The organism is Streptomyces sp. LUP30, assembly GCF_001746365.1.
In the GTDB taxonomy this organism is placed as follows: domain Bacteria; phylum Actinomycetota; class Actinomycetes; order Streptomycetales; family Streptomycetaceae; genus Streptomyces.
Genome location: NZ_MJAJ01000037.1, coordinates 1 through 57,671, shown reverse-complemented (window position 1 = coordinate 57,671; position 57,671 = coordinate 1). Strand labels below are relative to the sequence as shown.

The window sequence follows — 57,671 nt, the reverse complement described above, 5'->3', positions numbered from 1 at the left end:
CGCCCGGTCGACCCCGGCGAGGTATCCGTCGGCCTCGCGCCGGACCAGCGCTCTTGCCAGGCCCTCCTTGCTGCCGAACTCGTTGTACAGCGTCTGCCGGGACACCCCGGCCGTCACGGCGACGTCCACCATCCGCACCGCGGCCCACGGCCGTAGCGCAAGCGCCGCGAAGGCGGCGTCCAGCAGGGATTCCCGCGCTGCAGGCATCATCGCCTCCCGGGAGCGAGCGGCTCTGCGCCCCAGGTTTGACGCGCGAGGAAGCACTGTCAAGGGTTCGCGGCCTGACTGGGGCGGTCACCGGACCGCGCGCGCCCCCCGCGGGCCGTCCACCTCGCGGTCCCCTGTGGCCCCCGCTCGCCTCCGCCGGATACGGTTCGTCACATGCCGGACTACCTCGACGACCTCCGACTCGCGCACGTCCTCGCGGACGCCGCCGACGCCGGGACCATGGCCCGTTTCAAGGCCCTCGACCTCAAGGTCGAGACGAAACCGGACATGACCCCGGTGAGCGAGGCGGACAAGGCCGCCGAGGAACTCATCCGGGGCCAGCTGCAGCGGGCCCGGCCCCGGGACGCGATCCTGGGCGAGGAGTACGGCGTCGAGGGCACCGGCCCCCGCCGCTGGGTGATCGACCCGATCGACGGCACCAAGAACTACGTGCGGGGCGTCCCCGTGTGGGCCACCCTCATCTCGCTGATGGAGGCGGGGGAGACGGGCTTCCAGCCCGTCGTGGGCGTCGTCTCCGCACCCGCGCTGGGCCGCCGCTGGTGGGCCGCGAAGGGACACGGCGCCTACAGCGGCCGCAGCCTGTCCGCCGCGACCCGGCTGCACGTCTCGCGCGTCTCGGAGCTGTCGGACGCCTCCTTCGCGTACTCCTCGCTCAGCGGCTGGGAGGAGCGGGGACGTCTGAACGGCTTCCTGGACCTCACCCGAGCGGTGTGGCGCACGCGCGCGTACGGCGACTTCTGGCCGTACATGATGGTCGCCGAGGGCTCGATCGACATGTGCGCCGAGCCCGAGCTCTCCCTCTGGGACATGGCGGCCACGGCGATCGTCGTCACGGAGGCCGGTGGCACGTTCACGGGCCTCGACGGGCGTCCGGGCCCGCACAGCGGCAACGCGGCCGCCTCCAACGGCCTCCTCCACGACGAACTGCTGGACCACCTCAACCAGCGCTACTGACGAGCACCACCACGCGCCACAGATGAGCGCGCGCGCCCTCAATTGGACGCGCGCGCCCTCTTGTTGACCCCGGCTTTACCTGTCACGCTGACAGCACCCCCACTTGTGAACTTGTGAATCCCGGCACGCATGCCGTGGATTCTTAGGAGGTGGCTCCAGCCATGCTCGTCCGTGACGCCATGAGCACCGTGGTCCTCACCATCGGCCCCGCACACACCCTCCGTCAGGCCGCCGCCCTGATGTCCGCCCGCCGCGTCGGCGCGGCCGTCGTCCTGGATCCCGACGCCGGCGGCATCGGCATCCTCACCGAGCGGGACATCCTCAACTCCCTCGGCCTCGGCCAGGACCCGGACGCGGAACGCACCCACGCCCACACCACGGACGACGTCGTCTTCGCCGCCCCGACCTGGACGCTGGAGGAAGCGGCCCGGGCGATGGCCCACGGCGGCTTCCGGCACCTGATCGTCCTCGACCACCACGGGCCGGCCGGCATCGTCTCGGTGCGCGACATCATCCGCTGCTGGGCGCCGGCCCGGCCGCTCGACCAAGGCCGTACGCCGTCCTACAGTGGAATCGGTCCAAGCCAAGCCCGGATCTAAAGTCACACCCGTTCGGGACCTGGTCGCGCTGACTGTTAGGCTGGAATCATGAGTGACCTTCTGGACCGACTGCGTGGCCGCGGATGGCGGATGACCGCGCAGCGGCGCGTCGTGGCCGAGGTGCTCGACGGCGAACACGTCCACCTGACGGCCGACGAGGTGCACGCCAGGGCCGTCGTCCGGCTGCCGGAGATCTCCCGGGCGACCGTCTACAACACGCTCGGCGAACTGGTCTCCCTCGGCGAGGTCCTCGAGGTCGCCACCGACCGGCGCGCCAAGCGGTACGACCCGAACGCGCACCGCCCGCACCATCACCTGGTGTGCGCCCGGTGCGGCGCGATCAAGGACGTCCACCCGAGCGGCAACCCGCTGGCCGACCTCCCGGACTCGGAGCGCTTCGGCTTCACGGTCTCCGACGTCGAGGTCACCTACCGCGGCCTCTGCCCCGACTGCGCGACGGCGTAAACGCCGGCCCCGTCGGCGTGGCGGGCATCGCGCGACCCGAGCATACGACCGAGGGCCGGAACCCTTTCGGATTCCGGCCCTCGGCCTTCAGTAGCGGGGACAGGATTTGAACCTGCGACCTCTGGGTTATGAGCCCAGCGAGCTACCGAGCTGCTCCACCCCGCGTCGATGAACGCAACGTTACGTGAAGGCCAGGCCCGAAGGCAAATCAATACCCCCGCAGCGGAACGGGCGACCGGACACCACCCAAGCCGAGGGCACCGTCACGCGGACAGCTCCTCCCGCAGGGCGTCCCTCAACCGCGCCGCACGCTCGGCCACCTCCGCCGGTCCGAGCGACACCGCCCGATCCGCCCACCGCTGCCCCTCGGCCAGCTCCCCGCGACGCGCGTAGACCAGGGCCAGCCGCAACGCCGCCCGCCCGTGCCCGGCATCGGCCGCCCGCGTCCACCACACCGCCGCCTCGGGCTCGCTGCCCTCCCGCGCGAGCAGCAGCCCGAGGTTGAAGGCGCCGTTGCGCGAACCGGCCTCCGCGGCCGTCCGGTACCACCGCGCCGCCTCCACCACATCGCCCCGGGCGGCGGCCAGCATGCCGACCCGCACCTGCGCGCGGCGGTGCCCCTGCGTCGCCGCCCGCTCGTACCACTCCTCGCACTCGGTCTTCTCGTGCACGATCTCCCCGAGCTCGTGCGCGGACTGCGGCGGCCGCCGCGCGTCGAGCACGGCCGCCAGCCGGTACGCCGCCTCCGCACTGCCCCCACCGGCGGCGCAACGCAGATGCCGCTCGGCCTCCTGCTCGTCGCCGTCCCGCAGCCGCGCGATGCCGACCTGGAGCGCCGCCTCGGTGTGCCCGGCGGCCGCCGCCCGCTCGTACCAGCGCAGGGCGACCGCCTCCTCGCCCCGCCCGGCGAACAGGATGCCGAGGTTGAACGCGGCGTCGACGCTGCCGGCCTCCGCGGCCTTGGAGAACCAGGGCTCGGCCCCGGCCGTGTCGCCGCCCCGGAGCAGCAGGACGGCCAGAGCGTTGGCCGCCTCCCGGTGCCCGGCGTAGGCGGCGCGGCGGTACCACTGCTCGGCCTGCGCGGTGCGACCCTGCTCGACGCAGAGCAGGGCGAGGTTGTAGGCGCCGTTGTCGTCGCCGGCGTCCATCGCCGCCCGGTACCAGCGCTCCGCGGTCTGGGTCTGGCCCTGCTCGGCGTGCAGCGCGCCCAGCGCGTTCGCCGCGTTGCCGTCGCCCTCCTGCGCAGCCCGCAGCCACCAGATGGCGGCGTTCTCGGTGTCGCCGGCGTCGCGCAGCAGGAACCCGAGCGCGCAGGCGGCGCGCGCCTCGCCGTCCTTGGCGGACGTCAGATACCAGCGCCCGGCCTCCTTGAGGTCGCCCCGCTTCTCCAGGATCGTCCCGAGGTGGAGCGCGGCCCGGCGGTGGCCGCGCGCGGCGGCCTGGCGGTACCACTGTTCGGCCTCCGACCGCTGGGCGACACCGTTGTCCTGTCCGCGTCCGTCCGACGCGCCGCCCGCAGGGGGGTTCCTGCGTTCGCCGAGCTCGCCGCCCTGCTCGTGGTCCTTCAGGTCGAGGGCACGGGCCAGTCGGTACGCCGCCTCCCGGTGCCCGCGCTCGGCGGCAGCCCGCATCCACCGCTCGGCCGCGGCGTCCCCACGGTGCTCCAGCAGGTCGGCGAGCGCGTAGGCGCCCAAGGCGTGCCCCTGCTCGGCGGACTGGCGCAGCCAGTACTCGGCGGCCGGCTCGTCCCCGCACTCCCGGCAGTGGCGGCCCAGAGCGTGCGCGGCGGCGGCGGATCCGGCGACGGCGGCGACCCGCCACCAGCCGGCGGCCTCGTCGGGATAGCCGCGCTGGTGGAGGAGGACGCCCAGGTTGTTGGCCGCGGCCCGGTCGCCCTCGGCGGTGGCGGCGCGAAGATGGGGTTCGGCTCCGTCGAGGTCGCCACGGCGCAGCAGCATGGCCCCGAGGACGCTCACGGCCTCGACGTCGCCGGCTTCCGCCGCGAGTCGCAGGCGCATCTCCTCGACGGCCTCCCCCGTCTCGACGGCGTCCGCCGTCTCGTCCCGGCTCTCGTCCGGGGTCGCTTCCTCACCGGAAGGCTGCACAAACCGCCCTGTCTCGAACAGAGTTGCCTTGTCCCCCATAACGTCCATCGTCGCACCACCCGCAACCCGGGTACACCTGGTATACCGCGGCCCGTAAGGTCACTTCAGCGTTTTGTCGACATGCCCACAGAGAGACAAGTCAAACACAGATCGCTCAACTCCCCACCCCGGCGCGGCCATCGATCCCCCGGCACATGCGTTCGCACACCACGAAGGCCCGGATCCGTTTCCGGATCCGGGCCTTCGTCTTCAGTAGCGGGGACAGGATTTGAACCTGCGACCTCTGGGTTATGAGCCCAGCGAGCTACCGAGCTGCTCCACCCCGCGTCGTGTTCCACAACCGTACCACGACGCGGAGCGGACTTGATCAGCCGCTAGCTCGGACCGGGACTCGGACTGCCGGTCGCCTTGCTGTCGGCCGTGCCCGAGCCGCTGCCCGAGCCGGCGCGAGGGCTCGCCGAACCCGTCGGGCTGGGGCTGGCGCTCGCCTTGCCGCCCTTGTCCGCCTGGGCCTGCGCGTCCTCGGCCCGCTTCAGCGCGGCCTCCAGATCCTTCTGCGCCTTGGCGTACGCGTCCCAGTCAGGCTTCTTCAGCGCCTCCTGGCCGGCCGCGAAAGCCTTCTGGGCATCGGCAAGCGCCTGGCGGACCGTCGGGTTGGACGATGCCGGCGGCGGGGTCGTGCCCCCGCCCGTGTCCGTCGGCGGAGGGGTCGGGCCCTGCGCGCCGAAGACCTTGTCGAGGGCCTCGTCCAGGGTGTCCTCGAAGGCGGTGTTGCCTCCGTAGGTCACCAACACCTTCTTCAGCAGCGGGTACTTGAGCCCGCCACCGCGCACATAGACGGGTTCCACGTAGAGCAGGCCACCGTCGAGCGGAACCGTCAGCAGGTTGCCGTACTCGATGTCGGAGTCACCGCCCTTCAGAAGTCTGATGGACTCGGCGATGTCCTGTTCGGAGTTGAACTGGCTCTGCACCTGTTTGGGCCCGTCGACGGTCGTGCTCGTCGGCAGCTTCAGGACTCTGATCTTGCCGTAGTCGGGGGTGCCCGCCTCGGAGTCGACCGCCATGAACGCGCTCAGGTTGTCACGGCCGTTGGGCGTGAACGTCGTCGTCAGCGAGAACGCCTGCGCCTTCTGGTCGGGCATCCTCATGCTCAGGTAGTACGGCGGCACCGCGTCGCCCGACTTGTTGGACGGGTCGTCCGGCACCTGCCACACCTCGCTGCCGCTGAGGAACGTCGTCGCGTCCTTCACGTGGTAGCGGCTGAGCAGCTCGCGCTGGACCTTGAACAGGTCCTGCGGGTAGCGGAGATGCGCCATCAGGGAGGGGGAGATGGACGACTTGGCCTTCACCGTGCCGGGGAACGCCTTCATCCAGGTCTTCAGGACCGGGTCCTTGGTGTCCCACTGGTAGAGCTTGACCTCGCCGGTGTACGCGTCGACCGTCGCCTTCACCGAGTTGCGGATGTAGTTGACCTGGTTCTGCTGGGCCACCACCGCACGGTTGTCGTTGGCCGCGGTCAGCGAGTCGGCCGTGGTGTCGCCGAGGGTGGTACGGGAGGCGTACGGATACCCGTTGGTCGTCGTGTACGCGTCGACGATCCACTGGATCTTGTGGTCGACCACGGCCGGGTAGGCGTCGCCGTCGATGGTCAGCCACGGGGCGACCGCCTCGACGCGCTCCTTGGGCGTGCGGTTGTACAGGATCCGCGAACCGTCGCCGATGGCGCCGGAGTACAGGATCTGCGGCTCGCCGAACGCCACCGCGTACGCGGCGCGGTTGACCGGGCTGGAGAGATTGACCCCGCTCTCGCCGGTGTAACTGGTGGTCTTCTCGCCCTGGTCGTCGGAGTAGTCGATCTCCTTCTGGGGACCGCCGACGATCGAGTACGTGGTCGTCTTCTCCCCGTAGTAGACCCGCTGCTCGTAGGTGCCGAGCTCGCCCTCGGAGGGCAGGTTGGACTCGGTGAAGACCGGGCGCCCCTCGGCGTCGGACGTGGTGCCCTTGGCGGCGACGACACCGTAACCGTGCGTGTAGCGGAAGTGGTTGTTGATCCAGTTCTGCTTGTCGACGCCCGCGAGGTTCAGCTCGCGCAGCCCGATGACGGTGTCCTCGTCGGACCCCTTCACGTTGTAGCGGTCCACGTCCAGGTTGGTCGGGAACGCGTAGTACTTGCGCATCTGCTGGAGCTGCTGGAACGTCGGGGAGACGATGTTCGGGTCCAGGACGCGGATGCTCGCGGTGGAGTCGGCGTCGTCGCGCAGCGTCGTCTTGTCCTTGGTCGTGCTGGTGCCCGAGTACTCGGTGACCTGCGCGCCGTCGATGCCGTACGCCTCGCGCGTCGCCTTGAGGTTCTTCTCGACGTACGGGGCTTCCTTGGCCTGCTCGTTGGGCTGGACCTGGAACTTCTGGACGATCGCCGGGTACAGCCCGCCGATGAGGATCGCCGAGAGCACCATCAGGCCGAAGCCGATCACCGGCAGCTGCCAGGTGCGCCGCCACAGGGTGGCGAAGAAGAGCAGGGCGCAGATGACGGCGATGCAGAACAGGATCGTCTTAGCCGGGAGATAGGCGTTGGCGTCGACGTAGCGCAGGCCGGTCCAGTTGTCCGTGGCCTTGAAGTCGCTGGACTTCACCGCCAGGCCGTAGCGGTCGAGCCAGTAGGCGACCGCCTTCAGGGCGACGAAGATGCCCAGCAGCACCGACAGATGCCCGGTTGCCGCGGCGGTGGCGCGCGCGCCCGGGCTGGTGACCCGCAGCCCGCCGTAGAGGTAGTGGGTGAGCGCGGCGGCGATCAGGGAGAGGATCGTGGCGGCGAAGCCGAAGCCGAGCAGGAACCGGTACCAGGGCAGGTCGAAGGCGAAGAAGGACACGTCGAGGTGGAACTGGGGGTCCTTCTGCCCGAACGACACCCCGTTGACCCACATCAGCCACGTCCGCCACTGGCCCGCCGCGGACGCGCCGGCGATCAGGCCGACCAAGGAGGTGATGCCGAGCAGCAGCCACGTCTTGAACGGCGCGATGCCCATGCGGTAGCGGTCGAGGCTCTGCTGTTCCACGGACATCGCGCTCAGCGGCGGCCTCAGCCGGTGCGCCAGCCAGATGTTGACGCCGACCGCGAGGGCCATCAGCAGACCGAAGACGAAGAACAGCCCGATCTTGGTCCACAGCGTGGTGGTGAAGACCGACGAGTAGTGCACCGAGCGGTACCAGAGCCAGTCCGTCCAGAACCCGGCGAACATGGTGAACGCCATACCCAGGACGGCCAGGACGCCCAGTGTCGTGAGCAGCGTCCGGACACGCCGGGACGGGCGGCCCACTCTGATCCGCGGCCCCGTGGGGCCTCCGCCGCGGTCCGGCATCTGGAAAGCCAAGGTGCGCACCTCGAAAGTCGCAGTAGATCCGTCAGGCCCGCGTGTTCGTGGACCGTTGGTGGCCCCCCGTGATCGCGGGCCCACACCTATGCAACTTACTCACGGTTTACTCGGTTCCCGATTCCGGCCAGGAACGAGAGAGGATTGTGACCATGTCCAACACTCCCATGGCGGCGAGCCCGCTCACCCGGGCCGTGCTCGAGATCGACGAGTACGCCTCCGGCCTCGGCTGGGACCAGCCCGCCCGCCTTTTCGCCCTCGTAGACACCGCTCGGCTGCGCGCCCAGGAACCGTCGCTCGCCGCACAGCTCGGCCTTCAGGACGAGCCCGAGATCACCGGCCTCACCCCCATCGAGCAGGACGAGGTGCCGACGGACAAGCCGCTCGACGAGTTCCTCGCCACGATCGCCTGGCCCGACGCGGTGGTCGGCTGCGCCCTCACGGTGGAACGCCTGATGCTGCCGCCGTCCGCAGAGGCCCAGGTCCCTCAGGGTCTGAGCGAGGGGAAGCTCGCGAAGTGGGTGTCGGAGCACCCCGACCGGCAGGAGGTCCGGATGACGGTCGGCGTCCTGCGCGACGGCACCCGCGACTCCGCCCTGCGGCTGCGGGAGAAGGACGCCCCCACCGAGGTCCTCACCGGCGCGGGCCTGGTGCCGGGCCTCGCGGAGGCGCTGTCGGCGACGTTCGCCGAGTAGCGCCTCCCGAGCCTCGGCGGGGTGGCCCTGCGGCTACTTCGTGCACTTGGGCAGGTCGGCGGTGTCGCCGCTGCGGATGTCCTTGAGGGCGCCGAGGGCGTCGTCGATGGTGTTCACCTTGACGAGCTTGAGCCCCGAGGGGGTGTCCTTCGCGGCGGCCGCGCAGTTGTCGGCGGGCGTCAGGAAGTACTGGGCGCCCTGGCTGCGCGCGCCGACCGTCTTCAGCTCGATGCCGCCGATCGGCCCGACCTTGCCGTCGTCGTCGATGGTGCCGGTGCCGGCGACGAACTTGCCCCCGGTGAGGCTGCCCGGGGTGAGCTTGTCGTAGATGCCGAGGGCGAACATCAGGCCGGCGCTGGGGCCGCCGACGTCGGCGAGCTTGATGTCGACGGTGAACGGGAACGTGTGGTCGGTCCCGGCCGAGATCCCGACGATGGCCCGCTTCTGGCCGCTGTCGGTCGAGGTCGCGGTGGTGACGGCGACGTCCTGGGTCCCGGTCGCCGCTCTGTGCGCCTTCTCGGCGGCCGCCTGCTCCTTGGCCGGGACGATGGTGAAGACGACCTTCTCGCCCGCCTTGTGCTTGGTCACCAGCTTCGCGACGTCACCCGGCTGCTTCACCGCCGCCCCGTCGACGGCCTTGATCACATCGCCGGCGTGCAGCCTGCCCTCGGCCGGGGAGCCCTTCACCACGGTCGAGACGATCACCCAGGACGTCACGGGGACCTTCAGCTCCTTCATGGCCGCCACCTTGGCGCTCTCCTGGGACTGGCTGAACTCCTCGGCGTTCTCCTGGGTGGACTGCTCCTCGGTCTTGCCGTCCGGGTAGAGCGTGTCGTGCGGGACCACCTTGGTGTCGTGCGCGAGCCATCCGTAGACGGCCTCGACGAGGTTCATCCGGTAGTCGGCGCTGGTGACCCGCACGGTGGTCATGTTCAGGTTGCCGCTGGTCGCATACGTCCTGCGCCCCGAGATCTGCAGCACCGGCTCGCCGTCGTGGTCGCCGAGCGTGTTCACCGTCGGCCCCGGGGACATCTCCGCGTACGGGACGGGGATGAGCACTCCCGCGCACAGGAGCGCGATCAGCATCAGGGTGGAGGCGAGCATCGTCGCGGTGCGGCGTGGCATGCCTCGACATTACGGGACGGGTCTGTCAGCGCACCGTCAGGGATGCCACCCGGGTCACGTACGCGAGTGGGGCTTCTCCATGGCTTCGCGGAAGCGGGCGTATCCGTCCAGCTCGGGGCCGTCGCTGCGGGCCTTGCGGGTCCGGTTGGCCCAACTGCCCCACAGGCCCGCGCCGATCGCGGCGACCAGCGGAATGAGCAACCAGACGAGCGCCGCCATGCCGACCTCCCAACCGACGAACCACCGCAACTGACTGATCAGCAGATTAACCGTCCGCACTGACAACGCTCACGGCAGGGGTGCGGTTACGCAACCGGACGGGTGACCTGGCGGCGGCCGGAGCCACGCCCGCCGAGGGCCGCGGGTCAGCAGGCGCCGACCCACTCCTCCGTCCCGTCCGAGAACTTCTGGTGCTTCCAGATGGGAACCTCGTGCTTGAGGTCGTCGATCAGCTTCCGGCAGGCTTCGAACGCCTCGCCCCGGTGCGGACAGGACACGGCGACGACGACGGCGAGATCTCCCACCGCGAGGTCCCCCACCCGGTGGACGGCCGCGAGCGCACGCACCGGGTGATCGGCGACGACCTTCTCCGCGACCCGGCGCATCTCGGCCTCGGCGCTCGGGTGGCAGGAGTACCCGAGGGCGTCGACGTCGGCGCCCCCGTCGTGGTTGCGCACGGTGCCCACGAACAGCGCCGTCCCGCCGGCCGCGTCGTCCCCGACCGCCCTGAAGACCTCGTCCAGTGAGAGCGCGGTGTCGCGAACGGCGATGAGTTTGATGGGGTCCTGCGCTGCGTGCTCGCCCGGATGGTCGTCGATGGCTGCCATACCCCCATCGTGCCGCACCCGGGAGGCGAGCCGGAATAGCGTGATCGCCCGGTACGCGCGCGTGCCGGTTCGGAGCGACCTACGAAACGACGCGCCTGTCCGACGGGCCAGGGGCGGCGCGGGCACGATCCCGCGCGCCCCCGCGGCTCACCTCCGCCGGGCCTTGCGGGCGCGCCGTACGACAGCCGCCGCTCCCAGCAGCGCGACGGTCGCACCGGCCGCGCCGGCCGCGGTCGCGTCCTTGCGTCCCAGCCGCCGTCCGACGACGGTGTGGCGCCCGGAGACCTCTTCCAGCAGCTCCGCGAGGACCTCCTCGTTGGTCCAGCGCGGCCGCCATCCCGCGTCGTGCAGCCGACTGCCGCTCACCACCCAGGGGTACATCGTGTAGGCCAGGTCGCCCGCCGGGGACGGCGTCAGCCCGATCCGGTGCAGCCGGGCCGCGGCGCCCAGCGCGACCGCCGACGGCAGCTCCATCCGGCGGATGCCGCTGAGCTCCTCGACCTCCTCCTGTTCCAGCCACCCGTCGCACCCGACGGCCAGCTCTCCGTCGACCTTCTCCAGGACGGTGTACTCCAGGGCGCTCACCAGGTCCTCGACATGGCAGAACTGCCAGGCGGGCCGCGAGCCCGCGACGACGAGCAGCCGCGGCGACTCGAAGTACCGGGTCAGCGCGGTGTCCGTGCCGCCCACCAGGATCGCGGGCCGCACCACGGTGACGTTGAGCCCCGGATGCGCCCGGGGCGCGCGCCGGGCGAGCCGTTCGACCTCCAGCAGGTCGCCGACGCCGGTGGCCTCGGCCGTCGCCCGCAGCTCGGCGTCCTCGGACAGCGGCAGCTCGTTGTCCTCCAGCGCTCCGTAGACCATCGCGGAGGTGCACAGCACGACGCGGTGCACTCCGGCCGCCGCGGCGGCCGTGAGCACGGTCTGCGTACCGCGCACGTTGTAGGCCGTCCGGGCGGCGGCGTCACTCCCCAGGTCGAGGTCGAGTGCGAGATGGACCACGACGTCCGCCCCGCGCAGTTTGTCGGCGATCGCGGGATCGCGGACGTCGAGGATGTGCCACTGCGCCGCGTCGCAGTCGCCGCGCCGCTCGTCGATGGCGACGACCTGCTTGACCTCCTCCGACGCGGCGAGGCGCTCCGTGAGCAGCGCGCCCACCCCGTTCGCCGCGCCGGTCACGGCGACGACGGGCCCGCGCGAACCGCCCGGGGTCGATCGGTTTCGCGCTGCGCGAACCTGCGGATCTGGGGAACTCACCAGGTGTCTCCAGCGGTTGTCTTGGCATACGGGCGCGAGTGAAGCGTACGTACCAGGTGGCATCCATCCTGCCGCAGGCCAGGAGTCGGCGAAGCACCGAGGCCCGATCGAGCCGGGGTGTCTACGCTGGGTGGTGTTGCAGGGCAGTCGCCGCCGGCCGAGAAACCGGTGGCCTTACCAGCCGAGGAACCCCGTGAGTGACACCCCATTCGGATTCGGCCTTCCGCCGGAGGAGCCGGAAGACGGCGACGAGGGCAAGAAGAAGGACTCGCAGAGCGGCGGTGGTCAGGGACCGGCCAACCCGTTCGGCTTCGGCTCGCTGCCCGGGGCCGGAGGCTTCGGCGTTCCGGGCGGCCCCGGCGCCGACAACCCCCTCGCCGCCATGTTCGGCTCGCTGAACCCCAACGACCTGGGGGCCGCGTTCCAGCAGCTCGGTCAGATGCTCTCGTACGAGGGCGGGCCGGTGAACTGGGACATGGCCAAGCAGATCGCCCGCCAGACGGTCTCACAGGGCACGTCCGACGGCGTGAAGGACGAGAGCGTCGGTTCCTCCGAGCGCACCGCCGTGCAGGAGGCCGTCCGCCTGGCCGATCTGTGGCTGGACGACGCCACCTCCCTGCCGTCCGGCGCCGGCTCCGCGGTGGCGTGGTCGCGCGCGGAGTGGGTCGAGGCGACTCTGCCCGCGTGGAAGGAACTGGTCGACCCGGTCGCCGAACGCGTCGGCGCCGCGATGGGCGACGTCCTGCCGGAGGAGATGCAGGCCATGGCCGGCCCGCTGATCGGCATGATGCGCTCGATGGGCGGGGCGATGTTCGGCTCGCAGATCGGACAGGCCGTCGGCGTGCTCGCGGGCGAGGTCGTCGGTTCGACCGACATCGGCCTTCCGCTCGGTCCGGCCGGGCGCGCGGCGCTGCTGCCGGTGAACATCGCGGCGTTCGGCAAGGACCTGGGCGTGCCTCAGGACGAGGTGCGGCTGTATCTCGCCCTGCGCGAGGCCGCCCACCAGCGCCTGTTCGCGCATGTGCCGTGGCTGCGCTCCCACCTGTTCGGCGCGGTCGAGGGCTACGCGCGCGGGATCAAGGTCGACACCGCCAAGCTGGAGGACGTGGTCGGCCAGTTCGACCCGCAGAACCCCGAACAGCTGCAGGACGCGCTGCAGCAGGGCATGTTCCAGCCGGAGGACACCCCGGAGCAGAAGGCCGCGCTGGCCCGTCTGGAGACGGCTCTGGCGCTCGTCGAGGGCTGGGTGGACGCGGTGGTGCACGCGGCCGCGAAGCCGCGTCTGTCGTCCGCCGACGCGCTGCGCGAGACGCTGCGCCGTCGTCGGGCCTCCGGCGGGCCCGCCGAGCAGACGTTCGCGACGCTGATCGGTCTGGAGCTGCGTCCGCGCCGCCTGCGCGACGCGTCCCGCCTGTGGGCCTCGCTGACGGACGCGCGCGGGGTCGACGGCCGCGACGCCCTGTGGGCGCACCCGGACATGCTGCCCACGGCCTCCGACCTGGACGACCCGGACGGCTTCGTGCACCGCGAGCACATGGACTTCTCCGAGCTGGACAAGATGCTCGGCGAGGCCGCGAGCGGCGGCGGTCCCGGCGAGAAGCCGAACCTGACCAAGGACGACGACCTCAAGAAGGACGGCGGCCTGAAGAAGGACGGCGACGAGAGCGACTCCAGGGGCGACGACACCGAGTGAGCCTGTACGACGACGCGGTCCTCGTCCTGAAGGGGTACGAGGGCCAGGAGGAGCTGCGCCAGTCCTACCTGGACCATCTGGCGGCGCATCCGGACGGCATGTGGAAGGCCTGCGGGGACGGGCATGTCACGGCGAGCGCGCTGGTGATCGATCCGGAAAAGGAGCGGGTGCTGCTGACGCTCCACAAGAAGCTGCGGATGTGGCTGCAGATGGGCGGGCACTGCGAGCCGGTCGACGGGACCCTGGCGGCCGCCGCCCTGCGGGAGGGGACCGAGGAGTCGGGCGTCCCGGGGCTGACCCTGCTGCCCGGCGGCCCGGTCCGGCTCGACCGGCATCCGACGCCGTGCGCCTGGCACTACGACGTCCAGTACGCGGCGCTGGCCCCGGCAGGGTCCGTGGAGGCCATCAGCGACGAGTCCCTCGACCTGCGCTGGTTCCCGTACGCGCAGGTGGCGGAGGTCGCCGACGAGTCGGTCGTCCGCCTGCTGGAGGCGACCCGCGCGCGGCTGTGAACGGGAACGGGTAAGGGGCGGCGTACCGGCTGGCCGCCCCTTACGTGGTCGTCCGCCGGACGATCAGCTCCAGACGTTGCCCTGGTTCTGACCGCGCGCCCCCTGCTGGCCCATGCCGTACTGGGCGGCCAGACCGGAGCCGATCGCCGCGTTCTGCGGCGGCAGCAGCTCGCTGGGCTGCACGAGCGCGTAGCCGGAGCCCATGAAGCTGAGCTCCCATCCCTCACCGGTGTTGCCGCGTCGGCGCCACACCCCGGAGGAGTGGGTCTGCGCCTGCATCTGCACCCGCAGCCCGGTGGACCAGGCGACGATGGCGTCCGCGTCGCAGTTGACGTACTTGTCCGGTGTGACCTGCATCATCAGGGGCGCGCCCGAGGTCATCAGGGCGACCTTGCCGCGACCGGTGATGTTGAGCTGGTACTTCCCGGAGCCGGAGATGCCGTAGAGGCTGTCGACGGCGATGACCTCGTGGTGCAGCGAGGAGTCCATGGCGAGCACATAGCTGCTGTCCACGGTGAGGCCGTCCTGCTCCACGTCCATCACGTGGATGTGCTGGGCGAGGTTGGCGAGGTAGACCGTGCCCTGCCCGTGGCAGCGCATCAGGTCCAGTCCCTCGCCGGTGTACGCCCGCGCGCGTCCCTGCTGGTTGCTCCGGTACTCGGCGTCGAACTCCATCAGGCCCTGGTAGGCGACCATCGTGCCCTTGCGGGCGAGGATGTCGTCGTGGCCCTCCAGAGCGACCCGGAGCATCTGCTTGTTCTGCAGACTCCAGCGTTCCTGGGTCTGCGAGTCGTTGTGCGCGAAAAGTGGGCTCTGCATGACGTTTCTGGCTCCCCCTCAGCCCCGGACCCGGAGGCGGTCGGTGCTGTCCTCGCTGGGCTGGACGACGACGATGCCCTGGCCGGAGAAGGCCATCTGGTAGGCCTCGCCGCTGCCCCGGCCGATGAGCGACTGCGCCTTGAAGCTGCGCTTGCCCTTCACCTTCAGGTTCGGGGACCAGGCGACGAGCGCGTCGGGGTCGACGTACGTCTCGTCCTCGCCGCCGCCGCAGTCGACCACGATCGGCTTGCCCCGGGAGGTCAGCGCGACCCAGCCCTGGCCGCTGATCTTGGTGTTCCACAGGCCCTGCCCGGCGAACTTCGCGAGCCCCTTGACGCGCTCGACGCCCCAGGTGAGGTGTGCGTCGAAGGCGAGCAGGTTGGTGGCGTTGACGGAGATGCCGTCGCCGTTGAGGTTGATCACGACGACGTCGGCGCCGTAGTCGGCGAGGTAGAGCAGACCGTCGCCGGTGCACTTCATCAGGGGCGCGCCCTCGCCGGTCATCCAGTCGCGCGCGATCTGGCGCACGGCCGGCGGGTTGGGCTCGTACTGGACGAAGCCCTCGTAGGCGACCATCGAGCCCACGCGCGCGAAGAGGTCGTTGCCGGTCTGCATGGCGACCTTCAGCATGTGGTTGCCGTGGTTCTCCATGCGGGCGGTGACGGGTGCGGGGGCGTAGCCCGCGAGCGGCTGGTTCATGACGGGCTCCCTCAGACCTCGTACGGCTGGACGACGATGAAGTTGCCGGGAGCTCCCCGGAACTGGAGGTTGACGCTCTCTCCGGTGTCGCCGGGGTAGGCGTTGCGGCGCATCCGCACCTGGCTGGAGACGACCACCTGGGAGGCGGCCGACCAGGCGACGACGGCGTTGCAGTCGGCGAACGTGGTGGGCGTGACCGGCAGGACGACGGGGGTGCCGTGCGTCTTGACGACGATGGTGCCGGTGCCCTGGAACTGCATGGTGAACAGCGCGCCGCCGGGAATGCCGTGCCCCTCGATGCGACGGACCTCGTACTGGAGGCTCTCGTCGAAGGCGAGGACGTTCTCGGCGGAGACGCAGATCGCGTCGCCCTGGAGTTCGATGGGGTGCACATGGGTGGAGTTCTCGGCGAGGAAGACCTGCCCCTGGCCGGTGCAGCGCATCAGCTGCATCTCCTGGCCGGTGGCGTTGCCGACGATCCGCCCGGCGAACCCGGCGCCCTTGTAGCTGAAGTCGACCTTGCCCTGGTAGAGGACCATGCTGCCCTGACGGGCGAGCACCGGCTGCCCGCCCATGCCGAGGTCGACGCGGATCAGCTTCTTGTTCTGCTGCGTCCAGCGCTGCCCGGTGGGCGTCTCCTTGAACTGCTGGAGAGCGGCGGTCACACCGGCGCCGCCCTGCGGGGCGCCCTGGGGCACGCCGTAGGCCTGCTGGCCCGGGATCTGCCCGAACGGCGGCTGCTGGCCGTAGCCGGGCGGCGGAGCCGGCTGTCCGTAGCCGGGCGGGGCCTGCGGCGCCTGGGGCTGCTGGCCGTAGCCGGGCGGCATGGGCGCGGTCGGCGCGGGTCCCTGCCCGTAGGGCTGGTGCGGCGGCTGGCCGTAGGGCGCCGGGGCGGGGGCCGGGGGCGGGACATGGCCGCTGCCGGGCGGGGCCAGGGGCGCGATGATGGTCGGCGCGGCGTGCACCGAGGGCGCGGGCGCCGGGGCGGGCGGCGGAGTGGCGCCGGGCGGGGGCGCGAAGCCCTGAGCGACCGGCTGCGGCGGATGCGGGGCGGGGGCCGGCGCCGAGGGCGCTCCGAACGCGGGGGGAGCGAAGCCGGGAGCGGCGCCGCCGGTCAGGGGCTGCGCGGGCGCGGCGGGCGCCTCCTCCTCGGCGACCTCGCCGCCGAAGTTCTTCAGCAGCGCGTCCAGGCCGCCGTCGAAGCCCTGGCCGACGGCCGCGAACCGCCAGACGTCCTTCAGGTAGAAGTCGCCCAGCATCACGGCCCGCTCGGTGGTGAACTCCGCGCCGCTGAACGCGTAGCGGGCCACTTCCTCACCGCCCGCGACGATGCGGAGATGGCCGGGACCGATCTGCGACATCTGCCCGGCGCCATCGAGGGTCGCCGTGAAGGAGAGCTTCTGGATCTGCGGCGGGATCCGGTCCAGGGTGATGCGGAAGGACTCCGTGTCGCCGGCCTGGGCGCCCAGGAGCTGGATGGACTCCTCGGGAGACTTCGGCTGGTTGAAGAAGACGAAGTACCGGTCGTCCGAGAGCCGCTCGTCGGCGTCGAGGCCGAAGCAGCTGATGTCGAAGGTCAGGCCGGGTGCGGTGATCTGCACGCCTACGTACAGATCGGTGCCCGCGGTGAGGTCACTGATCTTGGCCTTGTGGCCGCGTTGGAATTCCCTGGGCATGCGTAACGACCGTCCCCCATCCCGATTGCGAGTGCGTCGCGTCAGGCTAACGGCAAAGTCGGACAACGCACGATGTCGGTACAGACCCGGTACACAACCGGCGTCGCATGAGGTCGGACGGGTTCACCGCGCGCGGCGCAGGTCACTCCGCGCGTGCGCCCGGCGGGTGGGGCAGCCGTTCGGCCGCGACGACGCCCTCCAGGTAGCCGCGTGCGCGCTCGGTGCGCGGGTACGCCTCCAGCAGCCGCCAGAAGTCGGGGCCGTGGCCGGGCACGAGCAGGTGCGCGAGCTCGTGGGCGAGGACGTAGTCGATGACGTACTCGGGCATGCCCTTGAGCCGGTGCGACAGCCGGATGCTGCCCTCGGCCGGGGTGCACGACCCCCACCGGGTGTTCTGGTTGGTCACCCAGCGCACCGAGGCGGGCCGGGCCCGGCCGCCGAAGCACTGGGCCGAAAGCCGCTCCGCGCGCTCGGCCAGCTCGGCGTCGCCCGGCACCCGCCTGCTCTCCTGCGCGGCGAGCTTGTCGAGCATGACGTTCACCCAGCGTTGCTCCTCGGCCTCGGACATCCGGGCGGGGATCAGCACGATGGTGCGGTCGCCCTCGCGGTACGCGGAGACCGTCCGGCGTCGACGGGCGCTTCTGCGGACCTCGATCGCGCTCGCCCGTGGGCCGCTCGGCGGCTGGCTCGTCGTACTGCGCTGTGGTGTTCCGGCGCGGTGCAGTGGGTCGGCGGACACGCCCCGACGTTACCCGCTGCACATGGGGGAAGTCCCGACTCCGGGGCGGTTCGGTTCCGATCTCTCTCGTCACTTTTGCCTCGTACGACGCATTTGTACGATGAACACCGCTGCCTGTGGACAACTTTCGGCGGGCTCCGGCGGGGCCGGGCATGCTGGCACTCGTCGGCGGAGCGAGGACACCCCACGCCCCGCTCCGTCGACGTCACGGGGAGTTTCCAGGCATACGGGGGCCTTCGATGCATCCGACGGTGAAGCCCGCGCTGCGGCGCGGCTGGCGTGACCTCAACACGGTGCAGTTCGGGATGACGCCGGCGCACGCACTGACGCTCGGCCCGGTGGACACGGCCACCGGGAGTTTCCTCGACCTGCTGGACGGCACCCGAGGGCTGCCGCTGCTACGGGAGGAGGGCCGCCGCATGGATCTGCCCGACGGCCATGTCGACCGGCTGGTGGACCGGCTGGCCCGGGCGGGGTTGCTCGACGACGCGCGCGGCGGCGGACCGGACGCCGCCGCGCTGCGGGAGAAGAGGGAGGTCATGGACCGGCTGCGCCCCGATCTCGCCGCGCTGTCCCTTCTCACGCCGGAACCGGGCGACGCGATCGAGCACCTGGCCGCCCGGCGCGGGCTGCGGGTGCAGGTGCGGGGCGCGGGCCGGGTCGGCGCGGTGCTCGCCGCCCTGCTGTCGGGGGCGGGTGTCGGCGGGGTGGAGGTGCAGGACGGCGGCCGGGTGGAGCCGGAGGACGTCGCTCCGGGCGGCCTCCCGGCCGAGTCGATCGGTGAGCGCCGGGACGAGTCCGCCCGCCGTGTCGTACGCCGGGCCGCACCGGACCGCCCGCCGCGCAGGTCCCCGGGGGCTCCGCACGGGTCGGACACCCCGGGCTTCAGCCTGGTGATCCTCGCCCCGCGGGACGATGTGTCCGTGCACGCGCCCGCGCCCTCGGCGGCGGATCCTCTGATTGCCTCGGGCACACCCCATCTCTATACCGGCGTCGTGGAGGGCACGGGCGTCGTCGGTCCGCTGGTGCTGCCGGGCGAGACGGGCTGCGCGGGTTGTCTGCAGCAGGAGCGCATCGACCGGGATCCGGCCTGGCCGCGGCTGGTCGCCCAGTGGCACTCCGGCGGAAAACGCGCGGTACGCGCCTGTGACCTGGCCCTGGCCACGGCCGTCGCCGGACTGGCCGCCGCCCATGCCCTCGCCTTCCTCGACGGTCGGACCCCGCCGGGCGAAGGCGCACGGTGGGAGGTCAGCTCCCCCACCCTGCAGTGGCGCGCACGACCGGTACGGCCCCACTCCGCCTGCCCGTGCGGGGCCGCGCGCAAAGGTGAGCGGGAACACCCCTCCGAGGACCGGGGAGCACACGCGACAATGGACAGGCATCGGCATCCGACGGAGCATCGCCGTACGGCGGACGCGACGCGGCTGTCTGGGACTTGGAGGGCGCATGTCTGATCTTCCCCGGAAGGCGGTCACCCGGACCGCCAAGCTCGCCGCGCTCCCGCTCGGCTTCGCCGGGCGGGCGACCTGGGGCCTGGGCAAGCGGATCGTCGGCGAGTCCGCGGAGATCGTCGGCCGCGAGCTGCAGCAGCGCACCGCCGAGCAGCTCTTCAAGGTGCTGGGCGAGCTGAAGGGCGGAGCGATGAAGTTCGGACAGGCGCTGTCCGTCTTCGAGTCCGCCCTGCCCGAGGAGGTGGCCGGCCCCTACCGCGCGGCGCTCACCAAGCTTCAGGACGCGGCGCCGCCGATGCCGACCCGCACCATGCACTCCGTGCTCACGGCGCAGCTCGGCGAGGACTGGTCCGAGCTGTTCCTGGAGTTCGACGACAAGCCGGCGGCGGCAGCCTCGATCGGCCAGGTGCATCGAGCGGTGTGGCACGACGGCCGGGAGGTCGCGGTCAAGGTCCAGTATCCCGGGGCCGGCGCGGCACTCCTGTCCGACCTGAACCAACTCAGCAGGTTCGCGAGGCTGTTGGGCCCGCTGATCCCCGGCATGGACGTCAAGCCGCTGATCACGGAACTCAGGGACCGGGTCTCCGAGGAGCTCGACTACGGCCTGGAGGCGCGGGCCCAGCAGGCCCACGCGGAGGAGTTCGTCGACGACCCCGACGTCGTGGTTCCCGCCGTCGTCCACCAGTGCGACCAGATCCTGATCACCGAGTGGATGGACGGCGTGCCGCTCTCCGAGGTGATCGCCGACGGGACCGAGGAGCAGCGCGATCGCGCCGGTCAGCTGCTGTCCCGCTTTCTCTTCTCCGGTCCGGCACGCACCGGCCTGCTGCACGCCGACCCGCACCCCGGCAACTTCCGTCTCCTGCCGGGCGGACCGGGCGGCGAGGACGACTGGCGGCTGGGCGTGCTGGACTTCGGCACCGTGGACCGGCTCCCGGGCGGCCTGCCCGATCCGATCGGTGAGTCGCTGCGCATGACGCTGGACGGCGAGGCGGAGGCGGTCTACGAACTCCTCCGCAGGGAGGGCTTCGTCAAGGAGTCCATCGAGCTGGACCCCGACGCGGTCCTCGACTACCTCCTGCCGATCATCGAGCCGGCCCGGGTGGAGGAGTTCACGTTCACCCGCGGCTGGATGCGCAGTCAGGCGGCCAGGATCGCCGACATACGCTCCCCCGCCCACCAGTTGGGCAAGCAGCTCAACCTGCCGCCGGCCTACCTGCTGATACACCGGGTGACACTGAGCACGATCGGCGTGCTGTGCCAGCTCGGCGCGACGGTGCGACTGCGCGCGGAGCTGGAGGAGTGGCTGCCCGGATTCCTCCCGGAGGAGGCCCCCGACGACCAGGAAGCACTGGACGAGCTGGAGGAGCTGGAGGCAGAGGATTCGGTCGCGGAGGCCTGAGGAGAGGGGTGGTGTGACGCTTCTCACCACCAGTCCGAGTCCAGTCGCCCCTCGATCGCCCTGAGGTTGTCGCGCGCACAGGCCTCGCAGAAGTAACGTCGCGCGCCGCGCTCCACCGAGCAGGTCCAGGTGACGGGTGGTGGCTGCGCGGCCTGCGCACCGCAGCGCCCGCACGCCACGAGGCCGGGCGAGCGCATGGAGTCGCCTAGCTCGCGGTCTCCGGCTCCGTCGCTGTCTCCGGCTCGGTCGCCGTCTCCGGCTCGGTCGCCGTCTCCGGCTCGGTCGCTGTCTCCGGGAGGACGCGTCATCCTCGGGACGATAGCCCCGCAACCCGGCGGTTCGCTCTACAACGCACCGCGGGGGCCGGTCCGTTCGGACGGACCGGCCCCCGCGGGGAGAGCTTCGCCCCCCCGGTGAGTCGGGAGGCCACCGCTTCAGGTGGGTGTCGTTACTGCATCACGGCCATGGCGAGCGCCCGGCGGGCGCGCAGCGAGGCGCGCTCGGCCCGACGTTGCATCCGGCGAGCGGCCAGCAGGCGCGCGGCCTGGCGCCCCTGCTCGGCCTCGCGCAGTCGGTCGTGCATATGCGCACGAGCCAGGGCTTCTGGGATGAGTTGCATCTCGCGGGTCCTGTTCTGACGCGAGTCGTACGCGCCGGTGGTGGTGACGTCTTCGGTCGCGGAGCCTGCGGGCTCGCTGGTGAACGGCTTCATCGGGGCCTGCTTCTTGGGGTCTTGCGTGAGGGGGCGGTCGATCGTTCCTGCGATGTTCATGCTGTGACCGGGTTCTTGCGCGGGCGACCACGCGGCCGCTTGCGGGCGACGACGACACCCTGGACGAACAGCTCGCCACCCCAGACACCCCAGGGCTCGCGCCGCTCCTTGGCACCGGCGAGGCAGGCCTCGACCAGCGGGCAGGTGCGGCAAAGGGACTTGGCGTACTCGACGTCGGCGGGGGTCTCGGCGAAGAAGACCTCCGGGTCGTAGGAACGGCAGGGGACGGGCACGCCGAGGTTCTCGATGGCGTCGTCGAGCGCGGTGAGCGCCGTGAGCGGGGTCAAGGTGGGGTCCTTCGTGAGGCCGGGCGGGGGGAACGTGTCGGAAGGCGGTACGGACGGGGCGTGCGCTTCGAGTTGCACGGTGTGTTTTTCCTCGTCTGGTCGGTCCGGTCCGGTAGGACCGGTTGTCGGCGGGTACCGGGTTCTTTTCTTGTCCCGAGGCCCCTTCGCTCCGTCGTCCCCTGGTTCGGGACAAACAGAAGGGCCGCGGATCCCGGGTGGGGTTCCGCGGCCCTGAAGGCACCGGCCTGATCGACGATCAGGCTGGATCACTCCAGGGTTCCGGCCCACGGAAGGCCCACATCAGGTGGTGCTGCGTCGTCTGCTTCCGGAATCCGGCACCGGCTGCCGCAAAGGCATAGGCATGCGCCTGTCCCTTTACTGCTTCCAGTGCCTTGGTCGGTCGCTCATTGCGCTCGCGGACGGGAAGATCCGCGGAGGCAACGGAGGAGGACGCCAGCCGGCCGGCACTGATGCCGGACAGACCGGTGCCCAGGGTGGAGGCGCCGAGCATGCACGTGGAGACGACCGAGAGATCGGTCAGTTTGGCGGCGGAGCTGCGGTTGATGATGATCACTGGAATCGCCTCCTCTCGGCGTCTCGGGGGACCGGGGTGAGCCGGTCCGACGGATATGCAAGTACAGCACGGAAGCAGGGCCTTGGAGAAGGCCGCCGTTCCCGTGTCTAAGAACCTATGGGGATTGCCGGGGCATGCGCAAACTATTTTTCCGACGAGTTCGGATCAATGTCCCGCGCCTCGCCCCTCAGTCCTCCGCGTCGCCCCCCGCAACGTCTTGGCCTGCGCAGATGGCGAGAACGTCGGTGCCGTAGCGGTTGAGCTTGCGCACGCCCACCCCCGGGATCCGCGCGAGCTCGCCCTCCTCCTCGGGCACGGTCTCGGCGATCGCCATCAGCGTCTTGTCCGTGAAGACGCAGTACGCCGGCTGTCCGCTTCGCCGGGCCTGGACCGCACGCCAGTCCCGCAGTCGTTCGTAAAGCCCCTCGTCCATGTCGGAAGGGCAGTCCTCGCAGCGCATCAGCTTCATCTCGCCGGCGTCGGTCAGGGTCCGTCCGCAGACCCGGCAGCGGGCCGGGCTGCGCTGCGTCCGGCGTGGCGCGGCGGGCGCGAGCGCCGTCCCGCCGGTGAAGCCGCGCTCGATGCCTCCGGCGCCTCCGACCCCGACGCGGCCGGCTGCGGCGCCCGAGCCGGGGCGCAGGCCGTCGAGGAAACGGCTGGGACGACGGCTGGGGCGGCCGCCCGGCGAGCGGGAGAGCGCCCAGGAGACATGGAGACGTTCACGGGCCCGGGTGACCCCTACGTAGAGGAGACGGCGCTCCTCCTCGATCTGCTCGTCGGTCTTGGCGTAGGTGATCGGCATCATGCCCTCGGCGACGCCGACGAGGAAGACGACGTCCCACTCGAGGCCCTTGGCCGAGTGGAGGGAGGCGAGGGTTACGCCCTGCACGGTCGGGGCGTGCTGGGCGCTCGCCCGCTCGTCGAGCTCGGCCACCAGGTCGGCGAGGGTGGCGCCGGGCTGGGCGGCGGCGAAGTCCTGGGCGAGGCCGACCAGCGCGGCCAACGACTCCCAGCGCTCTCTGACGGCCCCGGAGCCGGCCGGCGGCTGGTTGGTCCAGCCCTCGCCGGAGAGGACGGCACGCACCTGGGAGGGCAGATCGACGGCGTCCTCCAGAAGCGCGTCGTTGCCGCCGAAGCGGGCCGCGCCGCGCAGGGCGACCCCCGCCTTGCGCACCTCGGGCCGGTCGAAGAACCGTTCGGCGCCGCGCAGCTGGTACGGGACGCCGAGGTCGGCCAGAGCCTGCTCGTAGGTCTCCGACTGCGCGTTCGTACGGAACAGGACGGCGATCTCGGCGGCCGGGACGCCGGCGCCGAGGAGCTCGCGGATGCGGCGGGCCGCGCCCTCCGCCTCGGCCGGCTCGTCGGGGTATTCGGAGTACGCGGGCTCCGGTCCGGGCGCGCGCTGGGAGACCAGCTCCAGACGGTGGTCCGCGGCGCGGCCGCGGGCCTGGGCGAGCAGACCGTTCGCGAGATGGACGACCTGCGGCGTGGAGCGGTAGTCGCGCACGAGCTTGACGACGGTGGCGCCGGGGTGGCGGGTGCGGAAGTCGAGCAGGTGGTCGGGGGTGGCCCCGGTGAAGGAGTAGATCGTCTGGCTGGCGTCGCCGACCACGCACAGGTCGTCCCGCTCGCCGAGCCACAGCTCGAGCAGGCGCTGCTGGAGGGGGCTGACGTCCTGGTACTCGTCGACCACGAAGTGCTGGTACTGGGCGCGCACCTGCTCGGCGATGTCGTGCCGGTCCTGCAGGACGGCGACGGTCAGCAGCAGGACGTCCTCGAAGTCGATGACCCCGCGGGCCCGCTTCATGTCCTCGTAGGCGGCGTAGAGCTGGGCGATCTCGGCCGGATCGCGGGGGATCTCGCGGCCCGCCTTGGCGGCGGCCAGGGCGTAGTCGGCCGGGACGGTCTGGGTGACCTTGGACCATTCGATCTCCGCGGTGGCGTCCCGCAGCTCACCCCGGTCGAGCCGGATGCGGCAGGCGGCGGCCGCGTCCGCGACGAGCTGGATCTTTCGGTCGACGAGCCGGGGCAGAGAGCCACCGATCGCTTTCGGCCAGAAGTACTGGAGCTGACGCAGGGCCGCGGAGTGGAAGGTGCGGGCCTGGACGCCCTGGGCTCCCAGCTGGCGCAGTCGGCCCCGCATCTCCCCGGCGGCACGGTTGGTGAAGGTGACGGCGAGCACGCTGGAGGGCTGCAGGATGCCGGCGCGGACTCCGTAGGCGATGCGGTGGGTGATCGCCCGGGTCTTGCCGGTACCGGCTCCTGCCAGCACGCACACCGGACCGCGCAGGGCGGTGGCCACCTCGCGCTGCTCGGGGTCGAGCCCTTCGAGCACCGCGTCGGCCGAGTCCGGTGCCTGCGGGAAGAGGGAGGAGTGCGTTGCTGCTGTCACACAGCCATGCTGCCAGGTCCCCGGAGGCGGACGGGTCGGTTGTCCACAGGCGGGCCCTCGCAGTCGTACTAATGCGGCGAGCGTCACCTCGGCGCCCGCGCCGAGGCTCGGCTCGCGGGGAATGGCAGCCCTGCCGCGTGCGTTGTCCCCGTAGGATCGCCTGTCCCCCGACCCGCCGAAGGAGCACGAGAGACATGCTGGGCACCGTGACGATGTACAGCACCACGTGGTGCGGCTACTGCCAGCGGCTGAAGAAGCAGATGGACCGCGAGGGCATCGCGTACACCGAGATCAACATCGAGCAGGACCCGGATTCCGCCGCGTTCGTCGAGAAGGCGAATGGCGGAAACCAGACGGTGCCGACGGTCCTCTTCCCCGACGGTTCGACGCTGACGAACCCGTCGCTGGCGCAGGTGAAGCAGAAGATCGGCGTGTGATCGTGTCCGGCGCGTGACCAGGCGCAGCCGTGCGAGAAAGGGCGGCCCCGAGCTCTCGGGGCCGCCCTTCGCCTGTGTCGGGTCAGGCGCTGCGGGTGGGCAGCGGCTTGCCGTACCAGAGTTCGATCAGGCGGGCCGCGATGGAGATCCCGTAGGGGGGCAGCACCTCGCCGGACTCGAAGGCGGCGCCCAGTTCGTCGCGGGAGAACCAGCGGGCCTCGTGGATCTCGTCGCCGTCGACGTCGATGTCGGTGGACGTGGCGCGGGCCATGAAGCCCAGCATGAGGCTGGACGGGAAGGGCCAGGGCTGGCTGGCGATGTACTCGACCGGGCCGACGGTGATGCCGGCTTCCTCGAAGACCTCACGACGCACGGACTGCTCGATCGACTCGCCCGGCTCCACAAAGCCGGCCAGGGTGGAGAAGCGGCCTTCGGGCCAGTGGACCCGGCGGCCGAGGAGGATGCGGTCGTCCTCGTCGGTCACGGCCATGATCACCGCGGGGTCGGTGCGCGGGTAGTGCTCGGCGCCGCAGGCCGGGCAGCGGCGGATGTGACCGGCGGCGGCGATGACCGTGCGCTCGCCGCAGCGGGAGCAGAAGCGGTGGGTGCGTTGCCAGTTCTCCAGGCCGACCGCGTGCACCATGAGCCCGACGTCGCGGGGTGACAGCAGCAGTCCCGCCTCGCGCAGTCCGGCCGGGCGCGCGGACTGGTCGATGCGGCCGGGCAGCGCGTCCTTCTGCAGGGCGAAGTAGCTGACGCCGTCGTCGTCGGTCCCCAGGAAGTAGCGGTGCGCCTCGGTGAGGGGCGCCTCGAACGACGGGGTCATGACGAGTTCGGTGCGGGCGTCGGCCGTCTCGTCGATGAGGACCTGACCGCCGGAGACGACGAAGCAGCGCGTCGTCGGGTGGCTCCACGCCGCGGCCAGCCAGGCCTCGTCGAGCCGGTGGTGGGCGGCCCGGTCGACGCCGCTCGGCGCGGTGAGCGAGATGGGTCGATCGGCGTTCTGGTCGGTCCAGGTGGTCACGGGTACTTCCAACTCCCCCGGTGGAACGGTTGTTTCGGCGGGCGGTTCAGCGGGACGTACAGCAGGGGACGACCGGTTCGGGTGCGGGGTCGCGGGGCGGGGCGGTCTGTCCAGTGTGCGCCCCGCGCGCGGGCGCTCCGGGCCGATCGGGGACGTCAGGGCGCATGACGCCAGTTGTCCGCGAGGTCGCTCCAGAGGTGGGCGGCGGTCTCGACGCCCCTGAGGAGGAGGTCCAGCTCGACCTTCTCGTTCGGCGCGTGCCAGCCGTCCGAGGGAACGGAGATGCCGAGGAAGAGCACGGGAGCGCCGAGGACCTCCTGCAGGTCGGCGGCGGGCCCGGAGCCGCCCTCACGGGTGAAGCGGACGGGTGCGTCGAAGGCGCGGCCCATGGCGCGGACCACCGACTGCAGCGCCGGGTGGTCGAGCGGGGTCAGACACGGGCGGGTGGCCGGACCGAAGGTGATCTCGTGCCGGATCCCGGCGGGCAGCTGGTCGGCGGCCCACGCGCGGACGGCCTTCTCGACGTGCTCGGGATCCTGGCCGGCGACGAGCCGGAAGGACAGTTTCACGAACGCCGAGGACGGGACGATCGTCTTGATGCCGGGGCCCTGGTAGCCGCCGCCGATGCCGTTCACCTCGGCGGTGGGGCGGGCCCAGATGCGTTCCAGGGTGGAGTGTCCCGCCTCGCCGTGTGCGGCGTGGGACCTGGCGGTGCGCAGCCACTCCTCCTCGTCGAAGGGCAGCTCGGCGAAGAGTTCGCGCTCGCGGTCGGTGAGTTCGACGACGCCGTCGTAGAAGCCGGGGACGGCCACGCGCGCGTGCTCGTCGTGCAGGGCGGCCACCAGTCGCGCGACCGCGGTGGCCGGGTTGGGCACGGCGCCGCCGAAGGAGCCGGAATGGATGTCCTGGTCGGGGCCGAGGAGCCGGATCTCGCACTCGGCGAGACCTCGCATGCCGGTGCACACGGTCGGGGTGTCCTCGGACCACATGCCCGTGTCGGAGACGATCACGGCGTCCGCGGCGAGCCGCTCCGCCTGCCGCTCGACCAGGTCGCGGAAGTTCGGGGAGCCGGACTCCTCCTCGCCCTCGATCAGCAGCTTGAGGGTGACGGCCGGGGCCGGGCGGCCGGTGGCGGCGAGGTGGGCGCGTACGCCCAGGGTGTGGAAGAAGACCTGGCCCTTGTCGTCGGCCGCCCCGCGCGCGTAGAGGCGGTTCTCGCGCACGACGGGCTCGAAGGGGTCGGTGTCCCAGCCGTCCTCACGGGCGGCGGGCTGCACGTCGTGATGGCCGTAGACCAGGACGGTGGGAGCCTGCGGGTCGCCGGACGGCCACTCGGCGTACACGGCCGGCGCACCCGGCGTCGGCCAGACCTCGACCGTCGGGAAACCGGTCTCCCTCAGTTTGGCGGCGAGCCAGTCCGCGCTGCGCCGTACGTCGGGTGCGTGGTCGGGCTGGGCCGACACCGACGGGATGCGCAGCCACTCGGCGAGGTCGTCGAGGAAGGCGGCGCGGTGCTGCTCGATGTACGTGCGGACGGCGCTGACGGCACTGTCAACGGGATGGCTCATGCTCACGAGCCTATCGGCCCGCGCCGACATCATCGCCGGGCCCTCGATCGCGCTGTGCTCGCCCGGCCGGTGCGCCGCGGTCGCTCCCGACGGTCTCTTCCCCGGTCAACAGGCGCTCCAGCGCGGCACGATCGGGCAGTCCCGGAGGGCGTACGACGTCGCCGGTGCGCACATACAGGAACCCCGCTGTGACGGATTCCACGGGGACGCCCTGCTGCTCGGCCCACGCCAGCCGGTACAGCGCGAGCTGGAGGGGGTCTGCGGTACGGGCGCGGTGGGTCTTCCAGTCGAGGATGTCGTAGGTCGCCGAGTCTCCGTCGCCCTCCTTGTAGACGGCGTCGATGCGGCCCCTCACGACGCGGCCGGCGAGGGCGAGCTGGAAGGGCGCCTCGACGCGGTACGGAGTGCGGTGGGCGTACTCGGTGCGTTCGAAGGCGTCCTTGAGCTCCTGCAGATCGCGTTCGTCGGCGATCTCGGCGTCGCCGCCGGGCAGTTCGTCCGGTCCGAGCAGGGGGAGCGTCAGTTCCTCGAAGCGGGCCTCCACCCAGGCGTGGAACCGGGTGCCCCGGCGCGCGGCCGGTTGTGGGGGGCGCGGCATGGGGCGCGCGAGTTCCTGGGCGAGACCGTCCGGGTCCTCGGCCAGGCGCATCACCTGGGAGGCGGTCAGGGTCGCCGGAAGGGGGACGTCCGTGACGCTCCGGCGGGCGCGCAACAGTTCCCCGGCGAGCGCGTCGAGGTCGCGGTCCCAGGAGGCGACGGCGCGGGCCTCCTCGGGGGTGAGGCGGTTCCCGCGCGGGCGGGGGGCGTCGAGTTCGGGGCCGGTGGCCTGGTGGGGCACGGAGGGCCGGGCGTCGACAGGGCCGTCCGTGAAGGGCGCGGGCTCGGAAGGCGTGCCCGGGAAGGGCGTGTCCTGGGAGGACGGCTCCTCGAAGAGCGAGCCCTCGAGGGGCGGGTCCTCGAAGGGGTCGGCCTCGCCGTAGGGCGGCTCGTCCTCGTCGTAGAGGTCGGCCTCGTCGTAGGGCGGCTCGGGCGGCTCGTCCTCGTCCGGCGGAGGGGGCCAGTCGGGGTCGTCGTAGGCGTCCGGGTCATGGGTGGCCGCCGGTCGGCCGTCCTCGTGCGCGGCGAGGTGCTCCAGGTGGGCGAGGACGGTCTCGGCGGCGGCCCGGCGACGGGCCAGCGCGGTGTCGTCCAGCGGGAGCGGCCACACCTGGTCGAGCGTCGCCCGGTGCAGGGCGGGGTTCTCCTCGCCCTCCTCCGGTTCGTCCGCCCAGACCTCGATCTCACCGTGTCCGGCCGCACCGTGGTCGTGCAGGGCCTGGAGGAAGGCTGACGGACCGCGGGGCTTCTTCTGGGTGGGGCCCCACCAGTGACCGGAGCCCAGGAGGAGGGAGCGCGGGCGGGTGAAGGTGACGTAGCCGAGGCGGAGCTCCTCGGTGTGCTGATGCTCCTTCATGGCCTCGTGGAAGGCCTTCATGCCCCGCGCGTCCCAGGACTGCACGTCGGGGAGCGTGTCGGCGTCGCCGCGCAGCTCGTGCGGCAGCACCTTCGCCTGCGCGGTCCACTTCTCGCGGCCCTGGCCGCTGGGGAAGGTGCCGTCGACCAGGCCGGGGACGGCGACGACGTCCCACTCCAGGCCCTTGGAACGGTGCGCGGTGAGCACCTTGACGGTGTTCTCGCCGCCCGGGAGCGCGTTGTCCAAACCCTTCTCGTACTGGGCCGCGGTGCGCAGGAAGCCGAGGAAGGCCAGCAGGCTCGCCTCGCTCTCGTGGGCGGCGAAGGAGGCGGCGATGTCGAGGAAGTTGGACAGGGTCTCGCGGCGGCGGGCGGCCAGGGCGTGCGGGGACGCCGAGAGTTCGACCTCCAGCCCGGTGACGGCCAGGACGCGGTGCAGGACGTCCATCAAGGGGTCGGCCAGCGAGCGGCGCAGGTCGCGCAGTTCGGTGGCCAGGCGGGCGAAGCGCACGCGCGCGTCCGGCGAGAAGGGCAGCCCGTCGTCGTCCCCGGTGCCGCCGTCGCCGTACAGGGGCGTCTCGAGGAAGGTGTCGAGGGCGTCCGCCAGCGATATGACCTCGGACGGGTCGACCCCTTCGACGGCCTCGGCGAGGCGGCGGTCCGGGTCGTCGTCGCCGTTCCCGCGCGCGTGGCTGACGAGGAGCCGGGCCCGCCGCCCCAGGAGGGCGAGATCGCGCGGGCCGATGCGCCAGCGCGGGCCGCTGAGCAGCCGGACCAGGGACGCGTTGGCTCCGGGATCCTGCAGGACCTCGCAGACGGCGACGAGGTCGGCGACCTCGGGCAGATGCAGGAGCCCGGACAGGCCCACCACCTCGACGGGGACGTCCCGGGCGACCAACGCGCCCTGGATCTCCGCGAAGTCGGTGGCGGTGCGGCACAGGACCGCGATCTCGCCGGGCGCCTTGCCGGTGCGCACGAGATGGGCGATGGAGTCGGCGATCCAGTCCATCTCCTCGGCGTGCGTGGGCAGAAGGGCGCAGCGGACCACCCCGTCGCGTTCGGCGCCGGGGGCGGGGCTGAGGGCCTCCACGCCCGCGTGCATGGCACGCAGGGGCTCGGCGAGGCCGTTCGCGAGCTCCAGGAGGCGGCCGCCGCTGCGGCGGTTCTCGCTGAGCGACTGGCGCCGCGCCCTGCTTCCGTCGCCGTGCGCGAAGTGTTCCGGGAAGTCGTCGAGGTTGGCGACGGACGCGCCGCGCCAGCCGTAGATCGCCTGGCAGGGGTCGCCGACGGCGGTCACGGGGTGGCCGGTGCCGCCGCCGAACAGGCCCGCCAGGAGGATGCGCTGGGCCACCGACGTGTCCTGGTACTCGTCGAGCAGGACCACGCGGAACTCGTCCCGCAGAAGGGGGCCCACTTCGGGAACCTGGGCCAGTTGGGCCGCCAGGGCGATCTGGTCGCCGAAGTCGAGCAGGTCCCGCTCCCTTTTGGCGGCCCGGTAACGCAGCACCAGATCGGCGAGTTCGCGCCGGGCGGCGGCCGTCTCGGGAACCTTGCGCAGATCGGCGTTGGTGAGTCTGGCCCCCTCCAGGGAGTGCAGCAGCTCGGCGTCCCACCGGCGCAGGTCCTCGGGACGCACGAGGTGCTCGGCGAGCTCGGCGTCGAGCGCGAGGAGGTCGCTGATCAGGTCGGCGAAGGAGCGGGTGAGCGAAGGGTAGGGGCCGGGCGCCTCGCGCAGCACGCGCGCGGCGAGCTGGTAGCGGGTGGCGTCGGCGAGCAGGCGGGCCGTCGGCTCCAGCCCGATGCGCAGACCGTGATCGGTCAGCAGACGACCGGCGAAGGCGTGGTAGGTGGAGATCGCAGGCTCGCCCGGCGGGTTGTCGGGGTCGATCACGTCGGGGTCGGTGACGCCTGCCCTGATCAGTGCCTTGCGGACGCGCTCGGCGAGTTCCCCGGCGGCCTTGTTGGTGAAGGTCAGGCCGAGGACCTGCTCGGGAGCGACCTGGCCGGTGCCGACCAGCCACACCACGCGCGCCGCCATCACCGTCGTCTTGCCCGACCCGGCTCCGGCCACGATCACCTGCGGGGCGGGCGGCGCGGTGATGCAGGCCGTCTGCTCCGGGGTGAAGGGGATCCCGAGGAGCTCCTTGAGCTGCTCGGGATCGTTGATACGGGCGGGCATGGGGAGAGGCTAGCGGCGGGCACTGACACTCGATGACAAATCGCCCCGCAGTCCAGAGGACGCACAGGTCAGCGGGGGTGGTGCGGTCCGTCACACTCGCGCCGGACGACACGGCCCGGCATCCTCCGGCCCCCGCTCCCCCGACAGGCGCCGCCCGCTTGTCGCGCCCGACGCCCTCGACGTCCTCGATCCGCTCGACGTCCTCGATCCGCTCGACGCCCTCGAGCCGTTCCAGCCGCTCGGCTCACTCGACCACGTGCCGGCCTTCGGGCCTGGCGCTGCACGAAGCGCGGAAGGCGCAGTGGGCGCACTGCTGGCCCGCGGTCGGGGTGAACCGCTCGTCGAGGACCTTGCCGGCCGCCGTGGCGAGCAGGTCGCCGACCCACTCCCCCTCCAGCGGCTCCTGGGCCTGCACCTTGGGCAGGACCTCGCCGCCGTCCCGCTTGGCGGCCCCCTGGCGCAGTTGGACGAGTTCGGCCCCACCCGGTACGGGCCGTACGCCGTCGAAGGCCTCGTCGACGGCGCCTTCGCGCACGGCGAGCTGGTAGACGGCGAGCTGGGGGTGGCGCTCCACCTCGCGGGCGGTGGGCGCCTGCTTGCCCGTCTTGAAATCGACGACATAGGCGCGGCCGTCGCCGTCGGCCTCCACTCGGTCCATCTGGCCGCGGATGCGGACCTCGTACTCGCCCGCTTCGAGCGTGACGTCGAAGTCGTGCTCGCTGGCGACCGGTGTGCGGCCCGCGCGGTCCATCACATGCCACTGCAGGAAGCGTTCGAGCGCCACGCGCGCGTGCGCCTTCTCCTGCGCCGACTTCCAGGGGGCGTCGAAGGCCAGGGCGTTCCACACGGAGTCGAGGCGTTCCATGAGGACGTCCAGGTCGGCCGGGGTGTGCCCGGAGGCGACCTCGTCGGCGAGGACGTGCACCACGTTGCCGAAGCCCTGGGCGACCGTGGCGGGGGCGTCGGCCTTCACCTCGCGGCCCAGGAACCACTGCAGCGCGCAGGTGTTGGCGAGCTGGTCGAGGGCGCTGCCGGAGAGCACGACTGGCTGGTCGCGGTCGCGCAGCGGCACCTTGCTCTCGGTCGGCTCGAACATGCCCCACCAGCGGTAGGGGTGGGCGGCCGGCACCAGGGGCCTGCCGTCCTCGTCGGCGAGGGCCGCCAGCCGGGCCAGGCGACGGGCGGCGGCCTCCCTGAGCGTGGCGGAGGCGCGCGGGTCCACCGTGGTGGCGCGCAGTTCGGCGACCAGAGCGGCGACCGACAGGGGGCGGCGGGGGCGGCTCGTGACGTCCTTGAGTTCGACGCCGAGTTCGGTCAGGAAGCGGGAGGGCTGGTCGCCGTCGTCGGCGGGCGCCTTCACGGCGGTGACGACGAGTCGCTCCCGCGCGCGGGTCGCGGCCACGTAGAAGAGGCGGCGCTCCTCGGCGAGCAGCGCCCCCGGGGTGAGCGGCTCGGCGAGTCCGTCGCGCCCGATGCGGTCGGCCTCCAGGAGGGATCCGCGGCGGCGCAGGTCCGGCCACAGGCCCTCCTGCACACCGGCCACCACGACCAGGCTCCACTCCAGGCCCTTGGCGCGGTGGGCGGTCATCAGACGCACCGCGTCGGGACGTACGGCCCGCCGGGCGAGGGTGTCGGCGGCGATGTCCTCGGCCTCGATCTCGGCCAGGAAGTTCAGCGCGCCGCGCCCGCCGGTGCGCTCCTCCGCTCGCGCGGCGGTGGCGAACAGGGCGCACACGGCGTCCAGGTCCCGGTCGGCGTTGCGGCCGGCCGCGCCGCCGCGCCGGGCGGCCCGTTCAAGGCGCGCGGGCCAGGGCGTGCCGTCCCACAGGTCCCATAGCGCCTCCTCGGCCGTGCCGCCACGCGCGAGACGCTCGCGGGCCGTCGCCAGCAGCGCGCCCAGGCGCTGGGCACCGCGCGCGTAGGCCGGGTCGTGGGCCACCAGCCGCTCCGGCTGGGCCAGCGCTCGCGCGAGCAGGACGTCGGAGGGCGGCGGCAGCGGGTTCCCGGCGGCCCGCTCCTCGTCGCGCAGCGCACGGCCGAGGCGACGCAGATCGGCGGCGTCCATGCCGGCGAGGGGCGAGGCGAGCAGGGTGAGGGCGGTTTCGGTGTCGAGCCAGCAGGCGTCGGCCCCTCCGGCGTCCTGGGCGCGCTCCACGGAATCTCCCGCCTCCGCGCCCTGCGCATCGTCGGGGTCCCCGGTGCCGTCGTCGTCCCGGGTGCCCTCTGGATCCTGCGCCGTCCCCGGGGCGTGCGCGCCCTCGGTGTGGGCGTCCTCGGTGTCGGCGTCCTCGCCGGGTGGCGCCGAGGCGGCCGCCGTCGGCGGGGCGGTCTCTGCCGTGGCGATCGCCCGGAGTGCCGTCAGCAGGGGGGCGACCGCCGGTTCGTGGCGCAGGGGGAGGTCGTCGCCGTCGATGTCGAGGGGGACGCCCGCCGCGGTGAGGGCGCGGCGGACCGTCGGGATCGTGCGGGAGCCTGCGCGCACCAGGACGGCCATCTCGCGCCACGGCACGCCGTCCTCCAGGTGTGCGCGGCGCAGGATGTCGGCGACGTTGTCGAGCTCGGCGCCCGGGGTCGGATACGTGTGGACCTCGACGCTGCCGCCGTCCCGTGCGGCGGAGAGTTCGCGGTGCGCGCGGACCTTCTCGGCGGGCAGGCGGGTCAGCGGCATCCGCTGGGTCAGCAGCCGGGTGGCGGCCAGCAGGGCGGCTCCGGAGCGACGGGAGGTGCGCAGGACCTCGACGGGCGCCGGACGGCCGTCGGGGCGCGGGAAGGCGTGCGGGAAGTCCAGGATGCCGTTCACGTCGGCGCCTCGGAAGGTGTAGATCGACTGGTCGGGGTCGCCGAAGGCCACCAGGGTCCGGCCGCCGCCGGCGAGGGCGTGGAGCAGCCGCACCTGGGCCGGATCGGTGTCCTGGTACTCGTCGACGAACACCGCGTCGTACTGCGCGGCGAGCCGCTCGGCGACCTCGGCGCGGTGGGCGAGGAGGACCGCGCGGTGGACGAGTTCCGCGTAGTCGATCACACCGTGCAGGTCGAGCACGTCGAGGTACTCGGCCAGGAAGGCGGCGGCGGCCCGCCAGTCGGGACGGCCGATGCGGTGGGCGAAGGCGTCCAGGGAAGCGGGGTCGAGGCCCAGCTCGCGGCTTCGGGCCAGCACCGCCCGGACCTCGTCGGCGAAACCGCGGGTGGTGAGGCAGGCGCGCAGTTCGTCCGGCCACCGCACATGCGCGAGGCCGAGGCGTTGCAGGTCGAGCTGGCCGGCGAGCAGCTCGCGGACCGCCACGTCCTGCTCCGGGCCGGACAGCAGCCGCAGGGGTTCGACGAACAGCTCGGCGTCCTGGTGGGCGCGGACCAGGGCGTAGCAGTACGAGTGGAAGGTGGTCGCCTGGGGCGCGTGGGCCGCGCCCATGCGATGGGCCATCCGGTCGCGCAGTTCGACGGCGGCCTTGCGGCTGAAGGTGAGCACCAGGATGCGCGCGGGGTCGCCGCCCTGGGCGATCCTGGCCGCCACGGACTCGACGAGCGTGGTGGTCTTCCCCGTGCCCGGACCCGCCAGGACGAGCAGCGGACCGGTGCCGTGGTCAACCACCGAGCGCTGGGCGGCGTCCAGACGAGGGGGGTCCACCCGGGCCGCCGGGGTACGCACCAGTCGGTAAGCGCCACGGTTCCCCTGTCGCCCCTGGGGGTGCGACAGGCGCCTGGTGGAGGAAGAGGAGCTCACGTGGTTCGCCGGTCCTGGTGGGTGTGCTGGTTGACGGAGCGACGCTCGGGAAGAGCGGTGATCGCGGGATGAGGGGGACGTGTGCGGCCGACGCTACGCCGACCGGCAACCCGGAAAGACAGCTTCCGGTTGTTCCCACGCGGCCCTCGGCGCCCACGCGACCCGGGTCGCCCGCACAGCCCTCCCGGCCCACACGGCTCTCCCGGCCCGCACACCGCGCGCGTCCCTCGCCCCTCGAACGTACGCCATGCCACGGACGTGCCCTGTTCGCGCTGTTTCCCCCGTACGAGCCACAAGGTCCCCACGGCCCCCTGCGATGGCGGAAGCTGTCAGGTGTGACCTCCCGTGTCTTCGCCGCCGTCCCATCTCGCCCGTCTCATGTCGAGACGCGGCACATGGCCCTCGGCCGCCCTGCCCGCCTCCTTCAGCGGGGTGCCCTCGGCGCGGTAGTGGTCCAGCGCCCGCAGCTCGTGGCCGGGGAGCAGTACCCCGTCCGCGCGCACGACACGCCACCAGGGGGCGGCGCCGCCGTAGAGCGCCATCACCCGGCCGACCTGTCTCGGCCCGCCCTCCTCCAGCCATTCCGCGACGTCTCCGTACGTCATGACCCGCCCGGGCGGGATCAGCTCCGCGACCTCGAGGACCCGCTCGGCGTACTCCGGCAGGGCGTCGGTGTACTCCGGGCGGGCGTCGTCCGGAAGGCTCTGCTCGCTCATCCGCCCCATCCTGCCCCACGGCACCGACAATGCGACGGGCCCGCGACTCCGTGTGCCTCTCGCACCCCGGCGGCCCGTCGGGCAGACTGTGCGCCCCCGCATTTGCACCCTGATGCCCCCGTGTGTCGGTGCGGCATGCCACCATCGTGCGGGCGGTGACCGGTGATACGAGACCAAGAAGAGACGATGAAGCAGCAGGGCGTGCGACCTGAGGGCGCGGAAGGCACCTCTGACGCCGCGCCGCGCCCGGACGTCGCCGACGAGGCACTGGAGGAGGTGCACATCGACGAGGTGGAGGGCGACGAACCCCTGCTTCCCGCGCGCGTGCACCGTCCTTCCGACCTGATGCGCCTGCTGATCGGCGTGCTCGCCGTCGTCGTGCTGCTGGCCATCGCCGCCTTCGCACACGGAACGACCTCGGGCCTCGAACAGGACATCAACAAGGGCACCGGTCAGGCCCCCGATCTCCTGATCAAGATCGCCGGACTGGCGTCCAGCATCGCGATCCTGCTGGTGCCCGTCGCGTTCGCGATCGAGCGGCTGATCAAGCGGGACGGACTGCGCATCGCCGACGGCGTGCTCGCGGCGGTCCTCGCGCACGGCGTGACCCTCGCCACCGACCTCTGGGTCGCCAAGGGCGCTCCGGGATCGATCCAGGAGGCGCTCACCCAGCCCTCCCCCGGTGACATCCACGCCCTCACCGACCCGGTGCACGGCTACCTGGCGCCCGTCATCGCCTACATGACCGCCGTCGGCATGTCGCGGCGGCCGCGCTGGCGCTCGGTGCTGTGGATCGTGCTGCTGCTGGACGCCTTCTCGATGCTCGTCACCGGCTACACGACACCCTTCTCGATCATCCTCACGGTGCTGATCGGCTGGACCGTCGCGTACGGGACGCTGTACGCGGTCGGCTCGCCGAACGTACGCCCCACGGGACGGACGCTGATGGCGGGCCTGCGGCACGTCGGGTTCCGCCCGGTGAGCGCGGCCCGCGAGGAGGTTCCCGACGCGGCCGAGGGAGACCGCGGCCGACGCTACTTCGTCACCCTGGAGGACGGCCCGCCGCTGGACGTCACGGTCGTCGACCGGGAGCAGCAGGCCCAGGGCTTCTTCTACCGCGCGTGGCGCAATCTGGCCCTGCGCGGCTTCGCCACCCGCAGCAGCCTGCAGTCGCTGCGCCAGGCGCTGGAGCAGGAGGCGCTGCTCGCCTACGCGGCCATCGCGGCGGGCGCCAACGCGCCGAAGCTGATCGCGACCTCGGAACTCGGGCCCGACGCGGTGATACTCGTCTACGAGCACACCGGCGGCCGCACCCTCGACTCGCTGGCGGACGAGGAGATCACCGACGATCTGCTGCGCAACGCATGGCACCAGGTGCGGGCGCTGCAGTCACGGCGGATCGCGCACCGCCGGCTCGCGGGCGACGCGATCCTGGTGGATCGTTCCGGCACGGTGATCCTCACCGATCTCCGCGGCGGGGAGATCGCGGCCGGCGACCTGCTGCTGCGCATGGACGTCGCCCAGTTGGTGACGACGCTCGGGCTGCGGGTCGGCGCCGAGCGGGCGGTGGCCTCCGCGGTGGGCGTGCTCGGACCGGACGCGGTCGCGGACTGTCTGCCGATGCTGCAGCCCATCGCGCTGACGCGCTCCACGCGCGCGACGCTGCGCAGGCTGGCACGCGAGCGGGCGCAGCGGGAGCGCGAGGCTGTCCTCCAGGCCTCCCAGCAGGCCAAGCAGGCGCGACTGGAGTCGACACACCACGACGACGCCGGAACCGTCGCCCTCGAGAAACCGGGCAAGAAGGCCGAACGCGCGGAGGCGCGGGCCGAGAAGCGGGCCATCGACGAGGCGGTGGAGGGGGCCCGCGAGGAGGACCTGCTGACGCAGATCCGGCACGAGGTGCTGCTCATCCGCCCCCAGGCGCCGGTCGAACCGGCCCGGCTCGAACGGGTCCGGCCGCGCACCCTGATGAGTTTCATCGCGGGCGCGATCGGCGCGTACTTCCTGTTGACGCAGCTCACGCACATCGAGTTCGGCCCGCTCATCGAGAACGCGCAGTGGGGCTGGGTGGCCGCCGCCGTGCTGTTCTCCGCACTGAGCTACGTGGCGGCGGCGATGAGCCTGCTGGGCTTCGTCCCGGAGCGGGTGCCGTTCCCGCGGACCGTGGGCGCCCAGGTCGCCGGGTCCTTCGTGAAGATCGTCGCTCCGGCCGCGGTCGGCGGGGTCGCGCTCAACACGCGCTTCCTGCAGCGCGCGGGGGTGCGGCCGGGTCTCGCGGTGGCCAGCGTCGGCGCCTCGCAGCTGTTCGGGCTCGGCTGCCACATCCTGATGCTGCTGTCGTTCGGCTATCTGACCGGGACCGAGAAGACCCCGTCGCTGTCGCCGTCCCGCACGGTCATCGCGGGTCTGCTCACGGTGGCGGTGCTCGTGCTCGTGGTGACCTCGGTGCCGTTCCTGCGCAAGTTCGTCTCCACGCGCGTGAGGTCCCTGTTCGCCGGCGTCGTGCCGCGCATGCTGGACGTGCTCCAGCGGCCGCAGAAGCTGGTCACCGGCATCGGCGGCATGCTTCTGCTCACCGCGTGCTTCGTGATGTGCCTGGACGCGTCGATCCGCGCGTTCGGCGACGGGTCGACGTCGCTGAGCATCGCCAGCGTCGCCGTCGTCTTCCTCGCCGGCAACGCGCTCGGCTCCGCCGCACCGACGCCGGGCGGAGTCGGCGCCGTCGAGGCGACCCTGACGGTCGGCCTGATCGCGGTCGGGCTCCCCAAGGAGGTCGCGGCTCCCGCGGTGCTGCTCTTCCGTCTGCTGACGCTGTGGCTGCCGGTCCTCCCGGGCTGGCTCGCCTTCAACCACCTGAGCCGCAAGGGCGCCCTGTAGGGGACCGCCCGACCGAACCGGACGGCTTTCCCTCGTACGGGCCCGCGCCCCGCGCGCAGGCCCGCGCACCGCCGCAGGATGGGTTCATGCCGAACCCCTCCCGTCCGCGCCTCGCCGCCGTGACCGCCGCCTGCGCGCTGTTGTCCTCTTTGGTGGCGGGGTGCGGCGACGAGGCAGGCGACGAGGGGCTGACGGCCCAGAAGCTGACCTGGAAGGACTGCCCCGCCCCCTCGCAGGCGGAAGGAGGCGGCAGTGCACCCTCTCCGCTGCCGCACGGCGGCGCATGGCAGTGCGCCACCATGAAAGCGCCCCTCGACTGGGCGGACCCCCAGGGCGACACCGTGGACATCGCCCTGATCAGGGCCCGGGCCGACGGCGAACGCGACAGACGCATCGGCTCGCTGATCTTCAACTTCGGCGGCCCGGGCGGCTCGGGCGTGTCCACCCTGCCCGCCTTCGGCGACCAGTACGCGGCCCTGCGCACCCGCTACGACCTGGTCAGCTTCGACCCGCGCGGAGTCGGCCGCAGCGCCGGCGTGCGATGCGAGAACGACCAGCAGCTCGACGCCTACTTCCAGCAGGACTCGACGCCCGACGACGCCGCGGAGCGGACCGCCCTGCTGAAGAACACCAAGAAGTTCAACGCGGCCTGCGAGAAGAACTCCGCGAAGATGCTCCCGCATGTGCGGACCACCGACGCGGCCCGCGACATGGACCTGATGCGTCAGGTCCTCGGTGACCGGAAGATGCACTATTTCGGCATCTCCTACGGCACCGAACTGGGCGGCGTGTACGCCCACCTGTTCCCCAAGAACGTGGGGCGGGCGGTGTTCGACGGGGTCGTCGACCCCACGCAGACGTCCGAGCAGGGCTCGCTCGGGCAGGCCAGGGGCTTCCAGCTCGCGCTCGACAACTTCGCCGAGGACTGCACGTCCAAGACGGAGGACTGCCCCGTCGGAAACACCGCGCGCGACGTCGAGGACCGGATCACGGAACTTCTGCGGGCCCTCGACCGCAAGCCCATCCCGGGCATCTTCCCGCGGGTGCTGACCCAGAGCGCCGCGACCAACGGCATCGCGCAGGCGCTGTACGCCAAGGAGTTCTGGACGTACCTCACCGAAGGCCTCGAGCAGGCCTACGCGGGGGACGGCCAGACCCTGATGCTGCTGTCCGACCTGATGAACGGGCGCAGTGAGAACGGCGAGTACAGCAACATCACGGCCGCCAACGTCTCCATCAACTGCGCCGACGACAAGCCGCGCTACTCGACCGCCTACGTGCAGGAGAGGCTGCCCCGGTTCCGGGCCGCGTCCCGCGTCTTCGGGGACTTCCTGGCCTGGGGCATGGTGAGTTGCACCGACTGGGCCGTGCCGGGCGCCGCCGACCATCCGGACGTGAGCGCGCAGGGGTCGGCGCCGATCCTGGTCGTGGGCAACACCGGAGACCCGGCGACCCCGTACGCGGGCGCGCGCAAGATGGTGGACGCGCTGGGCCGGGGTGTCGGGGTCGAGCTGACGTACAAGGGGCAGGGCCACGGCGCGTACGACAGCAAGAACAAGTGCGTGCAGAAAGCGGTGAACGGCTACCTGCTGAACGGCACCGTGCCCGCCGCCGGAACCGTCTGCTCCTGACACCCGCCGCGCTCCGCGCCCCACCCCTCCGGATGTCTCGACTTCCGGAAAAGCCGCAGGTCAAAAGGTTATCCACAGGCTCCGGCGGGCGGATCGCCCGCCGCCTACTATGGCCTGACAGCCGCCCGCCGCCGAGCGCGGGCGGCCCGCGAGGGGGGAAGCGCAATGGCGCGATGGGGACGGTGGACGGCGCTGGGGGCCGCCGCCGCACTGCTGGCGACGGGCTGCGGCGGCGGGTCCGGCGCGAGCGGGGACGGTGACGGGAGCGGGGACGGTAGGGGGAGCACGGCCGACGCACCCGCCTCGACCGGCTCCTCCGCGACGACGGGCGCCGCGATCGCCCCGCCCGCCTCGCTGACCGGACAGAAGTTGCACTGGGGACGCTGCAAGGACACCACGGACTCGGCCGCGCCGGACGGCGACTGGCAGTGCGCCACGCTGAAGACACCCCTGGACTGGTCGAGGCCGGACGGCGACACCATCGGCATCGCCCTGGTGCGCGCCAGGTCGCGCGCGAGCGGAGGCGACCGGGCCGGCTCGCTGCTGGTCAACTTCGGCGGGCCCGGCGGCTCGGGCGTCTCGACGCTGCCCGCCTTCGGCCCCACGTTCTCCACGCTGCGCGAGCACTACGACCTGGTGAGCTGGGATCCGCGCTCGGTCGGGGCCAGCGAGGGCGTCCGCTGTCGCAGCGACAAGGAGATCCAGGCCGCCGAGTCGCTGGACTACACCCCCGACACCCCGGAGGAGGAACGGGCCTTCTTCCAGGACGCCACCGGCTTCGGCAAGGGCTGCGCGAAGGCGGCGGGCAAGCTGATGGCGCACGCGTCGACGACCGACACCGCCCGCGACATGGACCTGATGCGTCAGGTCCTGGGCGATCGGAAGATGCACTACTTCGGCATCTCCTACGGCACCGAACTGGGCGGCGTGTACGCCCACCTGTTCCCGAAGAACGTGGGGCGGGTCGTCCTGGACGCCGTCGTCGACCCCACAGCCGACGCGGTGGGCCATGCGCAGAACCAGGCGCGCGGCTTCCAGCGGGCTCTCGACGACTACCTCGAGTCGACGGGCGAGGACCCGAAGAAAGGCACCCGGGAGATCGCGGACCTGCTGGACCGGCTCGACGCCGCGCCGCTGCCTGCCTCGGGCGGGCGCAGGCTGACGCAGACGCTCGCCCTCACCGGCATCGTGGTGCCGCTGTACAGCGAGCAGAGCTGGCCGCGCCTGACCAGCGCGCTGGCGGCGGCGAAGGACGGGGACGGCACCGAGCTTCTGGCGCTCGCCGACGGCTACAACGACCGCGACTCCTCGGGGCACTACGGCACGTCGGCCCACGCCCAACGGGTCATATCGTGCTTGGACGACCGGCAGAGGCCGACCGCGGAGGCGACGAAGAAGCGGCTGGCGGAGTTCGAGAAGATCTCGCCCGTCTTCGGGGACTTCCTGGGCTGGGACACGGCCGGCTGGTGCCACGACTGGCCGGTGGCCGGACAGTACGACACCCCGGAGGTGAGCGCGGCGGGCTCGGCGCCGATCCTGCTGGTCGGCAACACCGGGGACCCGGCGACACCGTACGAGGGCGCGCGCAAGATGGCGGACGAACTCGGCAAGGGGGTCGGGGTGCTGCTCACCTGGAAGGGCGAGGGACATGGCGCCTACACGAGCGGGAACGCCTGCGTCGCCTCGACGGTGAACGCCTATCTGCTGAAGGGGACGGTGCCGAAGGACGGCAAGGTCTGCTCATGACGACGGCGGGGACTGCGCGCACTCGTGGTACGCGCGGCCCCCGCCGATCCGACCGGGCGACCCGGTGGGCGGAGCTGACGGCTCCGTCAGTAGACGGGCTTGCTCGGCTCGATCTGGTGGACCCAGCCGATCACGCCACCGCCGACGTGCACGGCGTCCGAGAAGCCCGCGGCCTTCAGCACGGCGAGGACTTCCGCACTGCGGACACCTGTCTTGCAGTGCAAGACGATCTTCTTGTCCTGCGGCAGACCCTCCAGGGCGGTGCCCATCAGGAACTCGTTCTTCGGGATCAGCTTGGCGCCCGGGATGGAGACGATCTCGTACTCGTTCGGCTCGCGGACGTCGATGATCTCGATGTTCTCGCCGTCGTCGATCCACTCCTTGAGCTGCTTGGGAGTGATCGTGGCGCCGGCCGCCGCCTGCTGGGCCTCCTCGGAGACGACGCCGCAGAAGGCCTCGTAGTCGATGAGCTCGGTGACGGTCGGGTTCTCGCCGCAGACCGCGCAGTCGGGGTCCTTGCGGACCTTGACCTGCCGGTACTGCATCTCCAGGGCGTCGTAGATCATCAGGCGGCCGACGAGCGGCTCACCGATGCCCGCGAGGAGTTTGATGGCCTCGTTGACCTGGATGGAGCCGATGGACGCGCACAGCACGCCCAGGACGCCGCCCTCGGCGCAGGAGGGGACCATGCCGGGGGGCGGGGGCTCCGGGTACAGGCAGCGGTAGCAGGGACCGTGCTCGGACCAGAAGACCGAGGCCTGTCCGTCGAAGCGGTAGATCGAGCCCCACACGTACGGCTTGTTGAGCAGCACGCACGCGTCGTTGACCAGGTAGCGGGTCGCGAAGTTGTCCGTGCCGTCGACGATCAGGTCGTACTGAGCGAAGATCTCCATCACGTTCTCGGCTTCGAGCCGCTCTTCGTGAAGGACCACGTTCACGTACGGGTTGATGCCGAGAACGGAGTCGCGGGCGGACGCGGCCTTCGAACGGCCGATGTCGGCCTGGCTGTGGATGATCTGCCGCTGGAGGTTCGACTCGTCGACCTCGTCGAACTCCACGATGCCGAGCGTGCCCACGCCCGCCGCGGCCAGGTACATCAGCGCCGGCGAGCCCAGGCCGCCGGCGCCGACACAGAGCACCTTGGCGTTCTTCAGCCGCTTCTGCCCGTCCATCCCCACATCGGGGATGATCAGGTGGCGGGAGTACCGTCGGACCTCGTCTACGGTGAGCTCAGAGGCTGGCTCGACCAGGGGTGGCAGCGACACGGGGACTCCGTTGGTCGGTCGATCACTACAGTTGTTCTCCCCGTAACACTGCCACGGCCTTCTTCATTCCGAGACACCTGTTCCAATGCGCGAGACGATTTCGTCCCAGTAGCCGGGCATGGTCTCCCAGGGGTCGGCCAGGCCCGCGCCGTCGGTGAACCAGATCGTCCCCGCGCCCTGCCAGCGGGCGATGCGCAGCGCCTCGTCCAGATGACAGCGCGGCACCCCGTGCACGAGGTGGCAGAAGCGCTCGGGCGGATGCTCGGCGGTCCATTCCGCCACCTGCGACCAGCGGTAGTCGTTCCAGGGGCCGCGGAAGGTGACCAACTGGTCGGCGTGCTCGGCGTAGCCGGGGTACGGGTGGGTTCCGTGTCCGAGGACGAGGTGGGGTGTGCCATGGAGCGTCCGGAGGGTGTCGGCCGTACGGCGCACCGCGGGGAGCGCGGCGCGCTCGGCCGGACAGTGGTCGAGGAGAAAGCCGTCGACCTGGTACCAGTCGAGGTGACGCCGCGCGTCGGAGACGACCTCGGCGAAGGCGCGGGCGCCGTGGCGGAGGTCGAGGCGTCCGAGGACGCGGACGCCCGCGTTGCGCAGACGGCCCGCGGATTCCAGGCAGCGCGGGTCGGGCCGGACGCCGGGCCCGTCGGCGACGTCGAGGACCACCCAGTGCAGCGGCCGGCCGGGGCGGGTGAGCTCGGCCCACTCGGCCGGCGCGAGGAGGGGGTGCGCGAGGCCCGGGACGCCGAGGCCGGTGCGGACGCCGGTGGTCCCGGCGCTCGCGGTGCCCGCCGGTGTTCCGGTCAGATACGACATGCCGCCTCCATCCAGATGTCGGCCAGGGACTCCTCGAGGTTGATGCGGGGCCGCCAGCCGAGCCGGTCCCGGGCCGTGCGGACATCGGCCTGCTGCCAGCTGCCGCAGCCGTCCGGATACGGGTACGCGACCGGCCCGGCGTGGTCGGATTCGAGTCGGGGATGGCCGATGGCGCTCCTGAGGTGGCCGCCGGGCGGGCCGTCGAGTTCGTGGAGGGCGCCGCCGTACCCGGCCACGCGCGCGAGGACCGCGGCCGCGTCCCGCAGCCGGACGGCGCGGCCCGAGCCGATGTTGATGACGCCCTGCGCGGCGGAGAGGGAGGCCGCGTGCACGGCGCGGGCGACGTCCCGGACGTCGATGAAGTCGCGCTGGACGCCGAGGCCGCCGAGCTTGAGCTCGCCGTCGCCGGACTGCATCGCGCGGCGCATGGCCTCGGCGAGCCGGCCCAGCGGGGAGCCGGCGGGCGTGCCGGGTCCCGCGGGCGAGAACACCCGGAGCACGACGGCGTCCAGGCCGGAGCCGAGGACGAGTTCGGTTGCGGCGAGTTTGCTGACGCCGTACGGGCCGCCGGGGCGGGGCACGGCGTCCTCGGCGGTGGAGGAGCCGGGCTGGCTCGGGCCGTACTCGGCGCCGCAGCCGATCTGCACCAGCCGGGCGCCGCAGCCGCTGCGGCGCAGGGCCTCGCAGACGGTGGCGACGGCGACGGTGTTGTGCCGGGTGAGTTCGCGGGCGCCGCCGCGGGTGGTGCCCGCACAGTTGACGACGACCTGGGGGTGGACCGCGTCGAGGAACCGGGTGAGCGCGCCGGGGCTGCCGGACGCGAGGTCGAAGCGGACGTCGGCGTCGTCGCCGCGGCCGAGCGCGGTGAGCTGGACGGCCGGGTCGGCGAGCAGACGATCGGCGACGAAGCGGCCGAGGTAACCGTTGGCTCCGATCAGCAGGACCCTCATCGTGCGGCTCCCGGGGTGTGCGTCGCGGCGGAAGCGGGGGCCGCGGGGGCTCCGGTCACCCCGTGTGCTCCGGCGACCTCGGGTGCCCCGGTGGCACCGGTGGCACCGGTCGCTCCGGATCGGGAGGTGGTCATCTGGTCTCTCCTTCGAGGGTGTTGCGGTGGGTTGCGGCCGGGTGGAGACACGCGCGCGTCGTGCCCTCGGGGCACGGTGGGGGCTGCGTCGCGCGAGGCGGCCGGAGGTGCGGGCGATGGCGGACTCGGTTCAGCACGGCTGGTCCGTTCGGACGTGGGCGGAGGCCCTGGTCAGCGTGCGGGTCGCGTGGATGAGCAGGATCAGGGCGGCGCTCGCGCAGACGAGGGAGGGGACGCCGGCCGGCCCCCAGGCGGACATGAGGCTCTCCACGGGGGTGGCCAGGAAGCCGCATTCGGGCAGGCGGCCCGCGAAGACGGTGGCCGGGGCGAGCACCTCCGCCGCGCCGACGGCCGCGATGACGACGGCCGGGACGTGGGCGAAGCCGTGCACGGTGAGAAGGCGGGCGAGGAAGAGGAGGGCGCCCAGGGTGAGGATCGGGGCGTAGTCGGCGGGCTCACCCAGAACCGTGGCGCAGAGGGCGGTCAGGGCGGTGAGCGCGCACAGGAACAGGGCGAGGGCGGCGAGCAGCAGCGGCTGCACACCCGCCGCGAACTCCTCCAGGCCACGGCTGGAGTTCAGACGGCGGCGGGCCTGCACGGCGAGGAAGTGGGCGCTCCAGGCCGCGGGCGCGCAGGCCAGAGCGAGGGTCAGCAGGGAGGCGGCGGCGAAGGGCCAGGGGCCGCCCGCCGTACCGTCGGGCAGGGCGTCGGGGCCACCGTGGACGGCGGCACGCAGCAGGCCGTCGCCCAGAGCGGCGTACCCGATGAGCCAGCAGGTCCAGGCTTCGGTCCGCTGCAGGCCCTGGTGGGCGCGCCGGTGCCCGCTGAGCGGGCCCCGGCGCAGCGCCGCGTGGACGGCGAGCACCACGGCGAGGAGGCCCGCTGCGGCGACGAGCAGGCTGGTCCGCCCGTCGGTGAGGCGTACGCCGGTCAGGGCCGCGGCGCACAGGACCCCCGGCAGGAGGGTGAGCAGCGCCCAGTCCGGTCGGGGCCGGGGAAGGGCTGTGGGTGCGGCGGGCGGGGGCGCGTCGGCGTCACGGGGCACGCGGGCGTACATCTCCTCGGCGAGGGAGAAGACGTCCCGGTGCCGGAAGCGCGCGGCGGTGCGGTCGGTGACCCCGTGCGCCTCCAGACCCGCCGCGATCTCCAGGGGATCGACGGCCCGTTCGCACAGCTCGCGATGACGGTGCATCAGGGCCTTCACCGGGTCCGCCGCCCCACGGCGGGACACACCCGGCCCGCGGCCGTCGGGGCCGGTGCCCGCGTCGGAGCGCGCCGCGGGGCCGCCCGGCGCCCCGGGCCGGTCCAGTTCGCCGAGCCCGCTCATCGTGCTCCCTCCGTGGCGGCGACCGGCGAGGCCTCCCGGGCCGGCGGCCCCACCGTCCTGGGCGGGCCCTGCCGGGCGGCGCCTCGCGCGGCCAGGTCGATCCACAGGCCCGGCAGCCGCGCCTCGGCCGGGACGGCGAACGGCCGGGGCTCGCCGTCGTCGTCGAAGACGTACGGGCTCACCGGGGCCCGGGAGACGAGCTCCAGGTAGATGCCGTGGAACGCCGCCACGTTCTGCTCGACGGTGAACAGTTCGAGGGCGCGAGCGCGCGCGGCCGCGCCCAGGCGCGCACGCCGCTCGGGGTCGCGCAGCAGCGCCCCGCACGTCTCGGCGAGCGCCCGCGGATTGCGCGGCGGGACGACCAGTCCCGTGCCGCCGATGACCTCGACCACCGCGCCCACGTCGGTGGACACGGTCGCGCGGCCACAGAACATCGCCTCGACCAGGCCGACCGGGAAACCTTCGACGACGCTGGACAGCACGACCACCGCGCCGGCCGCGTACACGTCGGCGAGGGTGGGGGCCTCCGGGTCGCCGACCTCCGCGAAGGAGACCGGGTTGTCGCCGACGCAGTGCGGTCCGTCCGCCTCGTCGGGGAAGAGCTGCGCGGCCAGCATCCGGCAGTGGCCGAGGTAGGCCCGGCCCTCCGCGCCGGCCCCGGCGCCGACGATCCGCAGGCGAGCTCTGGGCTCCTCCTTGCGGACCTCGGCGAAGGCGTGCAGCAGGGAGACCAGGTCCTTCGCCGGCTCCACCCGGCCCACCCAGACGAGGGTGTACGGGTCGGCCGTGTCCGGGGCGTCGCCCACCTCTGCGAAGCGGGACGCCTCCATCCCGGGGTACACGGTGCGCAGTTTGGCGCGGTCGGCGCCGCAGCGCTCCTGCCAGCGGCGGGCGTGTGCATTGCCCGGCGTGACACAGGCGGCCTGCCGGTAGACCTCTGCCGCGAGCCGGCCGTGGAAGGCGGCCAGCAGGGCGCGCACGGCGGGTGCGGCCTCGGCGGAAGGCATGCTCCCGTCGCCCGTCGGCGACGGGGGGCCGCCCGCGCTCAGGTAGTGCGTGCGCAGCCGTACCCCGTACTCGGTCACCAGCAGCGGCACAGCGAAGAAGTGCCGGGCGAGCAGCCCGGGCAGGGCCGCCGCGCCGCCGGACGTGGCGTGGCACAGGTCGACGGAGGCGAGGCCCTCGCCCTCGTCGCCGCCCTGGTCGTCGTACCAGTCGAGCGAGAGGGGGCGCAGTGCGCGTTCGAGGTGGGCCGCGGCGGCGAGCAGATCGGGCACGCGCGCCTCGCGCGCCGTGCGCAGCGCGCCGGGCGCGCGACAGGCGCCCTCCAGGGCGCGCACCGCGCCCTCGGAACGGAGCGCCCCCACGAGGCCGCCTTCGTCCCGGGCGAGCTCGGCGAGGCCGTACAGCGCATTGGCGAAACGGTCCGCCTGAGCGGTGGCACCGACTCCGGCAGGGGCAGTCGCCTCCGGGGACCCGCCCTCGCACAGGACGGCCGCCAACTCCTCGTAGCACTCCGCGAAACGCCGGCGCGCGCGCCGCCCGTAGGCGACCCCGTCCTCCTCGGCCCTCCACAGGGGCGCCGTGCGCACCCGGCCGACCTGCGGCGGAAGCGCGACCCAGCCCGCTTCCTCCTGGTGTTCGGCCCGGCTGAGCGCGTAGACGTCGAACCGGTGCTGCCCGAGCCCGCGCACGAGCCGGTCGCACCAGACCCCGGCGTCACCGCTCACATACGGATAGCCACCCTCCGTAAGCAGTCCGATGCGCACGCGCGTCCCCGATCTCCCGTTTGGGGAGCCGCCGTTGACCCGGCGGCTCGCAGCGGGACGAACGTATGCGGACAAGGCGGTGGTACGACGGACGGTTGTCCATCGCACCACCAAAAGGGGTGAACGGACGTAACTTTCCCGTGCAGGTCGCGTTCTGTCGCGCTAGGAGATCATCCGACCGCGAAACGTTACGCCACGCCCGGACATTACGTCACGCCCGGACGTCACGCTCCGCCGCGGCCCGCACGGCGCGGTCAGGTCGGGGCGGGCTCCCGTCGCCGCGCGCTCCGTCGCCGAGCACGCCGCCGGGCCGCGACCGCGGGGGCGAGCGCCGGCACGGCGGCCAACAGCCGCCGGGTGTACGGGTCCCGCGGCGACTCGTACACCTCGTCGGCCGGTCCCTCCTCGACGACCCGGCCCTGCCGCATCACCGCGGCCCGGTCGCTGACCTGGCGCACCACGGCCAGGTCGTGGGCGACGAAGACCAGGGCGAGCCCGAGCTCACGCTGGAGCTCACCGAGCAGGGCGACGACCTGGGCCTGGGTCGTCACGTCGAGCGCCGAGACCGGCTCGTCGCAGACGATGACCCGCGGGTCGGCCGCGAGCAGTTCACGGGTGTAGTCGTACGCGGGGCCCCCAGGACGGTTCCCGCAGGTCCCTGTTCGACCAGCCGCCCGTGCCGCATCACCAGCACGTCGTCGACGCCCACGTCATGGGTGACCAGCAGCAGCCCCATGCCGGCCTCGAACTTTCTGCGCGTCAACTTCCGGGGAAGGCCCAGGGGTTGGGCAGACAGTGGATCCCGTCGTGGTCGAGGAATTTCGTCTGCTGCTGCATGACCGGCGCGAGCTCGCCGTCCTTGTCGCAGGAGACGTGGCCGAAGCCGAGACGGTGACCGACCTCGTGATTGATCAGCATCTGCCGGTAGGCGTACATCTCGTCGCCGAAGGTCTTCGAGCCCTGCGCCCATCGGTAGGCGTTGATCATCACGCGCTCGGTGGAGGCCGAGTCGCAGGAGACGTTGTCCTCGGTGGTGTCCAGACCCGACTTGGCGCACCAGACGGCGGTGGTGCCCGGACTGGCGAGCGTGACGACGAAGTCGGGTTTGCCCGAGTGGATGCGCTCGAAGGTACGCGCACCGCCGTGCGCCCAGCTGCGGTCGTCGTTGAGCGTCTGCTGCACGGCTTCGGCGAAGAGCGCGCCGTCGAGTCCGAGGCCCTGCTCCACGTCCACGCGGTAGGTGTACTTCCGGCCCTTGCCGGGCGCCTTGGCGACGCCCGCGACCGCGTCGAACCGGCCCGACCCCTTGAGCCTGGCGCCGAGGGGATACCTGACGGCCATCCGCTGCGCGTAGGTGAGCGGGATCGCGCCGGTGGACGCCGAAGGGGTGGGCCGGTCGTCCCTGCGCGCGGTGCCGCCCGCGACGCCCGCCCGATCGACCGCGGCCTGCGGGCGGACGGTGTCGTCCCGCCCGTCGGCGACCTGCCCGGCCACCACGACGGCCAGCACCGTGGTGACGGCGGCGGCCGCGATGCCGGTGAACGTCCGTCCCTTGGCGCCCTTGGCCGGGGCCGGCGCGCCGGCGGACGCCGTCTCGTCGGCCACGTCGAGGCCCACCGACGCGGTCGGGTGGGCGCCACGGGAGACGGTGCGGGCGCCGGCGGCCGAGGCGGGCGGGCTCCCCTCACGCGTGCGCGTCGACGCGTACGGCGTCCCGGCGCGCGCGAAGACGTCGTCGTCCTCCTCCTCGAAGGCGGCGAGGTAGTCCTGTCGGGGGCCCTGACGCGGGCCCGGGCGGGGGCCCTGACGCGGGCCGCCCTCGGGGTTGGGTCGTTGACGCGGTATCACGGGCTGCCCGGTACCCGCCTGTCGCTCCCTCAACTCACCCCAGCCGCCTCCGGCTTCACGCTGCTCGGGGTGACCGCCGCGCACCTGCGGGACCCCGCGGCCGGGCGTCGCGTCGGGAAAGCCGGGCGTTCCGTGCGCCGAAGGGCCGTCGTGACCGCGGACGCGGCCGCCCCTGGTGTCGCCCTGCGAAGGCCCCTGTGCCGGTCCCCCCGGGGTTCCCTGAGGGGGTCTGTGCGCTGATCCCTGTGACGGAACCCCGGACGAGCCCTCGGCGCCGCCCTTGGGGGCGGGCCCACGCCGGCTGTGGCGTCCCACGTCGGCCTCAGCCCCCCGACGTCTCGGTCGTGGTCTCGGCGAGGAGGTCCCGGAAGGCCAGCGCGACCGTCTCGGGGTACTCCATCATCGCGACGTGGCCGGCGTCCGGCAGGGTGAGCAGTCGGGAGTCGCGGAAAGCGCGGGCGGACCGCTGCGCCATGCGGAAGCCGACGAGCTGGTCGCGGCCGCCGTAGACGAGGAGCGTCGGGGCGAGGACCCGCTCGGCCTGCCGCCACAAGCCGTGCTGGCCACCTAGGGTGTAGGCGCTGAGCAGCCCGCGTGTGGAGCGCGTCAACGCGTCCCAGAAGTAGGGCAGTTGCAGCCGCCGCTCCAACTCCTCGACCGCGTGCCGGAACGCCTCGGGGCTCACCTTCCCGGGATCGCCGTAGCAGAGCGCCATGACACCGCGGACGCGCTGCTCGGCCGTCCACTCCCGGGTGAACCGACTGAAGAGTGCGGCGACGCCGGGCAGTCCGACCAGCCCCGTGGGCACCGCGGTGCGCTGCACCCTCAGCTCCGGCAGCGCGGGAGACACCAGGGTCAGGGTGCGCACCAGGTCGGGCCGGACCGCGGCGACGCGCGTGGACACGGCGCCGCCGAGGGAGTTGCCGAAGAGGTGGACGGGCCCGCGTCGGGCGGAGTCGAGATAGCGGATCACGGCACGCGCGTGTGCCGTGACGGAGTAGTTGCCGTCGTCCGGCGGCGGGGAGTCGCCGAAGCCCGGCAGGTCGACGGCCTCGCTCGCCACGACCCCGTCGAGCAGGGCCATCAGGGCGGACCAGTTCTGCGAGGAGCCGCCCAGCCCGTGCACATAGAGCGCGGGCGGGAGCCCCTCGCGCGCGGGCGGCCTGGAGCGCACCGTCAGCGTGACGCCCGGCAGCCCGACCGACCGCAGCCGCTCGCCCTCCGCGACCCGTACCGCGGTCGCCTTCGGCAGCACACTTGTCGGCGGCACGGAGGGCAGCTCGGTCGAAGACATGCGGCAATGTTACGAGACGATCACACGCGCCTTTGTGTGTTCGCCGTCACACGCGGGGCCGGACGCACCGCGAGCGGCTGCCGCTCCCTGCCGCACCGGCGCCATACCGGCGCTGAACGGGGGCACCCTGCACAGCGATCGCATAGCGTCCGGATCGGGTGTCTCCTAGGCTCGTATCGAGGGCACCCGCTCATGGCCCCTGCACCCCGCAGGGACTTTCGCAGGAAGGGAGCCCACCATGTCCGTTGACCCCACCGACCCGGGCACGTTCGAAGAGGACGACGACTTCGGGGAGATCGACGTAGAGGCGCCGGAGAACGACGCCGCCGAGCAGTCCACGGACGTCAAGCCGGAGCGCGACGACTCCCTGGAGGACGTCGACCCCGCCCGGGCGGACGAGGCCGACCTCGTCGAACAGGCACGCGTGGTGTCGCTCGACGAGGAGGACTATCGCTGACGGCGCTGAGCTGGAACGGGACGCGAGTATGCCCGGAACATAATGTTTCGAAACCATATCTACCGCTTTTGTCGTCGTCCAGTCCGTGAAATTCTGCGCTCGCACCGCGCGCGCCACGGTTACCGAAAAGTACGATGGCGGCGCGGCGCTCACCGCATGAGGACGACTTAGGGAGGCGGCGTGACAGCCATCGAGCAGACAGAGGCGGCGCGCCCGCGGGGCACACGCCTGCCGCGCCGTGCCCGACGGAACCAGCTGCTGGGCGCCGCCCAGGAAGTCTTCGTCGCACAGGGCTATCACGCGGCCGCGATGGACGACATCGCCGAGCGGGCGGGCGTCAGCAAGCCGGTGCTCTACCAGCACTTCCCCGGCAAGCTCGATCTGTACCTGGCTCTGCTGGACCAGCACTGCGAGTCGCTCATCCAGGCCGTGCGCGGCGCGCTCGCCTCGACGACCGACAACAAGCAGCGCGTCCGCGCCACCATGGACGCGTACTTCGCGTACGTGGAGGACGACGGCGGCGCGTTCCGCCTGGTCTTCGAGTCGGACCTGACGAACGAGCCCGCGGTGCGCGAGCGGGTCGACAAGGTCACCACCGAGTGCGCCGAGGCGATCTGCGAGGTCATCGCCGAGGACACCGGCCTCTCGCGCGCGGAGTCGATGCTGCTCGCCTCCGGCCTGGGCGGCCTCGCCCAGGTCGTGGCCCGCTCCTGGCTGCACAGCGACCGCAGCGTTCCGCGCGACCAGGCGGTCCAGTTGCTGGCCTCGCTGGCCTGGCGGGGCATCGCCGGTTTCCCGCTGCACGGAACCGATCAGCACTGACCGCGTGGGGCGGTCGGCCGTTTGTTCCCGACCGCTGTTCGCTCCTGGCGTGGACGGCCGCGCCGTGTACGTCCCCTCACCGGGCTAATGTGTGCAGCGTACGGCGCGGACGCCCGCGCACCTCGTGACCGTCGGAGGGACATAGCCGTGGAGGTCAAGATCGGCGTGCTGCACGCGCCTCGCGAGATCGTTCTGGAGAGCGGTCAGACTCCCGAGGAGGTCGAGCGCGTGGTGGCCGAGGCCCTGGCCGGGAAGTCACAGCTGCTCAGCCTCGTGGACCAGCACGGCCGCAAGGTCCTGGTGCCGGCCGACCGTCTGGCCTACGTCGAGCTGGGCGAGCCCGCCCCGCGCAAGGTGGGCTTCGGCGCTCTGTAGGCGATCGAACGCGGGAGGGCCCGACGACCGAGTGGTCGTCGGGCCCTCCCGCGTTCGCGGTCCGGGTACGTTCCCCGTGCGCGTACGAGCCCCCTCGAAGGAGGATTGCATTTCGCAGGTCACGGGTATGACGGGCTACGACCACGGTGCACAGCCCCGCCGTCTGGGAGGGACCTACATGATCTTGGAAGCGCTCGGCTCCACTGTGCTCGGTGTCGTGCTCGCGTGGGCGGCGGTCACCCGCCTGTCCCACCGCCTGCCGGTCCACACCCTCGTCTACGCGACGGGCGTTGCGGGAGCCCTGTTCGGCGACTTCGTCACCCACAGCGCACTCGGCCCCGGATCGGCCCTGCCGAGCCTCCTCGGCGCGGCGATCGTCTCCGCCGCCTCGCTCTCGCTCCTGCTGCGCCCGGCCGGCCTGCGCCGGCGACGATCAGCGCCGGCGTAGGCCCGGCGCCGGTCCATGAACGCGCGACCGGGGTGCAGGAGCGCGCCACCAGATCGGTGACGGTGAGCGCGCCGCACAGTCCCCGGGGAACCGCCCCGGTCCACGAGCACACCCACCGGCCCTACGCCGGCCCCGGTGAGCACGGCCCCTAGGCGGCCAGCCCCAGCGCGGCCATCCGCTTGGTGTGCGCCTCGGTGATGCGGGAGAACATCCGGCCCACCTCGGCGAGGTCGAAGCCGTCCGCCACCCCGCCCACCAGCATCGTCGACAGCGCGTCGCGGTCCGCGACCACCCGCTGGGACTGCGACAGGGCCTCGCCCATCAGCCGACGCGCCCACAGGGCGAGCCGACCGCCCACGCGCGGGTCCGCGTCGATCGCCCCCCGCACCCGGTCCACGGCGAAACCGGCGTGGCCGGTGTCGTCGAGCACCGCCAGCACCAGGCCCCGTGTGTCGCCGTCCAGCCGCGCCGCGACCTCCCGGTAGAAGTCACTGGCGATCGAGTCGCCGACGTACGCCTTGACCAGGCCCTCCAGCCAGTCCGACGGGGCCGTCTGCTTGTGGAAGCCGTCCAGCGCGGCGACGAACGGCTCCATCGCCACCGTCGGCCCTTCACCGATTTCCGTGAGCCGGTCGCGCAACCGCTCGAAGTGGTGGAACTCGGCCGACGCCATCTTCGCCAGCTCCGCCTTGTCCTCCAGCGTGGGCGCCAGCTTGGCGTCCTCCGCGAGCCGCTCGAACGCCGCCAGCTCGCCGTACGCCAGCGCACCCAGCAAGTCCACGACGGCGGCCCGGTACTGCGGGTCGGCGGAGGCCGTCGCCCAGTCCTGGGCGGCGATCCCGGTTGCGGCGGCAGTGTTCTCGGGCTTGTCAGAGGTCGTCATGAAGCGCACAATAGCCCGCTCCCCGCGCGGTGGAAGTCCCTGGTCAGTCAGTGTGACAACGAAGACGTACGGGACCGGCCCCGGCGTTGTGACAACCACAACGTGACCGAATCGGCCATCACATGTGCACGATTCCGGGGTATGGTGGTAATGCGCCTGCCGAATATTCGACGGGCCGCACGTATGAGGATGCCCGGTCGGTGGCCCGATCGGCTCCGACCCGACAGCCCTCATGGCTCGTACGGCACATTGCGTACGCCGGCCAGAGGGACACCCTCCAGCGGTACGAGCGCTAGAGCGTCGGCAGTGGTCCCGTGCCGAACGGCTTGCCCTTCACGGCTCGCCCGTAAGGCCGCCGACGTCCCCGGCACGGTCCGTCAAAGACCCCCGCGCTCGCCTCGCACCGCGCACACAGAAGAGGCAGCACCCTGACTACGACGTTTCGAGAGCTCGGAATCCTTTCCGAGACCGCCGAGGCCCTTGAGGCCGTCGGCATCACCACCGCCTTCCCCATCCAGGAGATGACGCTCCCCGTGGCCCTGTCGGGCTCGGACGTCATCGGACAGGCCAAGACCGGCACCGGCAAGACGCTGGGCTTCGGCCTCCCGCTCCTCGAGCGCGTGACGGTCCCCGCCGACGTCGAGGCCGGCCGCGCCGCGCCCGAGTCCCTCACGGACGCCCCGCAGGCGCTCGTCGTCGTCCCCACGCGCGAGCTCTGCACGCAGGTCACCAACGACCTGCTGACCGCCGGCAAGGTCCGTAACGTGCGCGTCCTCGCCATCTACGGCGGCCGCGCCTACGAGCCGCAGGTCGAGGCCCTGAAGAAGGGCGTCGACGTCGTCGTCGGCACCCCGGGCCGGCTGCTGGACCTCGCGGGCCAGCGCAAGCTCGACCTCAAGCACATCAGGTCCCTCGTCCTCGACGAGGCCGACGAGATGCTCGACCTGGGCTTCCTGCCCGACGTCGAGAAGATCATCAACATGCTGCCGGCGAAGCGCCAGACCATGCTGTTCTCGGCGACCATGCCGGGCGCCGTCATCAGTCTCGCGCGCCGCTACATGTCGCAGCCCACGCACATCAACGCCACGTCGCCCGACGACGCCGGCCGGACCGTGGCGAACACCAAGCAGCACGTGTACCGCGCGCACAACATGGACAAGCCCGAGATGGTCGCGCGCATCCTGCAGGCCGAGGGCCGCGGCCTGGTCATGGTGTTCTGCCGTACCAAGCGCACCGCGGCCGACCTCGCCGACCAGCTCCAGCAGCGCGGCTTCGCCTCCGGCGCGGTCCACGGCGACCTCGGCCAGGGCGCCCGCGAGCAGGCGCTGCGCGCCTTCCGCAACGGCAAGGTCGACGTCCTCGTCTGCACCGACGTCGCCGCCCGCGGCATCGACGTCGAGGGTGTCACCCACGTCATCAACTACCAGTCCCCCGAGGACGAGAAGACGTACCTGCACCGCATCGGCCGCACCGGCCGCGCGGGCGCCAAGGGCATCGCGATCACCCTGGTCGACTGGGACGACATCCCGCGCTGGCAGCTCATCAACAAGGCGCTGGAGCTCGACTTCAGCGACCCGCCGGAGACGTACTCCACCTCCCCGCACTTCTACGAGGAGCTCGGCATCCCGGCCGGCACCAAGGGCATCCTGCCGCGCGCGGAGCGCACCCGCGCCGGGCTCGACGCCGAGGAGCTCGAGGACCTGGGCGAGCCGGGCGGCCGCAACGCACGCGGTCGCGGCGACCGCGGTGACCGGGGCGGCCGCGACCGCGGCGGCCGTGGCGACCGGGGCGGCCGGAGCGAGTCGCGTTCCGGCGAGCGGCCCGCAGAGCGCTCCGACGAGCGTGAGCGTTCGGCGCGCACACCGCGTCGTCGCCGTCGTACCCGCAACGGCTCTCCCCTCGACGCGACGGCCGCACCCACCGGGACCGCCGCTGCCGAGCAGGCTCCCCTGGCCGAGCAGACGCCCGTGACCGTGGCGGAGGAGTCGGCCGGCCCGCGCACCCCGCGCCGCCGTCGTCGTACCCGCAACGGGTCCGCGCCGGAGATCGCCGCGACGACCGCGACGAGCGCCGCCGCCGCCCCCGTCGCCGAGGCCGCCGCGGCCGCCGTGGCGACGGTGGAGAGCCCGGCCCTGGACACCGCGAGCATCCCCGCGGAGGACGCGACGCAGGCTTCGGCCACGCCGCGCCGCCGCAGGACCCGCAAGACCGCCGAGGCCGCGCCCGCGACCGTGACGGAGCTGCCCACCGCCGAGGCCCCCGCGGCCGAGGCCGTCGTCGACACGGCCGAAGCCGCGGAGAGCACGCAGACCAAGCCGCGCCGCCGCACCCGCAAGGCGACGGCTGCTGTGGCCGAGACCGAGGCCGTCGCCGCGGTCGAGACCGTCGCGGTCGAGACCGTCGACGCCCCGGCAGCCGAGGTCAAGCCGCGCCGCACCCGTAAGGCAGCGACGACGGCTCCGGCCGAGGCCGCGACCGCCGTCGACACGGCCGAGGGCACGGAGGCCAAGCCGCGCCGCCGCACCACCCGCAAGGCGGCCCAGCCCGAGACGACGGCCACCACCGCCGAGATCCCGGCCCAGGCCACCCAGGAAGCGGAACCCGCCAAGCCGCGCCGCGCCCGCAAGACCGCCGCCACCGCCCCGGCACCCGCCGAGGCCGAAGCCGCGGCCGCCGTGGACACGGCGGAGGGCACGGAGGCCAAGCCGCGCCGCCGCACCACCCGCAAGGCCGCCGCCCCGGCGGTGGCCACCGTGGAGACGGCCGAGGTCGTGGAGGCCGTCGAGGCCAAGCCGCGCCGCACGCGCAAGGCCGCGGCGGCGACGGCGGTCACCGCGCAGACCCCGGAGGCGGTCGAGGCTCCGGCAGCCGAGGCCAAGCCGCGCCGCACGCGTAAGGCAGCGGCGGCGGCTCCGGCCGAGGCCGTGACCGCGGTCGACACGGCCGAGGGCACGGAGGCCAAGCCGCGCCGCACCCGCAAGTCCGCCGCCGCGGCCGTCAAGGCGACGGAGGCGGAGGCCGAGCCGGTCGCCGAGGCCGTCGTGGCCAAGCCGCGCCGGACCCGCAAGACCGCGGTGGCCGCGGAGAGCACGGTCGACACGGCCGAGGGCACGGAGGCCAAGCCGCGCCGCCGCACCACCCGCAAGGCGGCCCAGCCCGAGACGACGGCCACCACCGCCGAGATCCCGGCCCAGGCCACCCAGGAAGCGGAACCCGCCAAGCCGCGCCGCGCCCGCAAGACCGCCGCCACCGCCCCGGCACCCGCCGAGGCCGAAGCCGCGGCCGCCGTGGAC

46 protein-coding genes, 2 tRNA genes and 1 pseudogene (1 of these 49 running past the window's edge) are annotated in these 57,671 nt (G+C 72.5%); 17 read left to right on the top strand and 32 right to left on the bottom strand.

The window, feature by feature from the left end; genetic code table 11:
• On the bottom strand, positions 1-210 hold the 5' end (the start) of the coding sequence (locus BG482_RS26645; RefSeq protein ID WP_079142188.1) for a TetR/AcrR family transcriptional regulator. Its footprint begins 477 nt before the window's first position; 210 of the gene's 687 nt are visible here — the first part of the coding sequence; the start codon lies at positions 208-210; the stop codon falls past the left edge of the window.
• Between the two features lie 171 nt (positions 211-381).
• On the opposite strand from BG482_RS26645, the gene hisN reads away from it, so the two are divergent.
• The 3 genes from hisN (at position 382) to BG482_RS26630 (ending at position 2,246) form a co-directional block, all read left to right on the top strand.
• On the top strand, positions 382-1,182 hold the full coding sequence (gene hisN / locus BG482_RS26640; protein WP_069771682.1) for a histidinol-phosphatase: 801 nt from the start codon (positions 382-384) through the stop codon (positions 1,180-1,182).
• Positions 1,183-1,343: 161 nt separating this feature from the next.
• Positions 1,344-1,781 (top strand): cyclic nucleotide-binding/CBS domain-containing protein, encoded by a 438-nt coding sequence (locus tag BG482_RS26635; RefSeq protein ID WP_069771681.1) that lies wholly within the window; start codon positions 1,344-1,346, stop codon positions 1,779-1,781.
• A 48-nt stretch (positions 1,782-1,829) separates the two neighbouring features.
• The gene (locus BG482_RS26630; protein WP_069771680.1) at positions 1,830-2,246 is read left to right on the top strand and encodes a Fur family transcriptional regulator; all 417 of its coding nucleotides are present in this window, start codon (positions 1,830-1,832) and stop codon (positions 2,244-2,246) included.
• 91 nt (positions 2,247-2,337) lie between these two features.
• Here the strand turns inward: BG482_RS26630 and BG482_RS26625 are convergent.
• From BG482_RS26625 to BG482_RS26610, 4 genes are all read right to left on the bottom strand, one after another.
• A tRNA-Met gene (locus BG482_RS26625) sits at positions 2,338-2,411 on the bottom strand.
• A gap of 98 nt (positions 2,412-2,509) precedes the next feature.
• Positions 2,510-4,399, bottom strand: a complete 1,890-nt coding sequence (locus tag BG482_RS26620; RefSeq protein ID WP_079142186.1) for a tetratricopeptide repeat protein — start codon at positions 4,397-4,399, stop codon at positions 2,510-2,512.
• Positions 4,400-4,604: 205 nt separating this feature from the next.
• A tRNA-Met gene (locus tag BG482_RS26615) sits at positions 4,605-4,678 on the bottom strand.
• A gap of 47 nt (positions 4,679-4,725) precedes the next feature.
• Positions 4,726-7,710, bottom strand: coding sequence for a UPF0182 family protein (locus BG482_RS26610; RefSeq protein WP_069771678.1), 2,985 nt, complete (start codon positions 7,708-7,710; stop codon positions 4,726-4,728).
• A 164-nt stretch (positions 7,711-7,874) separates the two neighbouring features.
• On the opposite strand from BG482_RS26610, the gene BG482_RS26605 reads away from it, so the two are divergent.
• On the top strand, positions 7,875-8,417 hold the full coding sequence (locus tag BG482_RS26605) for a PPA1309 family protein (protein ID WP_069771708.1): 543 nt from the start codon (positions 7,875-7,877) through the stop codon (positions 8,415-8,417).
• Between the two features lie 33 nt (positions 8,418-8,450).
• On the opposite strand, the gene BG482_RS26600 is transcribed toward BG482_RS26605, so the two are convergent.
• From BG482_RS26600 to BG482_RS26585, 4 genes are all read right to left on the bottom strand, one after another.
• Positions 8,451-9,542: a PDZ domain-containing protein gene (locus tag BG482_RS26600; protein ID WP_069771677.1), complete on the bottom strand. Its 1,092-nt coding sequence runs from the start codon at positions 9,540-9,542 to the stop codon at positions 8,451-8,453.
• A 54-nt stretch (positions 9,543-9,596) separates the two neighbouring features.
• Positions 9,597-9,761 carry a hypothetical protein gene (locus tag BG482_RS44140; protein ID WP_167467584.1) on the bottom strand — a complete coding sequence of 55 codons (165 nt, stop codon included), beginning with the start codon at positions 9,759-9,761 and terminating at the stop codon, positions 9,597-9,599.
• Between the two features lie 146 nt (positions 9,762-9,907).
• Positions 9,908-10,369 carry a molybdenum cofactor biosynthesis protein MoaE gene (locus tag BG482_RS26590; protein WP_069771675.1) on the bottom strand — a complete coding sequence of 154 codons (462 nt, stop codon included), beginning with the start codon at positions 10,367-10,369 and terminating at the stop codon, positions 9,908-9,910.
• Between the two features lie 147 nt (positions 10,370-10,516).
• Positions 10,517-11,626 carry an SDR family oxidoreductase gene (locus BG482_RS26585; protein ID WP_069771674.1) on the bottom strand — a complete coding sequence of 370 codons (1,110 nt, stop codon included), beginning with the start codon at positions 11,624-11,626 and terminating at the stop codon, positions 10,517-10,519.
• Between the two features lie 193 nt (positions 11,627-11,819).
• On the opposite strand from BG482_RS26585, the gene BG482_RS26580 reads away from it, so the two are divergent.
• Together BG482_RS26580 and BG482_RS26575 are read left to right on the top strand one after the other, a co-directional pair.
• Positions 11,820-13,319 carry a zinc-dependent metalloprotease gene (locus tag BG482_RS26580; protein WP_069771673.1) on the top strand — a complete coding sequence of 500 codons (1,500 nt, stop codon included), beginning with the start codon at positions 11,820-11,822 and terminating at the stop codon, positions 13,317-13,319.
• Positions 13,316-13,831: an NUDIX hydrolase gene (locus tag BG482_RS26575; protein ID WP_069771672.1), complete on the top strand. Its 516-nt coding sequence runs from the start codon at positions 13,316-13,318 to the stop codon at positions 13,829-13,831. The genes BG482_RS26580 and BG482_RS26575 overlap by 4 nt, the downstream gene beginning before the upstream one ends.
• A 63-nt stretch (positions 13,832-13,894) precedes the next feature.
• Here BG482_RS26575 and BG482_RS26570 read toward each other — a convergent pair whose 3' ends face one another.
• The 4 genes from BG482_RS26570 to BG482_RS26555 form a co-directional block, all read right to left on the bottom strand.
• A complete protein-coding gene (locus tag BG482_RS26570) occupies positions 13,895-14,650 on the bottom strand; it encodes an AIM24 family protein (protein WP_069771671.1) in 756 nt (251 codons plus the stop codon).
• 18 nt (positions 14,651-14,668) lie between these two features.
• Positions 14,669-15,349: an AIM24 family protein gene (locus tag BG482_RS26565; RefSeq protein ID WP_069771670.1), complete on the bottom strand. Its 681-nt coding sequence runs from the start codon at positions 15,347-15,349 to the stop codon at positions 14,669-14,671.
• 11 nt (positions 15,350-15,360) lie between these two features.
• A complete protein-coding gene (locus tag BG482_RS26560; RefSeq protein WP_069771669.1) occupies positions 15,361-17,025 on the bottom strand; it encodes a TerD family protein in 1,665 nt (554 codons plus the stop codon).
• Between the two features lie 142 nt (positions 17,026-17,167).
• Positions 17,168-17,764, bottom strand: a complete 597-nt coding sequence (locus tag BG482_RS26555; RefSeq protein WP_069771668.1) for a M48 family metallopeptidase — start codon at positions 17,762-17,764, stop codon at positions 17,168-17,170.
• Between the two features lie 239 nt (positions 17,765-18,003).
• On the opposite strand from BG482_RS26555, the gene BG482_RS26550 reads away from it, so the two are divergent.
• Both BG482_RS26550 and BG482_RS26545 read left to right on the top strand, forming a co-directional pair.
• Positions 18,004-19,218: a TOMM precursor leader peptide-binding protein gene (locus BG482_RS26550; RefSeq protein ID WP_069771667.1), complete on the top strand. Its 1,215-nt coding sequence runs from the start codon at positions 18,004-18,006 to the stop codon at positions 19,216-19,218.
• Positions 19,211-20,617 (top strand): AarF/ABC1/UbiB kinase family protein, encoded by a 1,407-nt coding sequence (locus BG482_RS26545; RefSeq protein WP_069771666.1) that lies wholly within the window; start codon positions 19,211-19,213, stop codon positions 20,615-20,617. Before BG482_RS26550 ends, BG482_RS26545 begins: the two co-directional genes overlap by 8 nt.
• Before the next feature lie 23 nt (positions 20,618-20,640).
• On the opposite strand, the gene BG482_RS43510 is transcribed toward BG482_RS26545, so the two are convergent.
• The 5 genes from BG482_RS43510 to BG482_RS26525 form a co-directional block, all read right to left on the bottom strand.
• Positions 20,641-20,925 carry a hypothetical protein gene (locus tag BG482_RS43510; RefSeq protein ID WP_141746664.1) on the bottom strand — a complete coding sequence of 95 codons (285 nt, stop codon included), beginning with the start codon at positions 20,923-20,925 and terminating at the stop codon, positions 20,641-20,643.
• Positions 20,926-21,065: 140 nt separating this feature from the next.
• On the bottom strand, positions 21,066-21,389 hold the full coding sequence (locus BG482_RS26540) for a hypothetical protein (protein ID WP_069771665.1): 324 nt from the start codon (positions 21,387-21,389) through the stop codon (positions 21,066-21,068).
• On the bottom strand, positions 21,386-21,754 hold the full coding sequence (locus BG482_RS26535; RefSeq protein ID WP_069771664.1) for a WhiB family transcriptional regulator: 369 nt from the start codon (positions 21,752-21,754) through the stop codon (positions 21,386-21,388). The genes BG482_RS26540 and BG482_RS26535 overlap by 4 nt, the downstream gene beginning before the upstream one ends.
• Positions 21,755-21,932: 178 nt before the next feature.
• Positions 21,933-22,250 (bottom strand): hypothetical protein, encoded by a 318-nt coding sequence (locus tag BG482_RS26530; RefSeq protein ID WP_069771663.1) that lies wholly within the window; start codon positions 22,248-22,250, stop codon positions 21,933-21,935.
• Between the two features lie 187 nt (positions 22,251-22,437).
• Positions 22,438-24,642, bottom strand: coding sequence for an ATP-dependent DNA helicase UvrD2 (locus BG482_RS26525; RefSeq protein WP_176741466.1), 2,205 nt, complete (start codon positions 24,640-24,642; stop codon positions 22,438-22,440).
• 194 nt (positions 24,643-24,836) lie between these two features.
• Between BG482_RS26525 and BG482_RS26520 the strand changes: the two genes are divergently transcribed.
• On the top strand, positions 24,837-25,079 hold the full coding sequence (locus BG482_RS26520; protein ID WP_069771661.1) for a mycoredoxin: 243 nt from the start codon (positions 24,837-24,839) through the stop codon (positions 25,077-25,079).
• Positions 25,080-25,161: 82 nt separating this feature from the next.
• On the opposite strand, the gene nudC is transcribed toward BG482_RS26520, so the two are convergent.
• The 5 genes from nudC to BG482_RS26495 form a co-directional block, all read right to left on the bottom strand.
• Positions 25,162-26,103 carry an NAD(+) diphosphatase gene (gene nudC / locus BG482_RS26515; protein ID WP_069771660.1) on the bottom strand — a complete coding sequence of 314 codons (942 nt, stop codon included), beginning with the start codon at positions 26,101-26,103 and terminating at the stop codon, positions 25,162-25,164.
• Between the two features lie 155 nt (positions 26,104-26,258).
• Positions 26,259-27,671 carry a dipeptidase gene (locus BG482_RS26510; RefSeq protein ID WP_069771659.1) on the bottom strand — a complete coding sequence of 471 codons (1,413 nt, stop codon included), beginning with the start codon at positions 27,669-27,671 and terminating at the stop codon, positions 26,259-26,261.
• 10 nt (positions 27,672-27,681) lie between these two features.
• The gene (locus tag BG482_RS26505) at positions 27,682-31,302 is read right to left on the bottom strand and encodes an ATP-dependent DNA helicase (RefSeq protein ID WP_069771658.1); all 3,621 of its coding nucleotides are present in this window, start codon (positions 31,300-31,302) and stop codon (positions 27,682-27,684) included.
• A 244-nt stretch (positions 31,303-31,546) separates the two neighbouring features.
• Entirely contained in the window at positions 31,547-35,023 is a 3,477-nt protein-coding gene (locus tag BG482_RS26500; protein ID WP_079142182.1) for an ATP-dependent DNA helicase, read from the bottom strand.
• A 329-nt stretch (positions 35,024-35,352) separates the two neighbouring features.
• On the bottom strand, positions 35,353-35,739 hold the full coding sequence (locus BG482_RS26495) for an MGMT family protein (RefSeq protein ID WP_069771656.1): 387 nt from the start codon (positions 35,737-35,739) through the stop codon (positions 35,353-35,355).
• 186 nt (positions 35,740-35,925) lie between these two features.
• On the opposite strand from BG482_RS26495, the gene BG482_RS26490 reads away from it, so the two are divergent.
• From BG482_RS26490 to BG482_RS26480, 3 genes are all read left to right on the top strand, one after another.
• On the top strand, positions 35,926-38,616 hold the full coding sequence (locus tag BG482_RS26490) for a lysylphosphatidylglycerol synthase transmembrane domain-containing protein (RefSeq protein WP_069771655.1): 2,691 nt from the start codon (positions 35,926-35,928) through the stop codon (positions 38,614-38,616).
• Positions 38,617-38,702: 86 nt separating this feature from the next.
• Positions 38,703-40,247, top strand: coding sequence for an alpha/beta hydrolase (locus BG482_RS26485; RefSeq protein WP_069771654.1), 1,545 nt, complete (start codon positions 38,703-38,705; stop codon positions 40,245-40,247).
• Between the two features lie 165 nt (positions 40,248-40,412).
• The gene (locus tag BG482_RS26480; protein WP_069771653.1) at positions 40,413-41,993 is read left to right on the top strand and encodes an alpha/beta hydrolase; all 1,581 of its coding nucleotides are present in this window, start codon (positions 40,413-40,415) and stop codon (positions 41,991-41,993) included.
• 86 nt (positions 41,994-42,079) lie between these two features.
• On the opposite strand, the gene moeZ is transcribed toward BG482_RS26480, so the two are convergent.
• From moeZ to BG482_RS26440, 8 genes and pseudogenes are all read right to left on the bottom strand, one after another.
• Complete coding sequence (gene moeZ, locus BG482_RS26475; RefSeq protein ID WP_069771652.1) at positions 42,080-43,258, bottom strand: adenylyltransferase/sulfurtransferase MoeZ; 1,179 nt, start codon at positions 43,256-43,258, stop codon at positions 42,080-42,082.
• Positions 43,259-43,321: 63 nt separating this feature from the next.
• Positions 43,322-44,071, bottom strand: a complete 750-nt coding sequence (locus BG482_RS26470) for a spherulation-specific family 4 protein (RefSeq protein ID WP_069771651.1) — start codon at positions 44,069-44,071, stop codon at positions 43,322-43,324.
• Complete coding sequence (locus BG482_RS26465; RefSeq protein ID WP_069771650.1) at positions 44,059-45,021, bottom strand: NAD(P)-dependent oxidoreductase; 963 nt, start codon at positions 45,019-45,021, stop codon at positions 44,059-44,061. Before BG482_RS26465 ends, BG482_RS26470 begins: the two co-directional genes overlap by 13 nt.
• A 264-nt stretch (positions 45,022-45,285) precedes the next feature.
• Positions 45,286-46,482, bottom strand: coding sequence for a hypothetical protein (locus BG482_RS26460; RefSeq protein WP_069771649.1), 1,197 nt, complete (start codon positions 46,480-46,482; stop codon positions 45,286-45,288).
• Positions 46,479-48,251 carry a DUF3492 domain-containing protein gene (locus BG482_RS26455; protein WP_069771648.1) on the bottom strand — a complete coding sequence of 591 codons (1,773 nt, stop codon included), beginning with the start codon at positions 48,249-48,251 and terminating at the stop codon, positions 46,479-46,481. The genes BG482_RS26460 and BG482_RS26455 overlap by 4 nt, the downstream gene beginning before the upstream one ends.
• A gap of 254 nt (positions 48,252-48,505) precedes the next feature.
• Positions 48,506-48,856 (bottom strand): annotated as a pseudogene (locus BG482_RS26450) (ABC transporter ATP-binding protein); the annotation flags it as partial.
• A gap of 154 nt (positions 48,857-49,010) precedes the next feature.
• On the bottom strand, positions 49,011-50,099 hold the full coding sequence (locus tag BG482_RS26445; protein WP_069771646.1) for a DUF3152 domain-containing protein: 1,089 nt from the start codon (positions 50,097-50,099) through the stop codon (positions 49,011-49,013).
• 322 nt (positions 50,100-50,421) lie between these two features.
• Positions 50,422-51,393: an alpha/beta fold hydrolase gene (locus tag BG482_RS26440; RefSeq protein ID WP_069771645.1), complete on the bottom strand. Its 972-nt coding sequence runs from the start codon at positions 51,391-51,393 to the stop codon at positions 50,422-50,424.
• 238 nt (positions 51,394-51,631) lie between these two features.
• On the opposite strand from BG482_RS26440, the gene BG482_RS26435 reads away from it, so the two are divergent.
• The 4 genes from BG482_RS26435 (at position 51,632) to BG482_RS26420 (ending at position 53,495) form a co-directional block, all read left to right on the top strand.
• Positions 51,632-51,850 carry a hypothetical protein gene (locus BG482_RS26435; protein ID WP_069771644.1) on the top strand — a complete coding sequence of 73 codons (219 nt, stop codon included), beginning with the start codon at positions 51,632-51,634 and terminating at the stop codon, positions 51,848-51,850.
• Positions 51,851-52,030: 180 nt separating this feature from the next.
• Entirely contained in the window at positions 52,031-52,672 is a 642-nt protein-coding gene (locus BG482_RS26430; protein WP_069771643.1) for a TetR/AcrR family transcriptional regulator, read from the top strand.
• A gap of 147 nt (positions 52,673-52,819) precedes the next feature.
• A complete protein-coding gene (locus BG482_RS26425; protein ID WP_020130831.1) occupies positions 52,820-53,047 on the top strand; it encodes a DUF3107 domain-containing protein in 228 nt (75 codons plus the stop codon).
• Between the two features lie 178 nt (positions 53,048-53,225).
• A complete protein-coding gene (locus BG482_RS26420) occupies positions 53,226-53,495 on the top strand; it encodes a hypothetical protein (RefSeq protein WP_069771707.1) in 270 nt (89 codons plus the stop codon).
• A 148-nt stretch (positions 53,496-53,643) separates the two neighbouring features.
• Here the strand turns inward: BG482_RS26420 and BG482_RS26415 are convergent, their stop codons facing one another.
• Positions 53,644-54,387 carry a ferritin-like fold-containing protein gene (locus BG482_RS26415; protein ID WP_069771642.1) on the bottom strand — a complete coding sequence of 248 codons (744 nt, stop codon included), beginning with the start codon at positions 54,385-54,387 and terminating at the stop codon, positions 53,644-53,646.
• A 512-nt stretch (positions 54,388-54,899) separates the two neighbouring features.
• Between BG482_RS26415 and BG482_RS26410 the strand changes: the two genes are divergently transcribed.
• Positions 54,900-57,671 (top strand): DEAD/DEAH box helicase (locus BG482_RS26410; protein WP_107450756.1); only part of this gene is annotated, 2,772 nt, incomplete at its 3' end.

What these genes read in the sequence shown, in the direction of transcription:
- hisN (WP_069771682.1), top strand. Translation starts at nt 382, where the DNA reads ATGCCGGACTACCTCGACGACCTCCGACTCGCGCACGTCCTCGCGGAC.
- BG482_RS26635 (WP_069771681.1), top strand. Translation starts at nt 1,344, where the DNA reads ATGCTCGTCCGTGACGCCATGAGCACCGTGGTCCTCACCATCGGCCCC.
- BG482_RS26630 (WP_069771680.1), top strand. Translation starts at nt 1,830, where the DNA reads ATGAGTGACCTTCTGGACCGACTGCGTGGCCGCGGATGGCGGATGACC.
- BG482_RS26620 (WP_079142186.1), bottom strand. Translation starts at nt 4,399, where the DNA reads ATGGACGTTATGGGGGACAAGGCAACTCTGTTCGAGACAGGGCGGTTT.
- BG482_RS26610 (WP_069771678.1), bottom strand. Translation starts at nt 7,710, where the DNA reads ATGCCGGACCGCGGCGGAGGCCCCACGGGGCCGCGGATCAGAGTGGGC.
- BG482_RS26605 (WP_069771708.1), top strand. Translation starts at nt 7,875, where the DNA reads ATGTCCAACACTCCCATGGCGGCGAGCCCGCTCACCCGGGCCGTGCTC.
- BG482_RS26600 (WP_069771677.1), bottom strand. Translation starts at nt 9,542, where the DNA reads ATGCCACGCCGCACCGCGACGATGCTCGCCTCCACCCTGATGCTGATC.
- BG482_RS44140 (WP_167467584.1), bottom strand. Translation starts at nt 9,761, where the DNA reads ATGGCGGCGCTCGTCTGGTTGCTCATTCCGCTGGTCGCCGCGATCGGC.
- BG482_RS26590 (WP_069771675.1), bottom strand. Translation starts at nt 10,369, where the DNA reads ATGGCAGCCATCGACGACCATCCGGGCGAGCACGCAGCGCAGGACCCC.
- BG482_RS26570 (WP_069771671.1), bottom strand. Translation starts at nt 14,650, where the DNA reads ATGCAGAGCCCACTTTTCGCGCACAACGACTCGCAGACCCAGGAACGC.
- BG482_RS26565 (WP_069771670.1), bottom strand. Translation starts at nt 15,349, where the DNA reads ATGAACCAGCCGCTCGCGGGCTACGCCCCCGCACCCGTCACCGCCCGC.
- BG482_RS26560 (WP_069771669.1), bottom strand. Translation starts at nt 17,025, where the DNA reads ATGCCCAGGGAATTCCAACGCGGCCACAAGGCCAAGATCAGTGACCTC.
- BG482_RS26550 (WP_069771667.1), top strand. Translation starts at nt 18,004, where the DNA reads ATGCATCCGACGGTGAAGCCCGCGCTGCGGCGCGGCTGGCGTGACCTC.
- BG482_RS26545 (WP_069771666.1), top strand. Translation starts at nt 19,211, where the DNA reads ATGTCTGATCTTCCCCGGAAGGCGGTCACCCGGACCGCCAAGCTCGCC.
- BG482_RS43510 (WP_141746664.1), bottom strand. Translation starts at nt 20,925, where the DNA reads ATGACGCGTCCTCCCGGAGACAGCGACCGAGCCGGAGACGGCGACCGA.
- BG482_RS26540 (WP_069771665.1), bottom strand. Translation starts at nt 21,389, where the DNA reads ATGAACATCGCAGGAACGATCGACCGCCCCCTCACGCAAGACCCCAAG.
- BG482_RS26520 (WP_069771661.1), top strand. Translation starts at nt 24,837, where the DNA reads ATGCTGGGCACCGTGACGATGTACAGCACCACGTGGTGCGGCTACTGC.
- BG482_RS26510 (WP_069771659.1), bottom strand. Translation starts at nt 27,671, where the DNA reads ATGAGCCATCCCGTTGACAGTGCCGTCAGCGCCGTCCGCACGTACATC.
- BG482_RS26505 (WP_069771658.1), bottom strand. Translation starts at nt 31,302, where the DNA reads ATGCCCGCCCGTATCAACGATCCCGAGCAGCTCAAGGAGCTCCTCGGG.
- BG482_RS26495 (WP_069771656.1), bottom strand. Translation starts at nt 35,739, where the DNA reads ATGAGCGAGCAGAGCCTTCCGGACGACGCCCGCCCGGAGTACACCGAC.
- BG482_RS26490 (WP_069771655.1), top strand. Translation starts at nt 35,926, where the DNA reads ATGAAGCAGCAGGGCGTGCGACCTGAGGGCGCGGAAGGCACCTCTGAC.
- BG482_RS26485 (WP_069771654.1), top strand. Translation starts at nt 38,703, where the DNA reads ATGCCGAACCCCTCCCGTCCGCGCCTCGCCGCCGTGACCGCCGCCTGC.
- BG482_RS26480 (WP_069771653.1), top strand. Translation starts at nt 40,413, where the DNA reads ATGGCGCGATGGGGACGGTGGACGGCGCTGGGGGCCGCCGCCGCACTG.
- BG482_RS26470 (WP_069771651.1), bottom strand. Translation starts at nt 44,071, where the DNA reads ATGTCGTATCTGACCGGAACACCGGCGGGCACCGCGAGCGCCGGGACC.
- BG482_RS26465 (WP_069771650.1), bottom strand. Translation starts at nt 45,021, where the DNA reads ATGAGGGTCCTGCTGATCGGAGCCAACGGTTACCTCGGCCGCTTCGTC.
- BG482_RS26460 (WP_069771649.1), bottom strand. Translation starts at nt 46,482, where the DNA reads ATGAGCGGGCTCGGCGAACTGGACCGGCCCGGGGCGCCGGGCGGCCCC.
- BG482_RS26440 (WP_069771645.1), bottom strand. Translation starts at nt 51,393, where the DNA reads ATGTCTTCGACCGAGCTGCCCTCCGTGCCGCCGACAAGTGTGCTGCCG.
- BG482_RS26435 (WP_069771644.1), top strand. Translation starts at nt 51,632, where the DNA reads ATGTCCGTTGACCCCACCGACCCGGGCACGTTCGAAGAGGACGACGAC.
- BG482_RS26420 (WP_069771707.1), top strand. Translation starts at nt 53,226, where the DNA reads ATGATCTTGGAAGCGCTCGGCTCCACTGTGCTCGGTGTCGTGCTCGCG.